Consider the following 55461-nt stretch of genomic DNA (forward strand, 5'->3'; position numbering starts at 1 on the left):
CGACTCAATCTGTCAATCAGCCTAGGGGCAAGATATTTTGATGCCAATACCGCAGAACAGAACTTGATACCGCAGCCACGCGGGGTCTTTGCGCGATCACCCCTAGTTTGCTGATGCCAAAGGGTTAACGCCGCAGAATATGGGAAATGTGACGTTACGTTGCTTTGGGTTACGAGGCGTTGTTTCGGCTGACAAGCGTCAGGAGGGCTGTCCAAACCGCGCCCGTTTTGCCCAGAATTGCGCCACCTTTGATTGAATATTTTGCGGCTTGCACCGTTTGCCGAACTTGGCTACGCCTAAGGCAACGACGCTGCACACCCCCACGGGGGGCGCAGTTCCAACATCTATCCGTCGGGGTGCCCTAGGGGGCTGAGAGGTGCGTGCACCGACCCGTCGAACCTGATCCGGGCAATACCGGCGTAGGGAACGGGTATCTTTGTGCAACGGCCTTAGGCCCACGCCACAAAGCTCATTCTTGCGTCTGCTTGCCCACCACCGAAAGGCGAGCATGTGACCAAGACGACCCCCATTTCCCTGACCATCGCCGGATCCGACAGCGGCGGCGGTGCCGGTATTCAGGCCGATATCAAGGCGATGTCGGCCAATGGTGTCTATGCCGCCAGCGTGATCACCGCCGTGACCGCGCAGAACACGCGCAGCGTCAGCGCCGTGCACGAGATCCCCGCCCCCATCGTCGCGGCCCAGATCGATGCGGTGCTGTCCGATCTTTCGGTGCAGTCGATCAAACTGGGCATGTTGTTTTCTCCGCAGATTATTCAGGCGGTGGCATCCGCGCTGTCCGCGTTTCGGGGGGCCGTCGTGGTCGATCCGGTGATGATCGCAAAATCCGGCGATGCGCTGTTGCAGGAAGACGCCGTCGCAGCGCTGGTCGCGGATATCCTGCCGCGCGCCGATCTGCTGACCCCCAACCTGCCCGAAGCCGCCCGCCTGTTGAACCAGCCCGAGGCTGACAGCGCCGACCAAATGGTCACGCAAGCCCGTGCGCTGCTCAAGATGGGGCCGAAGGCGGTGCTGATGAAGGGCGGCCATAGCGCGGGCAATATCTGTAGCGACGCGCTGGTCACCGCAGAGCGTGTCACATGGCTCAGCGCGCCTCGCATCGACACGCGCAATACCCACGGGACGGGATGCACCTACGCCGCGGCCATCGCCGCGGGGCTGGCCCACGGCAACCCCCTTGGCGCGGCGGTACAGGCCGCCCATGACTATCTGCACCGCGCCATCATCGCCGCGGATCAACTTGAGGTCGGCACGGGCCACGGGCCAGTGCATCACTTCCACGCGGTCTGGTCATGACGCAGGTCACCATCATCGGCGCGGGCGTCGCGGGGCTGTGTACCGCGCGTGTTTTGCTGGATCGCGGGATGCGCGTGCATCTGATCGACCGCGCCCGCCAGCCCGGCCCGCAAGGGTGTTCTTGGTGGGCTGGCGGCATGCTCGCCCCGTTTTGTGAAGGCGAAAGCGCCGAGGAACCCGTGATCCGGCTGGGCCAAAGGGCGGCGGATTGGTGGGTGCAGCGCACCACATCGCTGCACCGACGCGGGTCGCTTGTGATCTCTCCGGCGCGGGACAGCAGCGATCTGACCCGCTTTGCGCGCCGCACGACAAGCTACCAAACCCTGACCGGCGCAGAGATCGCGGCGCTTGAACCCGACCTTGGCGACCGCTTTGCCAAAGCGCTCTATTTCCAGACCGAGGCCCACCTGTCGCCCCGCATTGCGCTGGCAGAGCTGTGGCGCGGGCTGGTGGCCGATGGGGCCAGTTTCGAACAGGGCGAGGCCGATCCCGAAACGCTGGCGCAAGACGGCACCGTCGTTGATTGCCGCGGCTATCACGCGCGCGCCGATCTGCCTGAGTTGCGCGGGGTGAAAGGGGAAATGGCGCTGCTGTCCTGCCCCGACATCGAGATCACCCGCCCCATCCGCGTGCTGCACCCACGTGTGCCGATCTACCTCGTGCCGCGCGGTGACGGGATTTACATGCTCGGGGCCACAATGGTCGAAGGCCGCGCCGGTGCCCATGCCAGCGTGCGGTCCGTGCTTGAACTGCTGAGCGCGGCCTACGCACTGTCCCCCGCCTTTGGCGAGGCCGAGATCCTAGAGATCGGCGTCGACAGCCGCCCCGCCTTCCCCGACAACCTGCCGCGCATCGAACGGCAGGGCAATCTGATCCGCGCCAACGGTCTGTATCGCCACGGTTTCCTGCTCGCCCCCGCGCTGGCGACCATGGTGGCTGACCTGATCCTTGACGCCAAAACACCGGAGATTTTCCATGAAACTACAGCTTAACGGTGCCCCGCTCGACAGCGACGCGCCCACGCTTGCCGCACTGCTAGAGGCCGAAGGATTTGGCGGCGCGAAAGTCGCTACGGCCGTCAATGGCAGCTTTATCCCCGCCAGCCTGCGGGCCAGCCACCCCCTGACCTCCGGCGACAGCATCGAAGTGCTCGCCCCCATGCAGGGAGGCTAAGATGCGCCCCTTTTACGGAGAAACCCTTGCCAATGGTCTGATGCTGGGCACCGCGCAATACCCCTCTCCCAAGGTGCTGTCAGACGCCTTTGCGCGCAGCGGGGCGGCGGTGGCGACGGTATCGCTGCGGCGCGAAAGCGGACGGGATCGCGCCGGTCAGGACTTCTGGGAACTGATCCGCGCGCTTGACGTCCATGTGCTGCCCAACACCGCCGGATGTCACAGCGTCAAAGAGGCCGTCACCACCGCCCATATGGCCCGCGAGGTATTCGACACACGCTGGATCAAGCTCGAGGTCATCGGCGAGGAGGACACGTTGCAGCCCGATGTCTTCGGTCTGGTCGAGGCCGCCCGCATCCTGAGCGAGGACGGGTTTCAGGTCTTTCCCTACACCACCGAAGACCTTGTGGTCGCGGATAGATTGCTGCGGGCGGGCTGCGAGGTGCTGATGCCCTGGGGCGCGCCCATCGGGTCGGGGATGGGGCTGAACAACCTTTTCGGGCTGCGCGCCATGCGTGCGCATTTTCCTGACGTGCCGCTGGTGATCGACGCGGGCATCGGCCTGCCCTCACACGCCGCACAGGCGATGGAACTGGGGTTTGACGCGGTGTTGCTGAACACCGCTGTCGCCAAAGCCGGTGATCCCGCCGCCATGGCCGAAGCCTTTGCCACCGCGATCCGCGCCGGACAGCTTGCCGCCGAGGCGGACCCGATGCCGCCCCGCGATATGGCCGCGCCCTCTACCCCCCTGATCGGAAAGGCGTTTCTGGAATGACCCTTGACCGTTTCTACCCGATCTTCGACAGCGCCGCCTGGCTGGAGCGGCTGGTGCCCCTTGGCATCAAACTGGTGCAACTGCGGATCAAGGACACGCCCGCCCCTGCCCTGCGGCGCGACATCCGGCAGGCCAAGGCGATCTGCGCCAAGCACGACTGTACCCTCGTCATCAACGATCACTGGCGTATCGCGCTCGACGAAGGGTGTGATTTTATCCATCTGGGACAAGAGGATCTGGACAGCGCCGACCTCACCGCCATCCGCGATGCGGGTGCACGTTTGGGCATTAGTACCCACGACAAGGCCGAACTGACCCGCGCCCTGGACCTGCGCCCCGATTATATCGCCCTCGGCCCGATCTACCCGACGATCCTGAAGCAGATGAAGTGGCACGCGCAGGGGCTGGACCGTCTGCGCGACTGGCGTGAGCGGGTGGGGCAGACCCCGCTTGTGGCCATCGGTGGCATGTCGGTCGACCGCGCGGCGGGTGCCTTTGACGCCGGTGCCGATTGCGTCGCGGCGGTGACCGACATCACCCTGAACCCCTCGCCCGAGGATCGCATCACCGCATGGCTGGGGGCAACCCGATGACCCGCTATGCCCGCCAGATGATCCTGCCGCAGGTCGGCCCATCGGGCCAAGAGGCGCTGGCGGCGGCACGGGTGGTGGTGGTCGGCGCGGGCGGGCTGGCGGCGCCTGTTCTGCCCCTGCTGGCAGGGGCCGGTGTGGGGCATATCACGCTGGTGGACGGTGATGACGTGGCCCTGTCGAACCTGCACCGCCAGACGCTCTTTACCGAAGCCGATATCGGCACGCCCAAGGTCACCGCCGCCGCCCGCGCCCTAACCGCGCGCAACAGCGCGTGCACCGTGGTGGCCCACCCCGTGACCCTTGGGCCGGATACCGTGGCAAAGCTGTGCCATGATGCGATGCTCGTGCTGGATTGCGCCGACAGCTTCGCAGCAAGCTATGTGCTATCGGATCACTGCCTGAACGCGGGTCTGCCCTTGATCAGCGCCTCGGCCCTTGGGTTTGGCGGCTATGTCGGCGGGTTCTGCGGCGGCGCGCCGTCGCTGCGGGCGGTGTTCCCCGATCTGCCGGACCGCGCGGCGAGCTGTGACACGGCGGGGGTGATGGGGCCGGTTGTCGCCACGATCGGTGCCGCACAAGCACAGATGGCGCTGGCTTGCCTGCTTGGACTGTCGCCGTCCCCTTTGGGGCAATTGATCAGCTTTGATCTCGCCTCCTATCGTTCTGGCGGCTTCCGCTTTGATACCGCGCCGGAGCCCGACCACGGTTTCGGATTTGTCGCGCCCTCGCAGATCCGCGCAAGCGATTGGGTCGTCGATCTGCGTGGGCCGGATGAGGCTCCCACAGCCGCGACACCCACAGCGCGGCGCATCACCCTGCCCGATTTTCTTTCCACCGTTCCCCGCCCCACACATCAGCCCCGCGCGGTGATCGCCTGCCGTTCGGGCCTGCGCGCGTGGCAGGCGGCGACCCATCTGGCCAGCTACTGGCATGGCCCCATTACCCTGCTCGCCATGGGCGAGCCTTCCCCGTTGAAAGGACAAACCGATGAAACTTCGTAACATTCTGGCCGCGCTGGCGCTGACCTCTGGCCCGGCGCTGGCGCAGGACGAGATGGTCTTGCTGCTGGACTGGTTCGTGAACCCCGACCACGGGCCGATCATCGTGGCGCAGGAAAAAGGGTACTTCGCCGAACAGGACCTGAGCGTAGAGGTCATCGCCCCCGCTGATCCCTCCGACCCGCCCAAGCTGGTCGCCGCAGGCAAGGCGGATCTTGCGATTTCCTATCAGCCGCAGTTGCACCTGCAAATCCACGAAGGTCTGCCCCTGCAACGGGTCGGTACGCTGGTGGCCACGCCGCTGAACTGCCTGCTGGCGCTGACCGATGGTCCCATCGCCTCTCCTGCGGATCTGGCAGGCAAAAAGGTCGGATTCTCTGTCGGCGGTGTCGAAGAGGCCGTGCTTGGCGCGATCCTGACCCATCACGGGCTGTCACTGGATGATGTGGAGCTGGTAAACGTCAACTGGTCGCTGTCACCGTCGTTGATGTCCGGTCAGGTGGATGCGGTCATCGGGGCCTTCCGCAATTTCGAGCTGAACCAGATGGATATCGAAGGCGTCGATGGTACCTGCTTCTACGTCGAGGAAGAGGGCCTGCCACCGTATGACGAGCTGATCTACGTCGCCAACCGCGACACGATGGACAAGGACATGATCGCGCGGTTTCTGGCCGCGACCGAGAAAGCGACGCAATATATCGTCAACCACCCCGAGGAAAGCTGGGAGGTTTTCGCCGCCACCTCTGCCGATCTGCAGGACGAGTTGAACGCCCGCGCGTGGAAAGATACGCTGCCCCGTTTCGCCCTGCGCCCCACGGCGATGGATGCCGGACGCTACGCCACATTCGAGACGTTCTTGCATGACGCGGGTCTGATCCCCGACATCTCGCCCGTGTCGACCATCGCCATCGATGTGACCGCCCGATGACCGCGCCGGACTATGGCCGCAGCTTCGCGATTTGGCGCGCTGCTGCGGCGGAGGAGTGGCAAGACTATACCCACCATGCCTTTGTCGAAGGGCTGCGAGACGGCAGCCTGCCGCGCCATTGCTTTGTGAACTATCTGATCCAAGACTATGTTTTCCTTGTGCATTTCTCTCGCGCTTGGTCGATGGCGGTGGTCAAATCGGAAACGATGGAAGAGATGAAGACCTGCGCCGCCACGGTGGATGCGCTGGTCAATCACGAGATGGCGCTGCATATCCGCACCTGTGCTGCGGCGGGTATCGACGAAGCGGCGCTTTTCACCGCGACGGAAGCCCCCGCCAACCTCGCCTATACCCGCTATGTGCTGGATGCCGGGATGCAGGGGGATTTCCTTGATCTGATGGCGGCGCTGCTGCCTTGCGTCATGGGCTATGGGGAGATCGGGCAGCGCCTGGCCCAGACCTGCAGCGCCGACACGCCCTATGCCGAGTGGATCGAGACCTACGCCGACCCCGACTATCAGGCGCTGTGCCAGACGGTGGGCGCGATGGTCGACGCGGCGGTTGCGCGGCGGATCGGTGACCTTGAAACCGCCCCCCGTCGCACGGCACTGCAAAACCGCTTTTCCACGGCCACACGGCTAGAGGTCGGCTTTTGGCAGATGGGGCTGGACCTGCCATGACCCCACCGCCCACGCTGCGTCTGACGGGACAACACCGGATTGACGCGCGCCCCCTGTTTGACATGGATATGACCCTCGCCGCGGGGGCGTGGACCTGCTTGCTCGGCCCGTCGGGGGTGGGCAAATCCACGGTGTTGCGGCTGCTGCTGGGGCTTGAGACGGGCGGCGCGTTTGACGGCACGATCACCGCCTCTGACGGGCAACCACTGGCGGGGCGGATCAGCTATATGGCGCAATCCGACCTGCTGTTACCGTGGCTTACGGTGATCGAAAACATCATGATCGGCGACCGGCTGCGGGGGACCACGCCTGACAGAGGCCGTGCCTCCGCCATGCTTGAACGGGTCGGCCTGCAGGATCATGCCCATAAGAAACCCGCCGCCTTGTCGGGCGGCATGCGGCAGCGGGCAGCGCTGGCGCGGACCTTGCTGGAGGATCGCGCGGTGGTCTTTCTGGACGAGCCATTCTCGGCACTTGATGCGGGCACCCGTGCCGCGATGCAAGAGCTCGCGGCAGAGCTGTTGCACGGGCGGACCGTGCTGCTGGTCACCCATGATCCTGCAGAGGCGGCGCGGCTGGCCGACCACATCCTGATCCTTTCGGCCACCGGCGTGCAAAGCTGGCCCGTCCCCGCGCTTCGGGCACCGCGCCCCGTCACCGCGCCCGAGGTTTGGGCCTGCCAAAGCGCCCTGCTGTCCCATCTGCGGGGGGTGCCTGCATGAGGCGATACGACATACCGCTTGCGATCCTGCTGGGGCTTGGCCTTTGGCAGGCCGCGGTGCTGCTGACCGACGCGCCGCACTATATCCTGCCCTCGCCGTGGCGCGTGGCGCAGGCGGCCTATCGCGCCCGTGAGACGCTGATCGAGAACGCATGGGTCACTACCGTCGAGGTGCTGCTGGGGCTGCTGATCGGCACCGCCTTGGGGGCTGTTACCGCGATCCATCTGGCGCTGTCCAAAACGGCAGAGCGTTTGCTGCTGCCGCTGCTGGTCTTTACCCAAGCCGTGCCGGTTTTCGCGCTGGCCCCATTGCTGACGCTGTGGTTCGGCTATGGCATGGGGTCCAAGATCGTGATGGCGGTGTTGATCATCTATTTCCCAGTGACATCTGCCTTTCACGACGGGCTGACCCGCGTGCCTGATGGCTACCGCGATCTGGCGCAATCGATGGGGGCGCGGCCGTTGCGGTTCATGCGCTACGTGCAAATCCCCCACGCGCTGCCAAGCCTTGCGACGGGGCTGCGGCTGGCGGCGGTCTATGCGCCGATCGGGGCGGTGATTGGCGAATGGGTCGGCGCGTCAAAGGGGCTGGGCTATCTGATGCTGCTGGCCAATGGCCGCGCCAAGATCGACCTGATGTTCGCCGCGTTGATCATGCTCGCCTGTTTGACGGTGCTGTTGCATCTATCTGTCGGGCTGCTGGCGCAACGACTGACCCGCTATGCCGAAGGGCGCAGCGAAAGCGGGATCACGCGCAGCACCCGCGCGTGATCCATACGACTTGCTATTCCGCGTTCGGCCGCACCCGCGCGCCGCTTTTGTCAGCAAAGGCCGCAAGGCGGGCGCGCGCGTCAGGCTGCGTATTGACCACACCGGCGACCACGGCTTCGGCATAGGCGGCATCCATTGCCGACATATTCTGCATATGGCTCACCGCGCTACAGATCGCAAAGTTCGACAGCGGCAGGTTCTGCGCCGCCTTGCGCGCCAGTTCCATCGCCTTGTCCATGCTGGACCCTTCGACGATATACTGCGCAAGGCCCAGATCGACGGCCTCTTGCCCCTGATAGACGCGCCCGGTGAGCATCATATCGATCATCCGCGCTTTGCCGACCAGATCAGTCACACGGATCGTAGCCCCCCCGCCGGTGAACAGCCCGCGCTGGCCTTCGGGAAGCGCGAAATACGCGCTTTGGTCCATCACCCGCACATGGGCAGAGCTGGCAAGCTCTAGCCCGCCGCCGACAACGGCCCCTTGCAATGCTGCGATCACGGGCACGCCGCCGTATTCCATCTTGTTGAACGCCTCGTGCCAGCGCAAACAGACGTGCATGAAATCGGCGGGGCTGCGGTCTTCGTCATGGTGTTCGATCAGATCAAGCCCGGCGCAAAAGTGATCCCCCGCGCCTGCCAGTACCACTGCACGTACACCAGCGCGCGGTGCGGCGGAAAAGAAGGTGACCAGCTCCTCGATCGTGTCGATGTCCAGGGCATTGCGTTTGGTGGGACGGTTCAGGGTCACCACCCAGACGCCATCGTCATGCGCCTTGATGTCCAGGTTACGGTAGCTGGTCGGATCAATCTGAACGGCCATGTGAATTCCTCCTCCTATGGGGCCGGCAATTGTGGTCGGCCCCGGTGCCTTGCTGCTGCAAGGGCTTGCTGAATATATGCAAAAGGCTCTCCCACCTTTTACGTGAATGTGCATTGAGTAGCGCGCCAAACACAGCCCGTCTATCGGTCATCCGCCGATTTCAGCGCGGTGACTTCCCCAAGGGCAACGGAGGCGCGAGGATTCGGCCCGTCGCACTCTGCCAAAGGCGGCAAAACCGTTTGAAAACGCAATGTTACCGTGTGAATCCGCGCCAATCCGGGGCGTCGTCAGAAAAAAATCGAAAATAATCACCGGGGCGGCAAAAATGGGGTTGAACCCCGGCTGAACCTTGGGGTAGTAGAGCGCTACCGGGTCGTTAGCTCAGTTGGTAGAGCGCTTCGTTTACACCGAAGATGTCGGGAGTTCGAGCCTCTCACGACCCACCACTCCACCACCACAATTCAGTTCTACCAACGCAACCTGCGCCGACGGCGACGGGGTTTTATGCGTTTGATGTCAAGGGATTGCCTGCGCAGCCTGTGGCATCAACAAGACAAAGACCTTGATACGACAAAGCCCCTCACCAAGGTGAAGGGCTACTGCGGGCGTCGTAGCTTTGCGCCGGAGATCTTGAGCGATTTTCGCCCTCAGTCGTCGGGTTGATCAGCGGTATCGCCGCCGCCCTGCCCCTGTGTCACCTGCCGCACTTTGACGCGGATCATCTTGCCGTTTTTCAACTCTTTCTCGTTGATCACTTTCAGCTTGCCGAACGGCGGCAGGTTCAGCTCGCGGCTGTCCGACAGTGCTTCGCCCAATACGGCGAGCATGGCATCAACGACGGGTTTCGCATCGCGCTTTTTCACGCCCGACCTTTCGACCACTGTGTCGATCAGCTCTTTCTTGCGCATCACGGGGCCGAGGATCACAGGGCGCGGTGCTTCGACCACAGCAGGTGCTGCGGCGGTGTCGGGTGCGGCTGGTTTAGGCGTTGTGGTTTTCTTGGGCGTGGTCATTTGACGTCTCGTCCGTTGGGGAGGTTTCATCAAACCCTAGCGGGGCCACCGGGGGAAATCCAGCGGTGCTTGGGGATGACGCAGTCCTGCGCGAAAATTGGGGACGTGCCCACGAAAAAGGCCGCCCCGAAGGGCGGCCTGATGTCGGTTGGATCGTTGTTTAATGCGCTGTGGCGCTATCGCCTGCAGCGTTGCGACGGGCCAGCGCGGCGGCTGCGGCGGCATCTTCTGCCTCCTGATCCCATTCGATCGCTTCGGGCTCGCGGACCAGCGCATGTTTCAGCACCTCGGACACGTGTTTGACGGGAATGATGGTCAACCCTTCTTTCACGTTATCCGGGATATCCGGCAGGTCCTTTTCGTTCTCGGTCGGGATGAGAACCGTTGTGATCCCACCACGCAGCGCCGCCAACAGCTTCTCCTTCAAGCCGCCGATTGGCATCGCATTCCCGCGCAAGGACACCTCCCCCGTCATCGCGATATCGCGGCGCACGGGGATCTGGGTCAGCACCGACACGATCGATGTCACCATCGCCAGACCGGCAGAGGGGCCATCTTTCGGTGTCGCACCATCGGGCACGTGGACGTGGATATCTAGCGTGTCGAACTTGGGCGGCTTCACCCCGATCTTGGGGCTGATCGACCGCACATAGCTGCTGGCCGCGTCGATGGATTCCTTCATCACATCGCCAAGCTTACCGGTGGTTTTCATCCGACCTTTACCCGGCAGGCGCAGGGCTTCGATCTGCAACAATTCGCCCCCAACCGAAGTATAGGCCAATCCGGTCACGACGCCGATCTGATCCTCAAGCTCGGCCAAGCCGTAGCGGTGCTTTTTCACGCCGAGGAAATCCTCGATGTTGTCGCCCGTTACGGTAATCTCGTCGGCTTCCTTCTTGACGATCTTGGTCAGCGATTTCCGCGCAACCTTGGCGATCTCGCGCTCAAGATTCCGCACGCCGGCCTCGCGGGTATAGTAGCGGATCATGCTGGTCAACGCACTGTCTTCAATGGCAAATTCCTTTGCCTTCAGACCGTGGTTCTTGACCTGCTTGGCCACAAGGTGCTGTTTCGCGATCTCGCGCTTCTCATCCTCGGTATAGCCAGACAGGGGGATAATCTCCATCCGGTCGAGCAAAGGCCCGGGCATGTTATAGCTGTTCGACGTGGTCAGGAACATGACATTCGACAGATCGTATTCCACTTCCAAGTAGTGGTCGACGAATGTGCCGTTCTGTTCCGGATCAAGCACCTCGAGCATGGCCGATGCGGGGTCGCCACGGAAATCCTGACCCATCTTGTCGATTTCGTCGAGCAAGATAAGCGGGTTCGTGGTTTTCGCCTTTTTCAGCGCCTGAATGATCTTGCCGGGCATGGACCCAATGTAGGTCCGGCGGTGACCGCGGATCTCGGATTCGTCACGCACGCCCCCTAGCGAGATGCGAATAAATTCGCGCCCCGTCGCCTTGGCAACAGACTTCCCAAGCGATGTTTTACCCACACCGGGAGGGCCGACAAGGCACATGATCGGGCCTTTCAGCTTGCTGGAGCGTTGTTGCACGGCAAGATATTCGACGATGCGTTCTTTAACCTTTTCAAGGCCATAGTGATCATCATCCAGCACCTGCTGTGCCTTGGCGAGGTCTTTCTTGGTGCGCGACTTCACGCCCCACGGGATCGACAGGATCCAGTCGAGGTAGTTGCGCACCACGGTGGCCTCGGCAGACATGGGCGACATGTTCTTGAGCTTCTTCAGCTCGGCGTCGACTTTTTCCTTGGCCTCTTTGCTCAGCTTGGTGTCCGCGATGCGGGCTTCCAGTTCGGCGACTTCATTCTTGCCGTCTTCACCATCGCCAAGCTCGTTCTGAATGGCTTTCATCTGCTCGTTCAGATAGTACTCGCGCTGCGTCTTCTCCATCTGGGATTTGACGCGGGTCTTGATCTTTTTCTCGACCTGCAGAACGGACATTTCGCCCTGCATCAGCCCGTATACTTTCTCGAGCCGCTCGGAGACGGACAGGGTTTCAAGCAGGTCTTGTTTCTGCTCGACCTCGATGCCGAGATGCCCCGCGACCAGATCGGCCAGACGTGCAGGCTCGGACGCTTCGGTCACCGCCGACAGCGCTTCCTCGGGGACGTTCTTCTTGACCTTGGAATAACGCTCAAACTCTTCGGCGACGGACTTCAGCAGCGCCTGAGTGGTGGTCTCGTCACCGGGCTCTTCCGTCAGATATTCGGCAGAGGCTTCAAAGAAGCTATCGTTTTCAAGGTATTCCGTGATGCGCACCCGCGCCTGACCCTCGACCAACACCTTCACGGTGCCGTCGGGCAGCTTCAGCAGTTGCAACACATTCGCCAGGACGCCGGTGTTGAAAATACCATCGGAATCGGGGTCGTCCACGCCGGGGTCAATCTGGCTCGACAGCAGGATCTGCTTGTCATCGGCCATAACTTCTTCGAGGGCGCGCACAGATTTATCGCGGCCCACGAAAAGCGGTACAATCATGTGGGGGAACACCACAATATCGCGCAAAGGCAATACCGGGTAGGACGCGTTCAGAGGCTCTAACATGCTCTTTTCCTTATACTGCAAGATGACACTGGCCCCTATCTTAGGCGACCGTTCGTTCATCTCCTGTTCTGAGTAGGATATCTGGGGACCCTACCCGCCTGTTTCAATCCCCATGATGCTGTGATCCGTTCGTATGCGGGCCATCTGGCGTAAGGGTCGCCCTAGAATGAACCGCCACCGGCGGACAGACAAGCGCGGATCGTATGATTATCCGCGAAAACCGCCAAGAACCATGGTTAACCGGCCCGAATGACAAAAAACGGGCCGGATATGTGCTTTTTCGCGTTTAACGAGCTTACTCTGCCGCGACCTCTTCGAGGAAGGGATAATCGGTATAGCCCTCTTCGCCACCGGCATAGAAGGTTTTCGTATCCCCCTCGTTCAGCGGTGCGTTAAGTTCCAGCCGTTTTGCCAGATCGGGGTTGGCGATATAAGGCCGGCCAAAGGCCACCAGATCAGCTTTGCCGCTGGCCACGGCATCGATCGCCATGTCGCGGTCATAAAGGTTATTTGCCATGTAGACGCCGTTGAACAGCGACCGCAGCTTGCCAAGGTCTTCGCCGCTGTCCAAATCGCGCGACTGGCCGGTCGAGCCTTCGACCATGTGCAGATAGGCGAGATTGTATTTGTTCAGCGCATCCACGACGTAGGTGAACGTCTCTTGCGGGTCCTCATCCGCGATGCCGTTCGCAGGCGAGAAAGGCGACAGGCGCAGGCCGACGTGATCGCCATCCCATGCGTTAACGACACCGTCCAAGACTTCGAACAGCAGCCGCGCGCGGTTCTCGACCGACCCGCCATAGGCGTCATCGCGTTTGTTGCTTGAGGTCTTGAGGAATTGGTCCAGCAGATAGCCGTTCGCCCCGTGGACCTCGACCCCGTCAAAGCCTGCCTTGCGCGCCATCTTGGTCGCGTGGACATAATCAGCGACAATGCGTGGCATCTCGTCCAACTCCAAGGCGCGCGGTTCAGATGTCGGGGTCATACCGTCTTTGGTAAAGGTCTTCACCTCTGCCGCGATGGCCGAGGGGGCGACGGGCTTTTGTCCGTCAGGCTGGATGTCCACATGGCTGATCCGGCCTACGTGCCACAGCTGGATCACGATCTTGCCGCCCTTGGCGTGCACCGCGTCCGTCACCTTTTTCCAGGCAGCAACCTGCCCCTCGGTGTAGATGCCGGGGGTTTTGATGTAGCCTTTGCCTTCGGCGCTGATCTGGGACGCTTCGGTGATGATGATCCCGGCACCGGCGCGCTGCGCGTAGTATTCGACGTGCATGTCGCCGACTTCGCCACTGTCGTCATTGGCGCGGCTGCGGGTCAGCGGGGCCATCACAATACGGTTCGCGGCCTCGATGCCACCGACCTTCAGGGGGGTGAATAATGCCTCGGTCATGGAAAACTCCTTTGCGGTGTTGTTTCTTGTCTACAGCACCTAACCTTCCGCCCCGTCATCGCAAGGACGGGGCGAAAGGTTTATTCCATTCACCGCAGAGTTTTCCTAAAGCGGGTCGATGTCGCCTTGGGCACGCTGGCTATGAAAATCAGCCTGCCAGGCGTCAAATGTCCCCGCCGCAATCGCGTCGCGCATACCCGCCATGATTTCCTGGAAATAATGCAGGTTATGCCATGTCAGCAGCATCCCCGAGATCATTTCCTGACTACGGAACACATGGTGCAGATAGGCGCGGCTGTAGTTCGAGCACGCAGGGCATGTGCAGGCTTCGTCCAGCGGACGCGGGTCATCGGCGTGGCGTGCGTTCTTGATGTTCACAACGCCGTGACGCGTGAACACCTGCCCCGTCCGGCCAGAGCGTGAGGGCAAAACGCAGTCCATCATATCGATCCCGCGCGCCACGGCCCCGACGATATCATCCGGCTTGCCCACCCCCATCAGATAGCGTGGCCGGTCCACGGGCAGCATATCGGTGGCGAAGTCGAGACAGCCGAACATCGCCTCTTGCCCCTCGCCCACGGCAAGGCCGCCCACAGCGTAGCCGTCAAAGCCCACGTCGATCAGCGCTTTGGCGCTTTCCTCGCGGAAGTCACGTTCCAGCCCGCCCTGCTGGATACCAAAGAGCGCATGGCCCGGACGGTCGCCAAAAGCCTCGCGGCTGCGCTTGGCCCACCGCATCGACATCCGCATCGAGTCCGCGATACGCGCGCGATCCGCAGGCAGCGCGGGACATTCGTCAAAGCACATGACGATATCGGAGCCGAGCAGCTTTTGAATCTCCATCGACCGTTCGGGGGTCAGTTCGTGTTTCGACCCGTCCACATGGCTTTTGAAGGTCACGCCCTTTTCCGTCAACTTGCGCAGCCCCGACAGGCTCATCACCTGAAACCCGCCGGAATCGGTGAGGATCGGCTTGTCCCAGTTCATGAACTTGTGCAGCCCGCCCAAACGGTCGATCCGTTCGGCAGTGGGGCGCAGCATCAGGTGATAGGTATTGCCCAGCAGGATATCCGCACCGGTCGCGGCGACGCTTTCGGGCATCATGGCCTTGACCGTGGCAGCCGTGCCCACAGGCATGAAGGCCGGCGTGCGAATATCCCCCCGCGGGGTAGAGATGACACCGGTACGCGCCGCACCATCGCGGGCCTGAAGATCGAACGAGAATTTTTTCATGACTGCGGCTATAAGATGTCCCCCGCATAGGCGCAATCGCGCAGTTTAGCCGCGCGTTCCACAAGGCTGTCATGGAAGCACCGTAAATCTGCGCTATGTCCAGCCGGAACCGCCGGGGCGCTGCCCCGGACCCCGGGATTTATGCCATTTGGAAGCCCGTGTCGTGGCTTGAGTAGACGCAGGCGACCTGCTAGGCGGCGGGATGATTTAGCTGTGCCGGAGTGCGTGACATGCAAGAATTGACGTTTGGCTGGGAAGAATGGGTCGCCCTTCCCGAATTGGGGCTTCCCGCGATCAAGGCAAAGATCGACACCGGCGCGCGCACATCGGCGCTGCACGCCCATGACATCGAAGTCTTTGGCCCCGCGTCCAAGCCCAAGGTCCGGTTCAACGTGCATCCTGTGGCTGGCAACGAAGACATCACCATCACCTGCTCCGCGCCCATCATTGACCGGCGCGAGGTCACCTCGTCGAATGGCGAGGCAGAGCTGCGCTATGTCATCTCGACCAAGATGGATGTCGCAGGGCAAAGCTGGCCGATTGACGTGACCCTGACCAACCGTGCGGGCATGACCAGCCGCATGTTGCTGGGCCGTCAGGCGCTGACAGATCACATCACCATCTCGCCCACCGAGAAACGGTTGCAACCGGATCTGAGCTATGACGTCTACCATACCGCCGCTGTGCGCCACCGCGCGCCCAAACGCGCGTTGCGGGTCGCCGTGCTGAGCCGTGAAGCCAGCAACTATTCCACCTCGCGTCTGGTCGAAGTCGGCGAGGCCCGTGGCCATACTGTCGAAGTGATCGATACCACCCGTTGCTATATGGCGATCAACGCCATGGCCCCCGAAGTGCATTACGATGGCAAACGTCTGCCGCGCTATGACGCGGTGATCCCACGGATCGGTGCCTCGGTCACGCCCTATGGCTGTGCGGTGATCCGGCAGTTCGAAACTATCGGGACCTACTGCGTCAACGGCTCTGCCGGTATCCTTTCAAGCCGCGACAAGCTGCATGCGCATCAGGTCTTGGCGTCGAAAAAAATCGGCATGCCGACCACCGCTTTTGCCGCCTCGCCCAAGGACACGTCGAACCTCATGGCACTGGTAGGCACCGCGCCGCTCATCGTGAAACTGCTGGAATCCACCCAAGGCAAAGGTGTGGTGCTGGCCGAGACCAAGAAGGCCGCGGAATCCGTCATTGATGCCTTCCGCGGGCTTAAGGCAAACTTTCTTGTGCAGGATTTCGTCAAGGAAGCCGCGGGCGAGGATCTGCGTTGTCTTGTGGTGGATGGCAAGGTCGTGGCCGCGATGAAGCGCACCGGCGCGGATGGCGATTTCCGCTCCAACCTGCACCGTGGCGGCACCGCTCAGGTCGTGCGCATCACCAAGGTTGAACGCGACACCGCCCTGCGCGCGGCACGGGCCTTTGGCCTGGGCACGGCCGGTGTGGATCTGCTGCGGTCGGACAGCGGGCCAAAGGTGCTTGAGGTCAACAGCTCTCCCGGGTTCGAAGGGATCGAGAAAGCCACCGGCAAGGATATTGTCGGCATGGTCTATGATATGATCGAAGCGCGGGTAAAGCCGCAGCCGGTGCGCAAGCGCAAAGCTTAAGTTCCGCATTGGATCGCGGGTCCGCCCTCTGGACGGTGCCCGCTGCAATCCCTATATAAACGATAAGAAAAAGGAGCGAGGCCCTGATGACCGACAGCACACAACCTCTTGAAGGCACCCCTCTGATTGCGCCCTCGTCAACGGATCATCCGCTGTACGAGCAGATCACCGAAGCCTGCCGCACTGTTTATGACCCTGAGATTCCGGTGAATATCTATGAGCTGGGGTTGATCTACACGATCGACATCAACGCGGAAAACGAGGTCAACATCAAGATGTCCCTCACCGCGCCCGGCTGCCCCGTCGCAGGCGAGATGCCCGGCTGGGTCGCCGATGCGGTCGAACCCCTGCCCGGCGTGAAAACCGTCGACGTGGAACTGGTCTGGGAGCCACCATGGGGCATGGATATGATGTCTGACGAAGCCCGTCTTGAACTGGGCTTCATGTAAGCCGATAGGCTGAAACCGGGGCGCGTTTCACGTCCCGGTTGATTTTACATGAGTTTCACGCAATGGTCGCATCATTGTAACATAGGGTAGCCACACCGCTGCCAGATGATTTTATTTGGAGCGATCATGCGACTAACTACTGCCCTTACAGCTTTGGCTTTGGCCCCCACCGCGCTGCTGGCCGACGCCCACAGCACCCCCGTCCCTGTCGAATACGGTGCCCGTCCTGCCTATCTGGTGGACAAGCTTCCCGATGGCGACCTCAAGGACAAGCTGGCGTCCTGCATGGGCCAGACCGCGTCCAAATCCGATTTCTCCATCGGGCACCGCGGCGCGCCGCTGATGTTCCCAGAGCATACCGTACAGTCAAACGTTGCCGCCGCCCGCCAGGGTGCAGGCATTCTGGAATGCGACGTGACCTTTACCGCCGATCACGAACTGGTCTGCCGTCACGCGCAGAACGATCTGCACACCACCACCAATATCCTCGTCTCCGATCTGGCCGAGAAATGCACCACCGGCTTCACCGCGGCTGCGGGCGATGAGGGTGCCAGCGCGGAATGCCGCACCTCGGATATCACCTTGGCAGAGTTCCGTACCCTGACGCCCAAAATGGACAGCGCCGACGCCACCGCCACCACCGCCGAAGACTATCAGGGCGGCGTAGCCAGCTTCCGCACCCAGCTCTACAGCGACGGTGCCGATCTGATGACCCACGCGGAATCGATCGAGCTGTTCAAGTCCCTCGGCGCGAAATTCACACCCGAGCTCAAGTCCCCTTCGGTCGAGATGCCCCATGACGGCTTCAGCCAGGAAGACTATGCGCAGAAGATGATCGACGAATACAAAGCCGCGGGCATCCCTGCCTCGGACGTTTGGGCGCAGTCGTTCAACCTGGATGACGTGCTTTACTGGATCAAGGCAGAGCCCGAGTTCGGCAAACAGGCCGTCTATCTCGTGGAATGGAGCGAAGGGTTCGACGAACAGGACCCCAGCACCTGGACACAGGATTTCGCCCAGCTGAAAGAGCAAGGCGTGCAATATCTGGCCCCGTCGCTGAACATGCTGCTGACCAACAAAGACGGCGCACTGGCCGCCTCTGACTATGCCAAGAAAGCCAGCGAAGCCGGTTTGAACCTGATCGCCTGGACGCTCGAACGCTCCGGTCCGCTGTCCACGGGCGGTGGCTGGTATTTCCAATCCGTTGGCGACATCATCACCGACGACAGCGACTATCTGGTCGCGCTGGACGTGCTGGCACAGGACGCTGGCGTCAAGGGGGTCTTCTCTGACTGGCCCGCAACCGTCACCTACTATGCCAACTGCATGGGCCTGTAACCTACGGGGTTTGATCCGGCGCAATCGCGCGTGACGACATGGGCCGTCCCTTCGGGGGCGGCCTTTCGCTATTGTGCATCCCCCCGCTTGAGAAACCCCGCGAAAGCCCTTATCTTGTCGGTAACAGGAGTATTCAGCATGTTCGCAATCCCAGGCAAGCAAGCCGTCACCATCACCCCCAAAGCCGCCAATCAGATCACCAAGCTGATGACATCCGCCGGCCACGCCGGTCTGCGCATCGGCATCAAGAAGGGTGGCTGCGCCGGCATGGAATATACGATGGAGTATGTGAACGAGGCCGACGCCAATGACGAGGTCGTCGAACAGGACGGCGCGCGTGTGATGATCGCGCCAATGGCGCAGATGTTCCTTTTCGGCACCGAGATCGATTATGAAACCTCGCTGCTGGAATCCGGCTTCAAGTTCCGCAATCCCAATGTGACCGAAGCCTGCGGCTGCGGCGAATCCATCAAATTCGGCTAACGGTATCGCGCCGCGCTGGCGGGGCGTGACCCAAGCTTGCCGTTGCCCTGTCGGGGTGGCGCTGGTATCCCTTTGAAAAACCACATGAAGGATTTGCATATGCGCCGCAAGCTTGCCGCTGGAAACTGGAAGATGAACGGCACGCTGGCCGGTCTCGACATGCTGGCCGATGTGGCCGCTGCAATGGACAGCACCGGTGCAGAGGCGGTGATCTGCCCGCCCGCCCCCTACCTTCTACCAGCGGTGACCAAGGCCCAAGGCACCCCCGTCGGCATCGGCGCGCAGGATTGCCACGCAGAGCCGAAAGGTGCCTTCACTGGCGATATCTCTGCCTCGATGATCAAGGAGGTCGGCGCGACCTATGTGATCCTCGGCCATTCCGAGCGTCGCGATGCCTATGGCGAAACGGATGCCGACGTTGCGGCCAAGGCGCAGGCCGCTTGGAACGCGGGGCTGACGGCCATTATCTGCATCGGCGAAAGCGAGGCGGATCGCAGCGCGGGCACCACCCTGGATGTCATCGCCGAACAGCTTGCAGGCTCCCTGCCCGACGGCTGCACAGGCGAGAATACCGTCGTCGCGTATGAACCCATCTGGGCGATTGGCACCGGTAAAATCCCGACGCTTGACCAGATCGTCGAGGTGCATGACTTCATCCGCGCAACACTGGCCGAACGCTTTGGCACGGATGTCAGCGATGCGCTGCGGCTGCTGTATGGCGGCTCGGTCAAACCGGACAACGCGGCAGAGATCTTCAAGGTCGATAACGTGGACGGTGCCCTGATCGGCGGGGCGAGCCTTACACCCGCTGATTTCGTCCCGATCCTTCAGGCGCTCTCTGCCGCGTGATCTTCATTTTGCCAAATAAACTCATGGCATGACACACATAAAACGGCGGCGCATCCGATGGGGTGCGCCGCCTTTTTCGTTTCTTTCGTGATACAACGCCCTAGCGGGTGATGATCTCCGGCCCCATCATCAGGGTCGGCAGCCAGGTCGAGATGACCGGGATATAGGTCACCATCAGCAGGAAGATGAACAGCACCACGGTGAAGGGCAGCGCGGCCTTGACCACATTCATCATCGGCATATTCGCCACGCCCGAGGTCACAAAGAGGTTCAGACCCACCGGCGGGGTGATCATCCCGATTTCCATGTTTACCACCATGATGATCCCCAAGTGGATCGGGTCGATGCCCAGTTCAATCGCGATGGGGAAGACCAGCGGGGCGACGATGATCAACAGACCCGACGGCTCCATGAACTGCCCGCCAATCAGCAAGATCACGTTGACGATGACCAGGAACATGATCGGCCCGAAACCGGCGCTCAGCATCGCGGCAGAGATCTGCTGCGGGATCTGCTCGTCGGTCAGCACGTGCTTGAGGATCAGCGCATTGGCGATGATGAACATCAAGGTGACGGTCAGCTTGCCGGCCTCGAACAGCGTATCGCGGGTATCGCGGTGGAAGAAGACAGTGACCAGCGCCAAGGGCTTGCGCATCAGCGACAGGTTGCGTCCCTCGCCTTCGACGTGGAGCGGGCCCATATCGCGATAGACAAAGGCCGCGATAAAGAAGGCATAGACAGCAGCCACGGCAGCGGCTTCGGTCGGGGTAAAGATACCGCCATAGATACCGCCAAGGATGATCACGATCAGCATCAACCCCCAGCCCGCTTCACGCCCCGAGGCAAAGACCTCGCCCCAGCCGCGCCATTCGCCCTGTGGCAGCTTCTTGACCCGCGCCATAATGTAGATGGTCAGCATCAGCATGGTGCCCGCCATCAGACCGGGGATAACGCCCGCCAGGAACATCCGGCCCACAGAGACATCCGTGGCAGAGGCATAGACAACCATCACGATGGACGGCGGAATCAGGATGCCCAGGGTGCCCGCGTTGGCGATGACACCGGCGGCGAATTCCTTGGTGTAGCCGGTTTCCCGCATCCCCGCGATCACGATGGAGCCGATGGCAACGACCGTTGCAGGCGATGATCCCGACAGGGCGGCGAACAGCATACAGGCAAAGACACCCGCAATCGCCAGACCACCCGGAAAATGCCCGACCAGCGCGATAGAGAAACGGATGATCCGCTTGGCCACACCACCCGTCGACATGAAGGACGACGCCAGCACGAAGAACGGGATCGCGAGCAGCGTGTAGTGCCCCGCCATCGCCTGAAAGAAGGTCTGCGCGATGGACGCAAGCGAGCTGTCGGACAGCACCAGCAGAAAGACGATCGACGAGAAGCCGAGGCTGACGGCAATCGGAACGCCCAGCAACATCAGCCCGACGATCATGGTAAATAGGATAAGGACTTCCATGCGCTCAGGACTCCGCGTTCATGTGTTTGACGGCTTCGATATCATCTTCGGCCTCGTGACTGACGATCAGCGCTGTGGCCTGTCCGGTAAAGACACGCACACCGGCCTGGATGAAACGGAAAAACAGCAGGGCCATGCCGAAGGGCAGCATGAAATAGGGGATAAACCGTGGCAGTTTGCCGTAGGTTTCGCCCTCGTTCATGATCGGCTCGATAAAGCGCAGCCAATCCGGCATGGGGATATCGACGGTTTCATACCACGCCTGATCGCGGCTATCGGCAAAGCCTGTGGGGAACCAGCGGCCCGTGGTGGCGTCCAGCCCCGCGAAGGGGGCCCAGTAATCCCACGCGCCTTTCATCAGCAAGGCCCCGTAGACCACGCAGATCACTGCCGCAACCAGCGCGAGCACACGGCGTTTGGGCAGCGAAAACAGGTTCACGACCGCGTCCACCCCCAGATGTGCCGTGACCTTGACCGCATAGCTCATGCCAAACAGCACCAGCCAGGCGAAAAGGAAGGTCACCGCTTCGAGCCCCCAGATGATGCCGGTGTTGAAACCATAGCGCAGGACGACGTTGATAAAGGTGATAAGCGTCATCAGACCAAGGATGATGGCAATCGCCGTTTCCTCAAGCTCGTTGACAATGCGCCCGAGCGCAGAATGAGATTGAACACCATGTGACATGGGAATGCTCCGCTGTGAGAGGAGAGTGGATCAGGCCCGCACGCCGCGGGGCATGTCGGGGCGTGACGCAAGTGATATGCCCCGTCCGTCGCCAGACGGGGCAGAACAGGGTTTAGTGCTTGGCGTTGATCGCTTGGGCTTCGTCGATGTTTTCCTGACCGACGTCTGCGGTGAACTCTTCCCAGACGGGCTTCATCGCGGTGACCCAGGCTTCGCGCTGCGCGTCGTCCAGTTCACGGACCACACCGCCGGCATCGATGATCGCCTGTTTGGCTTCGGCGTTCACTTTGGACGATTCTGCGTTGCGGGTGTCGGTCACTTCCTGAACGATGGTCGCCAGCTGGTCACGCACATCGGCGTCCAGGCTGTCCCACCAGTCGGTGGAGGTCACAAGCATGTAGTCCAGAACACCGTGGTTGGTTTCGGTTGTCCCGTCCTGCACCTCAAAGAACTTCTGGCCATAGATGTTGGACCAGGTGTTTTCCTGACCGTCGACAACGCCGGTTTGCAGCGCGCCGTAAACTTCCGAGAAGGCCATCGGCTGGGGCGATGCGCCCATTGCCGCCATCTGGGCCTTCAGCACGTCAGAGTTCTGCACGCGGAATTTCAGACCATTGGCATCCGACGGCACGTTAAGCGGCTTGTTCGCCGACATCTGCTTCATGCCATTGTGCCAGAACGCCAGTCCCAGCAGGCCACGGCGCGTCATGGATTCTTTCATCGCAACACCGGTTTCGGAGTTCTGGAACTCGTCTACAGCGTTGATGTCCTTGAACATGAAGGGCAGATCGAAGATGCGGAACTGCTTGGTGAACTGCTCGAACTTCGACAGCGACGGTGCGGCCATCTGAACGTCGCCTTGCAGCAGCGCCTCAAGAACCTGGTCATCGTTGTACAGCGTGGAGTTCGGGAACACTTCCATGCAGGCTTTGCCGTTCATCTCGTCATTGACGCGCTGTTCCAGCAAGGACGCGGCGATGCCTTTGGGGTGACGGTCTGTGTTGGTCACGTGGCTCAGCTTGATGACGACTTCGCCATCGTCACACGCCGCGGCAACAGCACCGGCGCTTACGGAAAGGGTCATAGCCACCAGAGTGGTTGTCAGGAATTTCATGTGATGTCTCCTCCCAGAGAACTGTTTTTCAAGTCTCGGCATCCGGTCGTTCCAAATGCGGTGGCGTTACTAGAGCGTTATTTCGCCGACCTCACAAGGAAGAGAGGTTGAAAGATGCGGATCGCGTTAAACATATTATTTATCAAAGTGTTGGTGAATTTACTTAAGGTTACGAACCAACGCGATGCACGCTACCTGTGCGGATAACCGCACAGCAGGCAGCGCAGTTGTGCGAAAATCCGCACAGGCTAGCTGCGAAAGTCCTCGGGCCGAATCCCGTAGCGGGCCAGCTTGTCATAGAAGGTCTTGCGCGGCAGTTTCAGCGCCTGCGCCGCCGCACTCGCCTGCCCCTCGGCACGGCGCAAGGCCGCGCGCAGCAGGGATTGTTCCACCTGCGCCATCTGGTCCGCCAACCCAAGGTTCGCATCCGGCGTCACCTCGTCCGAGACCCCCATGACAAAGCGCATCGCCTCTGACATCAGCGCGCGCGCGTTGCCGGGCCAGTCCCGCGCCATCAGCCCCGCGATCATTTGCGGCGTCACTTCGGGCGGCTGCACGCCCGACTGCTCTGCCGCCTGATCGACGTAGCGGCGAAACATCGTGGCGATATCCTCGGGGCGTTCAGCCAGCGACGGGATGCGCACGGTCATGACCTCGAGCCGGTAATAGAGATCCGCGTGGAACTGCCCCTCGGCCACCAATGACTGTAGCTCCCGCGCGCTGCCCGCAATGAGACGCACATCTGGCACCTGCTCAAGCGCTTCGATCAGGCTCAGTTGGGTCTGCGCGGGAAGCTGCGCGACCTCGTCCAGAAACAGGCACCCGCCCGAGGCGGCGTGCAGCGCATCGCTCACATCATCGGGACTAAGCCCCGCGGCAGCACGTTTGACGAAGGGCCCTTTGGAGCGGCGCGAGGATAGGTGGATCACCTCTGCCACTTTCGAAATACCAGAGCCCGACGGGCCAGTGACCAGCACCTCGGCATTGGCCTGCGCCACGCGCCGCACCTTGTCGCGCAGCCGTTCTGACAGATCCGACGACCCGAAAATCATCCGCGCCGCCGGATCGCCAGTTTCCACGATATGCAGCAGCCGACGGTTTTCCAGCACCAGCGCGCGGGTTTTCAGTGCGCGTTCGATCACAGTGACCAGCGCGGCAGGGGCGCAGGGTTTTTCAAGGAAATCAAAGGCCCCTGCCTCCATCGCGCGCACGGCCATGGGGATGTCACCTTCGCCTGTCAGCAGGATCACCGGCAGATCGGGATCCTGTTCATGGGCATAGGCCAGCAAGTGAAACCCGTCGCGCCCGGGCATGCGCATGTCCGACAGGATGATGCCATCGAACCGTTCGGTGATCCTATCCTTGGCGGCGACGAACGACCCCGCGGCGACAACATCAATATCGGCAAGCTCCAGCGTCTGCGCCAGCGCCTCGCGGACAGACGCATCGTCATCGACCAAAAGAACGGTTCTGCTCATGCCTGCCCCTCCTCGCCCGTATCGGCGCGTTCCAGCGTGACAGAGAACATCGCACCGCCCGCGTCAAGGTTGGTGCCACGGATCCCCCCGCCAAAGCTTTGCACAATCCCGTAGCTGATCGACAGCCCCAGCCCCATGCCCCCCATCGCACCCTCGGCACCGCCGCCCACGGTTTTGCCCACAGATTTAGTCGTGTAGAACGGGTCGAACACCTTGTCCGGCATCTCGATCCCCGGTCCGGTGTCGCGGAACTGCACCCGCACGGGGTCGGCGGGATCGATTGTGATGCTCAGCCGTTTGGTGTCGCTGCTGCTCATGGCATCGACGGCGTTGGTGATGAGGTTGACAAAGACCTGCCCCAAGCGCACCTCGCCGCCGCGCACCCAGACGGGGGCATTGGCGGGCTGGTAGTCAAGGGTCACGCCTGCGTCGCGCAGATAGCTTTGGGTCAGCTCCACCGCGCTGGCGACCACGCGGGTCACATCGACGCGGGTCTGCGGCACGCTTTCCTGCCGCGCAAAGGCCCGCAGGTTCTGGATGATCCGCGCCATCCGGTCGGCCATCTGCGAGATGCGGGTCAGGTTTTCAGCCGTCCTGTCGGGGCGGTCACGCTCAAGGAACTGCACCGCGTTTTCCGCAAAGGACCGGATCGCCATCAGCGGCTGGTTCAGCTCGTGGCTGATGCCCGCCGACATCTGGCCAAGCGCCGACAACTTGCCCGCCTGCACCAGATCCGCCTGCGCGCGGCGCAGTGCGGCCTGCGCCTCCTCGCGCTCGGTCGCTTCGCGGCGCAATTCGGTGTTGCTGGCGTTCAGTGCGGCGGTGCGTTTGGCGACCTGCCGCTCAAGCGCCGCGTTCGCCTCTGAAAGGGCGCGGCGGCGCTCGGTCGCGAGAAACAGCAGCGCGCCAAAGGCAAGGCAAAGCGCTGCCACCGCCGCCGCCTGTGCCCGTGCCAAACGTTGCGCGCCCTCGATATCCAGCAGCACCTCGCCCGTCATCCCCACCACCGGCAAGGCGCGGGTCAGATGCAAGGCGGCGTCCGGCAGATACGGCCCCCAGCCCATATGCCAGATCTCGTGGCCGCGCACGTCAGACACCGCGAAATCCAACGCCGCACCATCCGGCGGCACCAGCCCCTGCGCCGCACGGGGACGCGCCCAGAACAGCAGCTCTGACCGGTTGGCGATCTGGACGACCCCGTCGGTGTCGGTGAAGAACGCCGCCGGATTGCTGCCGCGCCAATCATAATCGATGCCGTTCAGATCAGTCGACACCACAACGGCACCGCGCACCTGCCCATCGGGCGCGAAAACAGGGGCGGCGTGGAAATAGGCGCGGTCGGTCAAGGGCGCGGCGGGGCCATGCCCCCAGCCAAGCGCACCGCGCAAGGCCCGCTGGACAAAGCGTTGATCCGCCCGTGGCACCCGCACCGCTTCCGCGCCAAGTGCCGCGACGATCACATCGCCGGATCGGTCAAGCACCTGCACATCCAGCGCCGTGGTCTTATCCGCGACCTCTTGCAAAAACGCCTGCGCCTCGACCGCCGGACGCCGGTCCAGCACCTGCGCCACCTGCGGGTGATCCGCCAGAAACACCGCCAGATCACGGTATCGCTGCAACTGCCCGACCAGACGGTCGCTGACCAGCGACAGATCCGCCTGCCCCCGCGCGCGCAGTTGGTCCAGCCCTTGCAAGTAGGCATAGCGCCAGACCCCGCCGGAGAGGACCGACACGGTGATCAGAAACAGCACAAAGGTCGCGACGCGGCGGCGCATTCCGGAGGTCATGGCGTTATTTGGCACAGACCCGCTTGCAAAGACCAGAGCCGCAGCTATTGCTAGGCCCCATGAAAACACTGAACCTTTCCCCGCTTGATCCCGACTTCGTCCAAAACCCCTATGCCGCCTACACGCGCGCGCGTGCGCAGGGCCCCGTGCTGTTCTGGCAAGACTACGGGATGATGGCCGCTTTTGATGCGGCGACGGTGCAGGCCTTGCTGCGTGACCGCCGCTTGGGCCGCGAGACCCCTGCCGACCAGCGCAAGCCCACGCCCGATCACATGCGCGACTTCTATGCGGTGGAAGACCAATCGATGCTCGAGCTTGAGCCGCCAACCCACACCCGTCTGCGCGGGTTGGTGCTGCGTGCCTTTACCTCGCGCCGGATTGCCGGTCTCGCCCCCGAAATCGAAGAGATTGCCCAAGCCCTGCTGGCCGACCTGCCCAAGGGCGAAGCCTTTGACCTGATCCCCGCTTTTTGCACCCAATTGCCCGTGCGCATCATCGCGCGGCTGCTTGGCGTGCCAGAGGATATGTGGCCCGACCTGCTGCGCTGGTCCAATGATATGGTCGCCGTCTACCAGATCGGCCGGACCCGCGCGACCGAAGAGGCCGCCAATACCGCCGCCGCCGATTTCACCGCCTTCCTGCGCCGCTATGTCAATGAGCGTCGCCAAGACCCGCGTGACGACCTGATCACCCAGTTGATCGCCGCCGAAGAAGACGGCGAAAAACTGAGCACGGATGCGCTGATCGGCACGTGTATCCTGCTGCTGAACGCAGGCCACGAGGCGACGGTACACGCGCTTGGCAACGGGATCGCCTGCTTGCTGGAAAATAACACGCCCGCCAGCGCCCTCGCCCCCGATGCGATCAACGCCACGGTTGAAGAGATCCTGCGCTACGACCCGCCCCTGCATGTCTTTGAACGTTTCGCCTACGAGGATATCGAACTGGGCGACGTCACGCTGGAAAAGGGCCGCAAAATTGCACTGGTGCTGGGGGCCGCGGGTCGCGATCCCGCGCTTTACGACCAACCCGATGTGTTCGACCCGACCCGTCCGGCCAAGGCCCACGCGGCCTTTGGCGGTGGTTTGCATTTCTGCGTCGGCGCGCCGCTGGCTCGGCTGGAAATGCAGATCGCGTTGCGTGCGCTTTTTGACCATGCGCCAAACCTGCAACTGGCCGAAGCACCGCGCTTTGCCAATACCTACCATTTCCACAAGCTGGAACGCTTGATGGTGACGATCTAATTCGCGCCTCCCCGCGCCACGGCGTTACAGCGGCAGCATCGTGGTGGATTTGATCTCTTCCATCGACAGCAGCGCTGTGACGTTGTGCACGCGGACCTCTGAAATCAGCGCCTGATAAAAGGCATCATAGGCGCGGGCGTTCTTGACGCGGACCTTCAGGATATAGTCGATGTCCCCCGCCAGCCGGTGCGCCTCTTGCACTTCGGGACGGTTTTTCAATGCCTTGAGGAACGCCGCCTGCCAGTCGGCCTCGTGGGACGACGTGCGGATCAGCACGAAGAAACACGCCTCGAAGCCAAGCGCCTCTGCATCCAGCACAACCGTATGCTGCCCGATCACCCCGGCCTCGCGCAGTTTACGAATCCGGTTCCACACAGGGGTCTTGGAACTGCCGACCTCGCGCGCGATATCGTCCAATGACTGGCTGGCATCGCGTTGTAACTGCGCTAGAATTTTCCGGTCCACGTCATCGATCCGAACGTCCATTCTGCTTTTCCTTCACTCTGTGGTCTGTTGTTCTGTTTGCAAGACTGAATGGAACATACGTCCTTATATCCCCAGACACCTAGCGCCGTATTGGAATTATTTCCTATATAGAGCTCAAGCTAAGCGCAAGGACCGAACCACATGGATCATTTCCCAATCTACCTGTCCACCAAGGGCCAGCGCATCGTCTTGTCAGGCGGTGGCGAAGCGGCTTTGGCCAAGCTGCGCCTGTTGCTCAAGACCGAAGCCAAGATCAGCGTCTTCGCCCCGACCCCCGCGCCCGAGATCGCGGCATGGGCCGATGCGGGCCGCCTGACGCTACACACCCGCGCGCTGCGCCACGGCGATGTGCTGTGTGCGAAACTCTTCTACGCTGCCGATGAAGACGAGACCGAAGACGCCCGCACCGCCGCGATTGCGCGTGCCGAGGGGGCATTGGTCAATATCGTCGACAATCTGCACGACAGCGCCTTTATCACCCCCGCCATCGTCGACCGTGACCCCGTGACCATCGCCATCGGCACCGAAGGCGCGGCCCCCGTGCTGGCCCGTGCGATCAAGGCCGATCTGGAAGAGCGTCTGCCCACAACGCTGGGAACGCTGGCGCGGATCGGCAAGGGTTTCCGCAAGATGGCCGACGCCCTGCCCTTTGGCCGCCCGCGCCGCGATTTCTGGCGTGACTATTACTTTGCCGCCGGCCCCCGCGCCGTAGCGGATGGCAAAGCCGCCGTCGAAAACGCGCTGAACACGCTGCTGGCCGACCACCAGTCCCGCGCCGCACGTGCCGGTCACATCGCCTTTGTCGGCGGCGGCCCCGGTGACCCCGAACTGCTGACCCTCAAGGCGCGCCGCGCATTGGACGAGGCCGATGTGGTGATTTACGACCGGCTGATCAGCCCCGAGATCCTCGAGCTCGCCCGCCGCGAGGCGCTGATGATCGACGTGGGCAAGGAAGGCTTCGGCCCCTCTACCGCGCAGGAAACCATCAACGATCTGCTGGTCGAACACGCGCAGGCGGGGGCCCAGGTGGTCCGTCTTAAATCCGGTGACGCCACCATCTTTGGCCGCCTGGACGAAGAGATCGACGCCGTGGATGCCCATGGCATCGGCTGGCACATCGTGCCGGGGATCACCTCTGCCTCTGCCGCCGTCGCGACCATCGGGCAGAGCCTGACGAAACGCGGGCGCAACGCCTCTGTCCGGTTCCTGACCGGCCATGACATGAAAGGGTTCGCCGATCATGACTGGGCCGCTTTGGCCCGCCCGGGCGAGGTCGCCGCGATCTATATGGGCAAGAAATCCGCGCGGTTCATCCAAGGCCGCCTGCTGATGCACGGGGCCGATCGCAGCACGCCTGTCACGCTGGTCGAAAACGCCTCGCGCGCGGATCAGCGGATTGTCGAGACCACGCTGGACCGTCTACCCACCGACCTGAACGCGGCCAATCTGACCGGCCCCGCCCTGACTTTCTATGGGCTGGCACCCCGTGCCGCCGCCCGCGCCACCACCGAATTGTTTCAAGAGGAGATGGCATAATGGCCAAGCCCTTCACCCCCAAAGTCGTCACCGCCAATGCCTTGCTGGAAGGCGACGTGATCTACCAGACCGCCACCGGCTGGACCCGCAAACTGGAAGAGGCCGAAGTCCTGACCGACGAGGCCGTCGCCGATGTGCGTCTTATCGATGCGATCCAGCAAGCCGACCTGACCGTCGGGGCTTATCTGGCCGATGTCGACACCAGCACAGACACACCCAAGCCATCGCATTTCCGCGAAGCATTCCGCGCCAAGGGTCCAAGCAATTACACCCACGGCAAGCAGGAGGTTCAATAATGTACAGCTACACCGAATTTGACGATGCCTTCATCGCCGAACGCAACGCACAGTTCCGCGCACAGGTCGAACGCCGCATCGACGGCTCCCTGACCGAGGATGAATTCAAGCCTCTGCGCCTGATGAACGGGCTCTATCTGCAGCTGCACGCCTATATGCTGCGGGTCGCGATCCCCTATGGCACGCTCAGCAGCCGCCAGATGCACAAGCTGGCCGATATCGCTGCCAAATGGGATAAGGGCTACGGCCATTTTACCACGCGCCAGAACATCCAGTACAACTGGCCCCAGCTGCGTGATGTCCCCGATATGCTGGACGCGCTGGCCGAAGTGAACATGCACGCCATCCAGACCAGCGGCAACACCATCCGCAACGTGACCGCCGACCATTTCGCCGGTGCCGCCGCGGATGAAATCGCCGATCCGCGCCCCGTGGCCGAACTGATCCGGCAGTGGTCCACCGACCACCCCGAATTCCAGTTCCTGCCGCGCAAGTTCAAGGTCGCTGTCTCTGGCGCGCCCCATGACCGTGCGGTGATCAAGGCCCATGATATCGGCCTGCAAATCGTCGAGAAAGACGGCGAGATCGGCTATCAAGTCATCGTCGGCGGCGGCCTTGGCCGGACCCCGATGATCGGCAAGGTGCTCTATGACTTCGTCAGCTCCGAGGACCTGCTGCCCACGCTCGAGGCCATCGTCTCGGTCTATAACCTGTTGGGCCGCCGCGATAATAAATACAAAGCGCGGATCAAGATCACCGTGCATGAGAACGGCATCGACGACATCCGCGCACGGGTGGACGCCCGCTATGCGCTGATCCGTCCGCAGTTCACCGGCGTCGACCAGCAGATGCTGTCGCGGATCGAGGCGGATTTCGCCAGCCCGACGTTCAAGACCGCCCCGACGGACGCTTATACTGCTGCCTATGACAGCGATCCCGTGTTCAAAAGCTGGGCCGACACCAACCTGACCGACCACCGCGATCCGTCCTACGCGATCGTGTCGATCAGCCTCAAGGCCCATGGCAAGACCCCGGGCGACGCCACTGCCGAACAGATGCACCGTATGGCTGAACTGGCGGCCGAGTACGGCCATGACGAACTGCGCATCAGCCACGAGCAGAACGTGATCCTGCCCCATGTGCACCGTGGTGACCTGCCTGCGCTGCACGCGGCGTTGAAAGAGGTCGGCCTGGCCACGGCCAATATCGGCCTGATCAGCGATATCATCGCCTGCCCCGGTATGGACTACTGCGCGCTGGCCACAGCCCGCTCGATCCCGATTGCCCAGGAAATCGCGACCCGCTTTGACGAGCTGAAGCTGGAACACGATGTCGGTCCGCTCAAGATCAAGATCTCGGGCTGCATCAACGCATGTGGACACCACCACGTGGGCCACATCGGGATTCTCGGGCTCGACCGCGCCGGTGTCGAAAACTACCAGATCACTCTGGGCGGTGACGGCACCGAAAACGCTGCCATCGGAGAGCGCGCCGGTCCGGGCTTTTCCGCCGACGACATTATTCCGGCGATTGAACGGTTGGTAAAAGGTTACCTCGACCTGCGCAGCGACGCGGGCGAGACCTTCTTGCAAACCTATCGTCGCCTCGGTCTTGCCCCGTTCAAGGCCGTCCTCTACCCGGAAGCACAAGCCAATGCCGCGTGATCAACTGACACTTCCAAATGGGGAAAAAATCCTCCCCGAAGGGCCGGACCGCGTCGCAGCGCTGACCCGTCAGGTGGAAAAGCTGAACGATGGCCTGCGCCATCACAGCGCCACCGACGTGCTGCGTGCCGCGATCGACAACGTGCCCAATCTGGCGCTTGTCTCAAGCTTCGGGGCGGAATCCGTCGCCCTGTTGCACCTTGCCTCTATGGTGAAACGCGATCTGCCGGTGTTGTTCATCGACACAGAGATGCTCTTTGCTGAAACGCTGGTCTATCAGCAAGAGCTGAGCGAACGGTTGGGGCTGCGCAATGTGCAGACGATCCGGGCGCAGGACGTGGCAGAGAAAGACCCCGACGGGACGCTGCATCTGCGCGACCCGGACGCCTGCTGTGCCTTCCGCAAGACCGTGCCCCTGCAGCACGCGCTAGAGGGATTCGACGGCTGGATCACGGGGCGCAAGCGGTTCCAGTCCGGCACCCGCGCCAGCCTGCCGTTCTTCGAGGTCGAAACCCCCGCCGACGCGCCTGCGCGGATCAAGGTGAACCCGCTGGCCCATTGGCAGGCCTCCGACGTGTCGGATTATATCGACGAAAACCGCCTGCCCCGGCACCCGCTGGTGGCCCAAGGCTACCCCAGCATCGGTTGCGCCCCCTGCACCACCAAGGTGAAACCGGGCGAAGACCCGCGCGCCGGCCGCTGGAGAAACATTGAAAAAGAAGAATGCGGCATCCATTTTGTCGATGGCAAGATGGTCCGCACAGGAGCAAAGACATGACACAGTTGATCAATGATCAGGGGTTTGTGGCGGATGATTTCGCCACGCCCTACGCCCCCTTCGATGCTGCTGAAGGCGTAGAGGCGGGTGCGACCGCCCTTGACGTCCCCTCTGACGTGCAACCGGAAACGATCCCTGTGGATGGTGCGATCTCGATGATCCGCGTGGCCTTCCCCAGCTCAGCCGACGGGCGTGGCTTTACCATCGCGCGCCAACTGCGTCTGCGTGGCTACACCGGGCGGCTGCGGGCGCATGGGCATGTGATTGCGGACCAATACGCCATGGCGCGCCGGTCGGGCTTTGACGAGGTCGAGATCCCCGATGATCTGGCCGCCCGTCAACCGCAGGACCAATGGCTGGCCCGTGCAAACTGGCAAGAGCATAATTATCAGGCGCGTCTGCGCGGCTGATCGGGGTTTTCGCCCCAAGATGCTTTCCCTGCCCCCTCCCTTCCCCTAGAGAAAGGCTGCGTGCCGCGATCCGCGCGTAGATGAAATTATGACCGAGCAGAATGTAGTGACCCAAACCGACGCCAAACCCGTACCCACGTTGCCTGACGCGCAGACCGTGACTTCTGTCAAACACTGGACGGACCGGCTGTTTTCCTTCCGCGTGACCCGCCCTGCATCCTTGCGCTTTCGCTCGGGCGAGTTTGTGATGATCGGCCTGATGGGCGACCCGCACCCCGAGACCGGCAAGCAAAAGCCGTTGCTGCGCGCCTATTCCATCGCCTCGCCCTCCTGGGACGAAGAGCTGGAGTTCTATTCGATCAAAGTGCAGGACGGCCCGCTGACCTCGAAGCTGCAACACATCCAGCCCGGCGACCAGATCATCCTGCGGCCCAAGCCCGTCGGCACGCTGGTGCATGACGCGCTGCTGCCCGGCAAACGTCTGTGGCTTTTCGCCACCGGCACGGGTTTTGCGCCCTTTGCCTCGCTGCTGCGCGAACCGGAAACCTACGAGAAATTCGACCAGATCATCATGACCCACACCACCCGCGATGTGGCCGAGCTGGACTATGGCCGCACGCTGGTCGAGAGCCTTGCCGATGATCCGCTGATCGGCGAGATGATCGGCGACAAGCTGGTCTATTACCCCACCACCACCCGTGAACAAAGCCCCAAGATGGGCCGCATCACCAATCTGCTGCAGGACGGCACGGTGTTCAAAGACCTCGGCATCGACGGGATCAGCGCCGACACCGATCGCGGCATGGTGTGCGGGAGCCTTGAATTCAACAAGGACATCAAGGAGGTGCTTGAAGGTTTCGGGCTCGAGGAAGGGGCGAACTCCGACCCCAAACACTACGTCGTTGAAAAGGCCTTTGTCGGCTGATCAGACGCAGCGGTGCCCTTGCAAGGGGCACCACAGATAAAACAAAAGCCGCGCTCTCTTTCGAGGCGCGGCTTTTTCATGTCTGGCGGATCGGCTTTGCGTGGGCCGCGCTTAAAGCGCCAGCGCCTCGCGGATCCGTGCCAGGATCGCGCGCAGGGCATCGGGATTTTCACCGGCGGTGACCAGCCCTTGCTTCAGCAGCGCTTTTTGCGTGGCGGGCAGATCAGAGGTGTCGATCATGGTTTGCACCTTTTCCAGATCAAAGCCATCGACGGTGGTCAACTGCTCTGGCGTATTGGCATCGGCGGTGACGTCGGCCTGAACTTCTGTATCGGCTGCAGCCCCCGCATCTGTGCTCGCCTGTGCATCTGTCGCGGCCACGGCGGCGGCTTCTTCCTCTTGAACCGCTGCGGCGTCTGCCTCGGCTTGCGGGTCAGCGGCGGGTGCCGTGCCCGCTTGCGTGGTGCTGGCGGCATCGCTCGCCTCTGCATCGCTGGCAGCCATGGCATCGGCCTCTGCGCTGGTGGAAACCTCCGCGTTGCCTTCTGCGGTATCATTCGCCGCTTGCGTTGCATCCTCGGCGATCTGCTTGCCCGCGTTCATGGCATCCTCGCCCGCCTCGGCCGCGGCATCGGCCACATCCTCGGCCGCTTCCGACAGCGCGTCGGCTGCGGTATTCGCGGCCTCGGTGGTGGCTTCTACCGCCTCGGTCACTGCGCCCTCTGTCGCCTCGACAGCGTCGCCCACAGCTTCGGTCGCACTTTCCAGCGCGGCGGGAGCATTGACGGCATCCGACGCATCGGTCGCAATCTCCTGGACCGACCGGCCCGAATACAACATGTACGCGCCAAGCGCGATCACCCCTGCGATGACAATCCAGATGAGGTTTTTCATGATGCTGTGGTTCCTTTGAACTTTGTTAATCCCCTGCTGCACATACTATATGCCAACACATAGCGTCAAATGCGCGATACGCTGCTTCCCCTTGGGTAAATCCCCCAAAAATACGCGGTTTTACCCTGTATATGCGCCATTTTGCGACTTGAAGAAGACCATGAGCAGGTTTACCTTCCGTGCTCGACATCAGTACAACAATCAAAGGACGACCATCATCGCTCGCAGACCGCATAACGCGCCGCCGCAAAGAGACACCGGCCCGCGCATCAACGAAAACATCCGCGCCAACGAAATCCGCCTGATCGGTGCGGATGGGGAAAACGTCGGCGTCGTGACACCGGATCGCGCCATGGAAATGGCTGTTGATGCCGGACTTGATCTGGTCGAGATTTCGCCCAATGCCAACCCGCCCGTGTGCAAGATCATGGACTTTGGCAAATTCAAGTATGAGACGCAAAAGCGTGAAGCCGAAGCGCGCAAGAAGCAAAAGATCATCGAGATCAAAGAGGTCAAGTTCCGCCCGAACACCGATACCAATGACTATGACGTCAAGATGCGTAACGTGTTCAAGTTCCTCGACAATGGGGACAAGGTAAAGATCACGCTGCGGTTCCGCGGCCGTGAGATGGCCCACCAGAACCTTGGCCGCGAGCTGCTTGAACGCGTTGCCGAAGACACCAAAGAAGTTGGCCGCGTTGAAAACTTCCCGAAGATGGAAGGCCGCCAGATGGTCATGCTCATCGGGCCGCTGCCAAGCAAATAATTCCGGGTCTTACAGTCCCGAGACGCAAAAAGCCCCCGCAGTTTCCTGCGGGGGCTTTTCTATGTCTTGAAGGTCGCGGTTACTGACGCAGCAGACCTGTGATGTTGCGCACAACCGCACGACGGTTGGCAGGTTCGGCGGTCTCGGTCGGTACTTTCAACGCGCTTTCACCGTAGCCTTGGGTGATCAGGTTGGCTGGCGGCACGTCAAAATACTCGGTCAGGGCCAATGCAACGGTCTCGGCACGACGGTCAGACAGCGCAAGGTTGTAGCCCGCATTGCCAACCGCATCGGTGTGCCCTTCCACAAGGATCACAGTGCGCGGATCATCCTTGATCGCATTGCTGATCGCGGTCCCGATCTTGGACAGCGCCCGGGCCTGTTCAGGCTGGATTGCAGCCGACCCTGTGGCAAAGCGCACAGCGTCCAGCTCGATCTCTGGTGCTAGGGCACGGACCTGACGGACATCACGCACCTGACGCAGCGAATACCGCTGGGCCTGATCGCCACGCAACTGCGTTTGCAACGCGGCACGCAGCGCTTCCTCGTTTTGCTGGCTGGCCAGCGTATTGGCCTGCGGACGGACCTGTGGCAGCTCGTTCACAACGATACGCTCTTCGGCTTGGGTGTCATCGAACAGCACATATTCATTGCCCTGTGGATCGACGTTGATCCGGCGCAATACGGTGCCGTCCCGACCCAGAATGGTCACGATCTTGCTGCCGTTCGGCTTGATCACAGTGGTGCGCGAAGAACCGTCGTTGAACGTCTCGCGGCGGACTTCGTCACCGGCCTGACGCACAAGCGCATCATCGTCTTTCAAAACGCGCAGATCCCCATTCGGATCTTCAACAACCAGACGGTCACCCGAGTTGCTCACGACCTTCGAGCCGTTGTTCAGGATCGACCCGACAGCCACAGCACCGATACCGACAAGCAGGGCTTTCTCGAACTTGCTCAGCCCGTCGTCGTCGTCCTTTTTGGCTTGCGTATTGGCCTCGGCAGAGGTGTCACCAGTGACGGCCGTCGAAAATTCTTCGCTCGAGGCGCGTGTGTCTTCTTCGGTGATCTCTTCTACCACTACATCGGCCTTGGCTTCACCACTGTCAGCAGCGGCGGCGGCTTCGGCAGCAGCGGCTGCATCAGCGGCGCGCTGTTCCTGACGGGCTTCTTCCGCAGCCTGTTCGGCGGCCAGATCAGCGGCGATCTGCTCTTCCGTTTGCTGCTGGGTTTCGGCCTCTGCCTGCGTTTCAGCGTCGGAAGAGCTGTCTGCCGGCACGTCGGTCTCGGCTTGGGTTTCTTCGGTCGACTCAGTCTCTGTCGGCTCGGCCTGAGCTTGCGCCTCTGCCTCTACGCCAGCATCGCTTTCAGCGGCAGGAGCATCTGCCTGTGTCTCGGCAGACTGCGCTTCAGGGCTTTCCGAGGTTTCGGCAGCCGCAGCGGCGTCTTGCTCTGCCTCCGCTTCGGCTGCGGCCTTGGCTTCAGCGTCTGCGGCGATCTGTGCGGCGACCGCATCCTCACGCTCTGCTTCGGCCTGCGCTTCGGCGGCAGCAGCTTCCTCGGCCTCGGCGGCTTGCGCGTCGGCAGCGGCCTGAGCTTCGGCGGCCTCTTGTTCAGCGGCTTGCGCGGCGGCGGCAGCTTCTGCATCGGCTGCAGCTTGCGCCTCAGCGGCTTCTGCTTCGGCTGCAGCGGCAGCGGCCTCTGCGTCGGCAGCGGCTTGCTCTTCCGCGGCGGCTTGGGCTTGCGCGGTGGCAGCGGCTTCGGCTTCGGCAGCGGCGGCAGCCTGCTCTTCCGCGGCGTCTACGGTTTCAGCGGCGGCTTCTGCATCGGGCTCGGCTTGCGCTTCGGTCTGGGCTTCCGCCTCAAGACCAAGGGCCTGCGCCAAATCGCCATCGGCACGCAATGTCATCATTTGATCCGCATCCGCCACGACACTGCCGTCAGGCAGCACGCATGGGAACACGGTTTGCTCCCCTTCGGCCACGCAGCTTTCTGTCGTCTGGGCAAAACCACCTGTGGGCAAAGCCAGCGCCAAACACATGGTCAAAGAGGTCGTCGATTTCAAAAGTTTATACATTCCTAATCCTCACGGGGTTATGGACGCCGTTCGGGCAGCGTTACGGCACAACACCGATGCTGCAAAATCGTTCCCAACCCTGCGCAAGTGATAATCATCCAGACAGCAAAAAACCGCCCCAAGGTTTCCCAAGGGGCGGTTTTCATTAAAGTATCGAGCGGTTTAGGTCAGCGCGGCAACTGCCCGTTTTGTCATCACAGCAACCAGATGCGCACGGTAGTCACCGCTGCCGTGCAGATCGCTGATCATGCCGTCACCGGGCAGGCTCAACCCCGACAGGACATCCACGGCAAAACTCCCGCTCAGCGCGGCTTCTGCATCGCTCCACCGGAAGACGCCATCCTCCGACGCCCCCGTCACCGCGACCCGCACACCGTCAGCGAATTTTGCCACAAACACGGCCACCAGCGGGAAGCGCGAGGCAGGTTGGATGAATTTCTCGTAATGCGCCTTCTCGGGGATCGGGAAACGCACTTCGGTGATGATCTCGCCCTCGTCCAGCGCGGTGGCGAACATCCCCTCAAAGAAATCATCCGCCGCGATCTCGCGCGCGTTGGTCACGATCGTCGCACCGCTGGCAAGCACCCCTGCCGGATAACAGGCCGAGGGGTCGTTATTCGCGACCGATCCGCCGATGGTGCCACGGTTGCGCACGGCCGGATCTCCGATCCGCGCGGCCAGACTTGCCAGCCCGGGGTAATGCGCCTCTGCCTCTTTGGCGACGGTCGCATGTACGGTACCCCCACCGATACACAGACGACCGTCATCGCCCATACGCACGCCGCGCATGTCCTCGATCCCGCTCAGCGACACCAGAACCGACGGCATCGCCAAGCGCGCCTTCAGCGTGGGGATCAGCGTTTGCCCGCCGCTCAGCGGTTGCGCCTCGTCCTGCCCCAATGCCGAGACCGCCTCGGCCACTGTCGCGGGTTTCACTACATCAAAATCATACATCTTGCGTCCTTCCAATCAGAGAGCGGGCCGCGGCCCCAAACGCCTCTCTTCATTTTGCCAATAAACTCCGGGGGCGCGGGGGCTGGCCCCCGCTTTCCCTTATTTTCTGCGCCAGAGGCATATAGGGGGCTGAACCCCGCACCTGCCCCAACCGTCTTATCCGTTCATCGCCGCCCAAACCCGCGCCGGTGTGACAGGCATGTCGATATGGCCGACATCCTTACCGCCCGATCGCATGGCGTCCAACACCGCATTCACCACCGCAGGCGGCGACCCGATGGCCCCTGCCTCACCGCAGCCTTTCACGCCCAGGGGGTTGTGCGTACAGGGCGTCTGGCACGAATGATCAACGGTATAGAACGGCAGATCGCTGGCCCGTGGCATCGCGTAATCCATGTAGGACGCGCTAAGCAACTGACCGTCGCTGTCATAGGCGCAATTCTCCATCAGCGCTTGCCCGATGCCTTGCGCGATCCCGCCGTGGACCTGACCGCTGACGATCATCGGGTTGACGATATTGCCAAAGTCATCCGCCGCCGCAAAACGGTCAATGGTGACATGGCCGGTTTCGGGGTCCAACTCGACCTCGCAGGCATAGGCACCGGACGGATAGGTAAAGTTCGACGGATCGTAGAAAGCCGTCTCTTCCAGACCCGGCTCGATATCCTCCAGCGGGTAGTTATGCGGCACGTAGGCAACCAGCGTCACATCCCCCCAAGCAACGGATTTATCCGTTCCTGCCACGGTAAAGGCCCCGTCTTTCAGCTCGATATCCCCTTCCGAGGCTTCCAGCAGGTGCGACGCGATCTTGGTGGCCTTGGCGATAATCTTTTCTGTGGCGCGGACCATGGCCGACCCGCCAACTGCGAGGGAGCGCGAGCCGTAGGTGCCCATCCCCATCGGGGTGTTTGCCGTGTCGCCATGCACGATCTCGACCATCTCTTCGGGGATACCGATCATCTCGGCGATCACCTGCGGGAAGGCGGTTTCATGCCCCTGCCCGTGGCTGTGGCTGCCGGTCATCACGACGAGACCGCCCGTGGCATTGACCCGCACGGTGGCGGATTCATACAGACCCGCCCGCGCGCCAAGCTGCCCCACCAGGTTCGAGGGCGCGATGCCGCACGCCTCGATATAGCAGTTCACGCCGAACCCACGCAGCTTGCCCTTGGCCTCGCTTTCCTTGCGGCGCGCGTCGAAACCGGCGAAATCGGCGATCTCTTCAAGCTTGTCCATCGTGGCCACATAATCGCCCGTGTCATATTCCACCGCGACCGGCGTGGCATAGGGGAATTCGGTGATGAAATTCTGTCGCCGCAAGGCAATCGGGTCGACCCCAAGCTCATGGGCGCATTTATCCACCAGCCGTTCCAGCTGATAGGTTGCCTCCGGCCGTCCCGCGCCGCGATAGGCATCGACGGGCACGGTATTGGTAAACACGGCCTTTACGTTCACATAGATCAGCGGCGTCTTGTAGTTGCCCGCCATCAAGGTGCCGTGCAGCCATGTGGGCACCGACGGCGCGAAGGTCGACAGATAAGCCCCCATATTCGCGTAAGTATCCGTGCGCAGCGCGGTAAAGTTATTGTCCGCGTCCAGCGCCATCTGGATCTTGGTCACATGGTCGCGCCCGTGGGCGTCGGACATGAAGGCCTCGGACCGGCTGGAGGTCCATTTTACCGGACGGTTACAGGCTTTGGCGGCAAAGGTGCAGAACGCCTCTTCCTGATAGTGGAAAATCTTGGTGCCAAAGCCGCCGCCCACATCGGGGGCCACGACGCGCAGCTTGTGTTCGGGGATGCCCAGAACAAAGGCCCCCATCAGCAGGCGGATCACATGGGGGTTCTGGCTGGTGGTGTAAAGCGTATGATCCCCTGTCCCGCGTGCATAGTCGCCGACGGCGACGCGCGGCTCCATCGGGTTGGCGACCAGACGGTTGTTGACCAGTTCCAGCGTGGTGACATGGGCTGCTTCGTCAAAGGCCTTGTCCACGGCGGCCTTGTTCTCTTCGACAAAGCCCCAATCGTAGCAGAGGTTCGAGGTCAGATCGTCATGAACCTTGGGCGCGCCTTCCTGCACGGCCTGCTTCATATCGACGACGGCGGGCAGATCGGTGATATCGACGACGATCGCCTCTGCCGCGTCGCGGGCCTGCGACAGGGTTTCCGCCACGACAGCTGCAATCGGTTCGCCTACGTGGCGGACCTTGCCTTCGGCCAGCACGGGGTGGCGCGGCTCTTGCATGGGCGCGCCATGCTTGTCCGTGACCTGCCAGCCGCAGGGGATCGACCCGACCTCGGCGAAATCGGCACCGGTAAAGATCTTCACGACCCCCGGCATCCCCTCTGCCGCGGATGTATCGACCGAATTCAGCACCCCATGGGCGATATCCGAGCGCAGAAAGAACACATGCGCCTGTCCGTGCAGGTTGATATCGTCGGTATAATTCCCCTCACCGGTCAAAAACCGGATATCCTCGCGCCGCTTGCTGCTGGCACCAATTCCGCCGTCCTTTGGCATGGTCAATTCCTCCCTATGGGGCACGGATCGGGTCCGCACCGTCGTATGTGGCTTTTGCGTTTGGCTTTATTCTTATGTCGTCAATCTATGGGTTGCTGCGGTTCCCCGTTTGCGTGGGAAAGCGCGGTTTTCAGGATGAGTGCGCCGTGTCCTCCCGCCCCTGCATCAACAGGGCCGCACGTCGCACGGTGGTTATTCGGCAGCCAGCGCGCTGACGTCCTGACCGGATGCGGCCATGATCGCCTTGACGATGTTATGGTAACCGGTGCAGCGGCAGATATTGCCGTCCAGATAGTGCCGGACCTCTGCCTCGGTCGGCTTGGGGTTGTCTTTCAGCAGCGCCGAGGCCGACATGATCATGCCCGGAGTACAAAAGCCGCATTGCAGCCCGTGGTGGTCCTGAAACGCCTGTTGGATCACTGTCAGCGATCCATCGGGGTTGGCCATGGATTCGATCGTCTTGACCTCGGCCCCGTCCGCTTCGACCGCGAGCATGGTGCAGGCCTTGACCGCCTCGCCGTTGACATGAACCACGCAGGCCCCGCACTGGCTGGTGTCGCAGCCGATATGCGTGCCGGTCAGGCTCAGGTTTTCGCGCAGGAATGACGCCAGCAACGTGCGCCCTTCGACGGCACCGGATGCAGGTTTGCCGTTCACGGTCATTTTGACCTCGGTCATGATGTTCCTCCCGTTTTATGTCATGTGTTGGGTCGAGTTAAGCACGCCAAAGGGGCGTTGAGAACAGAAATTTTTCGCATGGGTTGAACTTCGCGGGCGCGGCGCGGCGACGGGCCTTGCGTCAGGGTCGGTCAACCGCGTCTTGGTTGCGGACGGGTGGCGATCTCTTTCAGCAGGCCACCCACCCCCATGCGGGCGATATCGCGCGGGGATACCTCTATGCCGCAGATCACCCGCGACAGCACCCAATCCGCCCCATTCAACGCAGGAGAGCGCGCGCAGCCCGGCAGGCCGATCACCGGCGCATCGCCCATCTGCCCCAGAAACAGCAGATTGCCCGGATCAACCGGCATGCCAAAGCGCGAGACCTCTCCACCCGCGGCGCGCAGGGCCTGCGGGGCCACGTCATCAATGTCAGAGGTGGCAGAGCCGGTGAGGATCAGCGTCAGCGCCGTATCCGCCGCCGCAATGGCATCGCGCAGGGCGGTGACCTCATGCGGGACCATAACGACTTTTTTCAGATCCACATCCAGCGCAGAAAGCCGGTCTGCGATGGCCTTTTTCCCCTTGTCGCCCGCGCCGCCGTCAATCTCGGTGATGATCAGCGTCGCGTCCTTGATTTGCGGCGGCACCAGCCGGATCGCGCCGCGCCCCGCGTCGCAGGCGGCGGCAAGATCGCTTTGCGCGACGGCGTAAGAGATAATCTTGATCGTCGCCACCATGCCCCCCGCGGCCATCTGCTGGAACGGCGGGACCGTGGCCAGCGTGATCATCGGGTGCACGGCGTTCAACGCTTCAAGCGCGCCGACATCCAGCTGCGCCACCCCCGGCCCATCGGCCAGCAGGTTCACGCGGCCGGTAAAGGCGCGCGTCATCGTCAGATGGGGATGCGCCGCCAGCACGGCCTGCGCCACCTGTGCCGCGGCGGTGTTTTCATCCACATCCCCTGACGCGAGCTGCGCCACAATGATACGGTCGATGCCTTCTGCCCGAAGCGCGGCCAGATGGGCGGGCTCAAGCCGTAACCCCTTGCGCAAACGGCCCGAGGGCAATGCGATGGAATGGGCCAGCACGGCACCCTCGGCCTGCGCCGTGTCGATGGGGCCGAACTTCACGGTTTTCTCAGGGCTTGGATCATCTGCGACAGGATCGACACCGCGATCTCGGGCGGGCTGGCGGCCCCGATGTCCAGCCCGACGGGGCCGTTGATGCGCGCGATGTCGGCAGCGGTAAAGCCCGCCTCTTCTAGCCGTGCCACGCGGGAGGCATGGGTGCGTTTCGATCCGAGCGCCCCGATATAGAAGGCGTCGGACCGGAGTGCGATATGCAGCGCGGGGTCGTCCAGTTTGGGGTCGTGGGTCAGCAGCACAATTGCGCTGCGGGTATCGACGCCGACGGTGTCCATCGCCGCGTCCGGCCAGTCGTTGATCACCTGTGCATCGGGAAAACGCGCTTGCGATCCAAACGCCTCGCGCGGGTCGATGACCACGGCGTCAAAGCCTGCGACCTGCGCCATGGGCACCAAGGCTTGCGCGATGTGTACCGCCCCGACGATAACCAGCCGCAGCGGCGGGTTGTGGATCGCGACAAATGTATCGCCATCCTCTTCAACGCCGGAACGGTCCATGCGAAAGCGGTCGGCATAGCCGCCCGTGACCAAGCGCCCCACCCCGCCCGACAGGGGCACCTGATAGGCCACGGGCTGGCGCGCGGCGCGGGCGCGGACGAGGTCGCCCAGAACGTCAAACGGCATCGCCTTTGCGCCCACAGGTTCGACCAATACGCGAATCTTTCCGCCACAGGCCAGCCCCACGGCAAAGGCGTCGCCATCGCTGACGCCATATTCCAGCAAGCGCGGCGTGCCGTCCTCGATCGCCTCAAGCGCTTCGACCACCACGGCCCCCTCGACACACCCGCCCGAGACAGAGCCCTGCATCTCGCCATCTGCGGCGATGGCCAGCTGCGCGCCAACCCGTCGCGGGGCAGAGCCCCATGTCTCCACCACTGTGGCCAGCGCGGCCCCGCGGCCCGCTTGCGCCCATGCATAGGCGCGTTCCGGTGCGTTCTCGAAAATCTCCATGGCGGGTGGTCTCCTTACCTTGTCGCGGCGGCGACTGTTCTTATGTAGGGCGTCCCATGCCCCCGCTCAATGAGATAACGGGGAGATAACTTGCACGCCGCCCTGCACACTACTACATCTTGGGCAATGACATGCCAGACGGAGCGCCCCACACATGCCCATGCAAGCCCGCGAAATCGAAGACCTGCTGCGCGAGACCTTTCCAAACGCCAAGATCACCGTCGAAGGCAATGACGGCGTGCATATGGCCGCGATGATCATCGACGAAAGTTTCCGTGGCCAGAACCGTGTGCAACAGCAACGTGCCGTCTATGCCGCGCTCAAGGGCCGGATGGATGGATCGAACGGCGATTTGCACGCGCTGGCGCTGACAACCAAAGCGCCGGATTGATCCGGTGGACCCGATCCTGGTCCTGATCCTCAGCGTCTTGGTGCTGATCGTGGCGGTTCTGCGCGGCCTACAGGCGCTGAAACACACACGCGATACCGAACGCGGGTCAAAGCCGGGCAAGGGCTATCACGAAATTGACGCGACCTATCATTCGGGTGGCGGCGGCGGCGGACATCAGACCAACTACCGCATCCCCCGCGACCCTCAAGAATACGCGAAACGCTTTATACCAAAGGACAAATCGAAATGACCGACGCAAAGACGCAAATTCAGGAAACCATCACCGCCAACAATGTTGTGCTGTTCATGAAGGGCAACAAGACGATGCCGCAGTGCGGGTTCTCGTCCCGTGTGGCTGGCGTGTTGAACTATATGAATGTCGACTACACCGATGTGAACGTATTGGCCGACGAAGAGCTGCGTCAGGGGATCAAGGATTTCTCTGACTGGCCCACCATCCCGCAGCTTTACGTCAAAGGCGAATTCGTCGGCGGCTGTGACATCATCACCGAAATGATGCTGTCGGGCGAGCTGGACACGCTGCTGGAAGACAACGGCGTCGCCTTCGACAAGGACGCCGCTGACAAGATCCGCGAAGCCAACGGCTAACAGCTAACGGTCCGCTGATAAGAAACGGGTGCGCCTTGGATCAAGGGGCACCCGAACCGCGCCACACAGATCGGCGCGCGCCCTGCATAGAACACGTCACCGCGCCTGACACGCCGCGTAGAGCGTGACATCCTCATCCGCCGCCGCATCATGCCAGAATAGCGTCGCGGCGTCCCCCTTGGTCCACCAGACATAGCCAGAACCGTCCGAGGGCCATGCATAGCGCGCCCCTGATGCCGCGCGGGTCCGGACCAGCGTAACCATGCGGTTTTCCACATAAAGCACAGCCGTCGCCTCCCCCTGTTCCGGGGTGGTATAAGAAACCGGCACCTCGACCCCGCGCTCGCAGATATAGGTGGCGGTGACCGGCATGGCCTGCGCCAAAGCGCTGCCCCCTACCCCAAGCCACCACGCCGCCGCGGCCCCGCATGTGATAGCGCGCGGCAGGGTCACTGGGCCCCGTCTTGGGCCTTGTCTCGGGCCTTATCTTCGATCTCGCTCGCCAAGGCTTCGGCGCGGGCAGCCATTTCGGCAAGGCTGTCGGTGACGCTTTGCGGGATGACAGGCACCTCGATCCGCTCTGGCTCCACCACGACATTGCGCAGGCTTGCAAGTTCCGCGTCACGCTCTGCCAGTTCGGCGCGGGCTTCCTTGATCTTATCCTCGACGCTGGCGGTTTTATCGGCAAGCAGCAGGCCCGCCATCAACAACATCCGCGCTTCGGGCATCCGGCCCACCTGATCCGACAACACCTGCGCTTCATCGTCGAGCATCTTGGCTGCGGCGTGCAGGTAGTCTTCCTCGCCCTCCTGGCAGGAAACTTCGAATTGGCGACCGCCGATAGAGATGGAAACTTCGGGCATCAGGCAGACTCCTCGGCAGTGGGGACAAGCGGGGTAAGAACAGAGAGGATCGCGTCCGCCTCTGCCACATCGGCGCGACGGGCGGCATGCAGCGCGTCAAGCTCTGCCTGCAAGGCGGCATTGATCAGATCGGCGTCCCCCACCCCTTCGGCATTGGCTTCGCGCAGCGCAGCGCAGGCATCGGCCAGTTGCGCATTGGCGCGGCGCACCCGCTGGATTTCCAGATCAAGCTTTTCGGTCTGGGCCTGTGCCGCGGCCGCACTGTTGTTGCGCGCCTGTGCTGTGGCCAGTTCAGCCCGCAGATGCGCGGTTTCATCTTCCAGCCGCTTTTTCAGGGCAGTGACCTGTTCAGAAAGCTCTGCGTTGACAGCGCGTTCCTGCGCCAGTTCTTCCGAAAGATCGGGGACCTCCGCCTTGGCGACGGCCAGTTTGTCAGCTCCGCGCGATGCCCTTTCAAGCGCCGCCAGAATACGGCCTTGCAAGTGTTCTATGTCGCTCATCGCAGGGTTCCTCGTAAAACGTCGTATGTCAGTCGTAAAATGCAGTTTGCCAACCATCGAATCGCTGGTCAACGTGGTTTCCGCTGATCCTACCGAAACCAAAGGCGGAATACTGCCCCTTTAAGAACAATGCCTTGGCCCGGCGGAAAAGCTCTGCTGCGGGCGATGCCCTCTGGGCCTTGATCTTTGCGGGGTGGCTGGTATTGATCCGCGCAATCCCTTCTCCCCCTTATAAGGAAGCTTGCACCGTGGATCTGAACGCCCTCGCCAAAGCCCATCCCGCCCATTGGTCCAAAGCGACCGCCATTCGCGCCCTGACGTTGGACGCTGTCGCCGCCGCCAATTCCGGCCACTCGGGCATGCCGATGGGCATGGCGGATGTCGCCACTGTCTTGTTCGAAAAGCACCTGAAGTTCGACGCGTCCAACCCGCTGTGGCCTGACCGCGACCGTTTTATCCTGTCGGCCGGCCACGGGTCCATGCTGATCTATTCGCTGCTGCACCTGACCGGCTACGAGCAATTCCCCCTCGAAGAGATCAAGAACTTCCGCCAGATGGGCGCACGCACCGCGGGACACCCTGAAAACTTCCTGGCCGATGCGATTGAAACCACCACCGGCCCGCTGGGTCAGGGGATCGCGAACTCTGTCGGCTTTGCCATGGCCGAGGAAATCCAGCGCGCGCAATACGGCAAGAAGATCGTCGACCACTTCACCTATGTGATCGCGGGTGACGGCTGCCTGATGGAAGGCATCAGCCACGAGGCGATTGCCCTTGCGGGCCGCCACAAGCTGAGCAAACTGATCGTGATGTGGGACAACAACGACATCACCATCGACGGGCCGGTATCGTTGTCCGACAAAGTGGATCAGGTCGCGCGGTTCAAGGCGGCTGACTGGCACGTCATCGAGATCGACGGCCACAACCCCGACGAGATCGACGCCGCCCTGACCGAGGCACGCAAATCCGATCTGCCCACGATGATCGCCTGCAAAACGCATATCGCGCTTGGTCACGCCGCGCAGGATACCTCGAAAGGTCACGGCGCGCTGACCGATGCGGACCAGATGGCCGCCGCCAAAGCCGCCTATGGCTGGACAACCGGACCGTTCGAAGTGCCCGCCGACGTGAAATCCGCCTGGGAAGAGATCGGCAAACGCGGCGCAGACGACCGCCGCGCCTGGGAAGAGCGTTTCGACGCCATGTCGCGCACAAAGCGTGAAGAGTTCAACCGCGCGCTGGCCGGTGACGCCCCCAAGAAGCTGAGCGCGACGATCAAGGCGTTCAAAAAGCAGACGTCGGAAAACGCGCCGAAACTGGCCACCCGCGCCAGCAGCGAAAAGACGCTCGAGGTGTTGAACCCGCTCTATACCGAAACCGTGGGCGGCTCGGCTGACCTGACCGGTTCGAACAACACAAAGACCGCTGATCTGGGCGTGTTTGACGTGGACAACCGTGGTGGGCGCTACGTCTACTGGGGGATCCGCGAACACGGCATGGCCGCCGCGATGAACGGCATGGCGTTGCACGGCGGTATCCGCCCCTACGGCGGCACCTTCATGTGTTTCACCGACTACGCCCGCCCCGCCATGCGCCTTGCCGCGCTGATGCAGGTGCCAAGCGTGTTTGTCATGACCCACGACAGCATCGGTCTGGGCGAAGACGGCCCGACGCACCAACCCGTCGAACATCTGGCCATCAGCCGCGCGACACCCAACACCTATGTGTTCCGCCCCGCTGACACGGTTGAAACCGCCGAGGCCTGGGAAATCGCGCTGAGCAGCAAAAAGACACCGTCCGTGCTGTCGCTGACCCGTCAGGGCCTGCCCACCGTGCGGCTTGAGCACAAGAACAAGAACCTCACCGAACAGGGGGCCTATGTTCTGGCGGACGCCGAAGGCAAACGTCAGGTCATCCTGATCGCCACCGGCTCTGAAGTCGAGATCGCGCTGAAAGCCCGTGACCTGCTGCAAGCCGAAGGCATCGGCACACGCGTCGTGTCCATGCCCTGCATGGAGCTGTTCGCCGCCCAAGACGAAGCCTACCGCCGCCGCGTCCTCCCCGCCGGCCCCGTCCGCGTCGGCGTCGAAGCCGCCGTACGCCAAGGCTGGGACCGCTGGCTCACCGGCGAGCGTGGCAAGTGGAACAAGGCCGATTTCGTCGGCATGGACCGCTTCGGCGCCTCCGCGCCCGCGGAAGAGCTGTTCGAAAAGTTCGACATCACCCCGCAGAACGTCGCCGACAAGGCCAAAGCGCTACTGTGATCTGAGCTGTTTAGCGAGACGAGAATGGGGGGAGCATTTTGCTCCCCCTTTTTGGTTTGTGGGGGGCGCAGGAAACGTTCGGTCGGACGACCATAGCAGTCGACACAGGCGTATGCGATCGACGCACTTTGCAGATCTGCGGTGGCTCAGGGGCAGACACACTAGGTGGAAATCACGGCATTTGCTGTGATCGGTTCCACCAAAAGCCAGCCATCAACAAATCTTGGTAGCGGCGGGATTTCAGGGCGGCCTCAGCCATTTGTTCCAACCCTAACCTTTCAAGTCTTTGGTCTTCGACAAGCGCCCCAATTCTAGACAGCATACTGTAGGCGCGAACCGCGTGCTCACCAGTCAGCATGTCGGATTTCGCTAGCTCTGTCGCTTTCGCTTGCGCCCAAACACGTTGCCCTTCGCCCGTGTCACTTAGCAACAGCTGTTGCGCATGCTGCAGCTTTGCATAGGCGAGCTCTTCATCGGAAAGGGCACCACGCGCAGCAAGCAAAAGCAGATCCACGTTCTGAACCGGAATCTCCGAGGTCAGCATGCTCATCCAAGAAAACAATGGTTTTTCCAACCCAGCCATATAGGCGATGGCTGTTTCAGTTTCTCCGAGCCGCGCCTTTAGCGTCGCCATTTCACGCCGTGCCTGCGCATCCAGCCGACGAGTGCCCCACCGAATACTCCCGATCTCGGAAGCGTCACTTGCAGTTTTCCCATCCTTCGTGCGGAACGCGCTAAGCGCCACGTCAAGCCGCGCCTGAACTTCCCCCTCGTCGGCACCAGCAAGTAACAAAACACGCGCAGCTTCTATATGTGCAAAGACGGGGAAGATCGCGGGTTCGGTGTCAGCTCGATCCTCGAAGGCGCGTGCCAACTCAAGGGCAAGTGGCTGCAAGCCAAGGTCGACGGCGCGTTCAATAATGCGCTCCATCCAGACATATTCCGGAAAGGGCTTTTTGGTCGAGAACGCGGTAAAGGCCTCTTCCAGATACGTGGCTGCGAGGGTCATATCCGGCTCTGCCGCCGCGGCGGTCAAAAGTATGGAAAGATGCGTACCGCCTGCCTCGCGATAGAGCTGCAGAAATGTTGACGGCCCAACGAGCCGCATAAGGTTTTCACTTGGGTTGATGGAGGCGTCGTCCGTTTGCGGCAAAGATTGAAGCACCTTTAACGCTTCGTCTCGGCTCCCTAAAGCTGCGTGCAACTCAGCCGCTTCCACTAGGTGGCTAATGCGCGGCCTGACGGGTTCATTTTGTGCAATATCGACGATGCGCTGCGCGATCTCTGATACTACGTCACGCGGGATTGCGTCCGCAGTGCTTCCGTCGCGCGCAGGCACCCCGTATGGCCTGCGGCCAAGGAAATCCAGCGCAGTGATCCAAAGGGTGCCAGCACCCACGCCCGGTGTCATTTCCATCGCTTCCTGCAGGCTCTTGCCCTCGCGAAGCGCCCCTGTAAGACGGTGGCTAGCAAGCATCCTGTCGACGGTCGCCTCAACGTCCTCTGGCAGCGGCTCATTTTCGCTTTCAGCACGTAGCGCCAAGGCAAAAGCGTCGTCGATGCGCCCCATTTGGGCCAACATGCTCACTTCAGGCATGTGTGGCGGAACGAAGCGGGCATCCATCGCCTGCTCTACGCCCAAGCTGGAGAGGCATTGAGACGAAGTATCGTTTTTGCACGCCGCGAAGCGTTCGTTTTCCGCGCGGATCGACGGGTCTAGGGTCAAGCCCAAGTAGACCAGCATCGCAGCCGACGTCGTTGCGAGAAAATATCTAAACGAGGTGTGAAACAAAAAGGGTTTCCCTATGCCGTCTCTAATACCGCTAGCTTGCAATTTAGGCGCAATGTAGACGACGAAGCGGTAAATTGTGCCCCGCGGTCTTTAGGCAAGCTGAGCGCGCGCCAACAAAAAAGGGGCGCAACCTGCGCCCCCTTCCTCTCCCTCATATCCGCCCCGTTTACGCGTGTGCGCCGGCATCCTTGCGGTTGAAGACCGCACGCCACAGCGGGGTAATGATCTTTTCACCGACGGGGATGAGCACCAGCCCAAGGGCCAGACCAAACACACCGTCCATCGCGGCTTTGGCGATCCATTCGGCGGCACCTTCATACGCGACCGGAACCATATGGCCGAAAGCGACGGCGTAGTCATGGATCAGGTGGCCAAGCGCGCCGAAGCCAAGTTCCTCCATACCGTGCACGATGATTGATCCGCCGACCCAGAGCATGGCTGCCGTGCCGATGATGGTCAGCGCCTTGAGGAACCAGGGCATGCCGCGCACGATCCCGCGGCCCAGACCACGGGTCAGGCCGAGATTGCCGTTCTTGGCCATATAAAGCCCCACATCATCCATCTTTACAATCAGCGCGACGGAGCCATAGACCGCGACTGTGATGATCACGGCGGCGGCGGCCAAAGCGCCTGCTTCCATCCAGAAATTTGACACCTCGAGGTTTGACAGCACGATGGTCATGATCTCGGCCGAGAGGATAAAGTCGGTCTTGATCGCACCTTTGGCCTTTTGCTCTTCCAGCTTGGCAGGGTCCTTGATCACCTTTTCATCGGCACCGGGCGGATGATCCTCGTGGCCTTTTCCCCCTACGCCAAGCGCATGTGCGATCTTCTCAGCGCCTTCAAAACACAGATAGGCCCCACCCAACATCAACAAGGGCGCGATCAGCCATGGCGCGAAATTCGACAGGAGCAAACCGGCGGGCAACAAGAAGACCAGCTTGTTCTTCAGCGACCCCTTGGTGATGCGCCAGATGATCGGCAGCTCGCGGTTGGCCTCGAAGCCGCTGACGTATTTCGGGGTCACGGCGGCGTCGTCGATCACAGCACCCGCGGCTTTGGCACTGGCCTTGGCGGCCTGGCCGAACACATCATCCACGCTGGCCGCGGCCACTTTTGCAATCGCTGCTACATCATCCAACAGGGCTAATAGGCCGCTCATTCAGTCTCTCCATATTTGTTGGCGTAAGGGTAGCGCAGCGCAGGCAGAAGGCAAAGCCGATCTGAGGGTTATCGCTAACACGAATATTTATCGCTAACATACGGAAATTAGGGGGTTTTAGCCCTTTCCCCTGTTCACGACCACCAGATATAGAACCGGCAAAGTTCCAGATCTTTGCCAAAGGACGCCCCCATGACCATCAAAGTCGGTATCAACGGATTTGGCCGCATCGGCCGCTGCACCCTGTCTCATATCGCGGCATCGGGCCGGGATGACATCGAGGTGGTGCGCATCAACGCGACCGGCCCGCTGGAGACTGCAGCACATCTGATCAAATACGATTCCGTCCACGGGCGTTTTCCCAATGACGTCAAAGTCGGCAACGGCACGCTGGATCTGGGGCGCGGAGAGATGGAGGTCATGTCGACCTACCAGATGAACGAGCTGAACTGGGAAGGGTGCGACGTCGTGCTGGAATGCACGGGCAAGTTCAACGACGGGCTGCTGGCAAAGGTGCATCTGGATCAGGGCGCGAAACGCGTGTTGCTGTCGGCACCGGGCAAGAACGTCGACCGCACGGTGGTCTACGGTGTGAACGACGGCGAATTGCAGGCCTCGGACACGATGGTATCGAACGGGTCTTGCACCACCAACTGTCTGGCCCCGATGGCCAAGGCGCTGCATGATGCGTTCGGCATCGAAAGCGGCATCATGACCACCGTGCACAGCTATACCGGCGACCAGCCGACGCTGGACCGCCGCCACGAAGACCTTTACCGCGCGCGCGCCGCTGCGATGGCGATCATCCCGACCTCTACCGGTGCGGCGAAAGCCTTGGGCGAAGTGCTGCCCGCGCTCAAAGGCAAGCTGGATGGCACCGCTATGCGCGTTCCAACGCCAAACGTCAGCGCGGTTGACCTGACCTTTATGGCAGGCCGTGACGTCACGGTTGAAGAGGTCAACGAGGCCATGCGCGCCGCTGCAAACGGCCCGATGTCGCGGGTCTTTGCCTATGATGCGGAACAGAAAGTGTCGGTTGATTTCAACCACACCGAACATTCGTCGATCTTCGCGCCCGACCAGACCAAGGTCGTTGGCAACCGTCTGGTGCGTGTCCTGGCGTGGTATGACAACGAATGGGCCTTCTCTGTCCGTATGGCCGATGTTGCCGTTGCCATGGGCAAACTGGGCTAAGACTTGCGACGCGCGGGTTGCCCTGTCATATCTGGGCCACCCGCAGGCAAGGACCACCGCCCCCATGGACACCCCCATCGCTGTCTCTCTCGCTGCTGTATTGCTGACCGCACTGGGGATTGATGCGCTGATCTATGGCAGCGAACATCTGATTTTCCTGACCAAGAAATTTGTCGACCTGATCGAATGGGTGGCGTTCTGGCGCTGATCCGACAGTCGGCCCCTTCCCTCCGATCGCTTCCGACGCAATATTGCCCTGCACAGGTTGACTCTTTGTCATAAATGTCGATGTTAGCGCTATCAAATTCAGGAGGACGCCCCATGGCTACCAAATTGGCAATCAATGGCTTTGGCCGTATCGGTCGTAATGTTTTGCGCGCGCTGATGGAGCGTGGCGACGATGATTTGCAGGTGGTGGCGATCAACGATCTCGCCCCGCTGGAAACCAACGCACATCTGTTCGAATTCGACTCGGTCCACGGGCGCTTTGGCCGTCCGGTTACCCTGGGCGACAACACGATGGATGTGGGCCAAGGCCCGATCCGCGTGACAGCAGAACGCGACCCCGCTGCCCTGCCTTGGGGCGATGTGGACATCGTGCTGGAATGCACCGGCATCTTCACCACGCGCGAGGCGGCGGCCAAACATCTGGCGAATGGATCGAAACGGGTCGTCATCTCTGCCCCCGGTAAAGACGCCATGAAAACAATCGTCTACGGTGTGAACCACGATCTGATCACCGCCGAAGACACGGTGCTGAGCAACGCCTCCTGCACCACCAACTGCATGGCACCGCTGGCCAAGACCCTGCATGACGCCTTCGGCATCAAGCACGGCCATATGACCACAATCCACAGCTACACCGGCGACCAGCCGGTGCATGACACGGCGCACAGCGACCTGTACCGTGCCCGCGCCGCGGCGCTGTCGATGATCCCCACCACCACCGGTGCGGCCAAGACACTGGGTAAAGTACTGCCCGAGCTTGACGGGCTGATCGGCGGCACCGCGATCCGCGTGCCCACACCGAATGTATCCTGTGTCGATCTGGTGGTCGAACTGTCGAAAGACACCACGGTGGAGGAGGTCAACGCCACCCTGCGCACCGCCGCCGAAGGCCCGCTGAAAGGCATCCTTGGTCTGGTTGAACGTCCTCTGGTGTCGATCGACCTGAACCACGATTCACATTCCTGTGTCGTGGCCCTTGATCAGACCTCTGTCCAAAGCGGGACACAGCTGCGGGTTCTGGGCTGGTATGACAACGAATGGGGGTTCTCGAACCGTATGCTCGACACCTCGCGCGAGGTTGCGAAAACCCTCTGATCGTTACTGCGAGAAACGCTTTAACAGCTCGGCATTGACGGCGGGCGTCACAAATTTGCTGACGTCCCCGCCAAGCCGGGCGATTTCCTTGACCAAACGGCTGGCAATCGCCTGATGCTCGGCCTCTGCCATCAAGAAGACCGTCTCGACGCTGTCATCCAGCTTACGGTTCATCCCCACCATCTGATACTCGTACTCGAAATCCGCCACGGCCCGCAGCCCGCGGATGATCATCTGTGCCCCCACATCATGGGCGCAATCGATCAGCAGGTTCTCGAAAGGATGCACCACGATCTCTGTCCCGGTCTCCTGGTTCAGCTTCCGGCATTCCTCTTCGATCTGGGCGACACGTTCTTCCAGCTCGAACAATGGCCCCTTATCGCGGTTGATCGCGACCCCGATCACCAGTTTATCAACAAGCGTCGCCGCCCGCCGGATAATGTCGATGTGACCCAAAGTAATAGGGTCGAAGGTGCCGGGGTAAAGGCCTACGCGCATGGGAGAGTCCAGTCATTTCAAGTCGTTATTCGAAGTGCAAGCAAGCATTTACACCGCGAAGATGCAACGCCAATTTCGGTGGGCTAGTGGCCCCTGATCATCCCCTCCAGGGCGTCTTTCTCCATCGAAAGCTCCATCAGGCGGGCCTTGACCACATCCCCCAAAGAGATCAGGCCGATCAGAACCCCATCCTCCAAAACAGGCATGTGGCGAAAGCGGCCTTGCGTCATCTTGGCAAGGATATCATCCGCGGTTTCATCCTTGGCGCAGGTGATCAAATCGCGCGTCATCAGCGCCTCTACGGTGTCGTCCAGACAGCCGCCGCCCTCGCGGCCAAGGGTGCGCACGATGTCACGCTCCGACAGGATACCATCGGGCGTTTTGCCGTCCGCTGACACGACCAGGGTCCCGATCCGCTTTTCCGACAACATCGCCGCCGCCTGCGAGATACGCGTGCCCGGTTTTACCGTCGTAACACTGTCATCCGCTTTGGTTTTCAGGATTTGGGAAACTAGCATGGTCGGCCCCTTCGCAAGAATATTACCTATAGGTCAGGTTCCCTTTAATACTGTTGCGTGTCAAGCAATTGCCTCCAGTTTCGCCACTTCGGCGCGGACGCCCTGCGCCAGAGCTTCCGCAAAGCGGCTCAGACGCAGATTGCGCCGGTCGTCTTCGTGGCGAATCAAATAAAAGGCGCGGCTCAGATGCACGTCACCGGTCAGGATGCGCGTCACCCCCGGCGTCGCAGAGAGCGAGAAATCATGCACAATCCCGACGCCGCCCCCTTGCCGGATCATATTCACCTGAACGGACACGGAATTAGAGGCCAGAGGCACCCGCGTCATGCCAAGCTCCGCCAGATAATCAAGCTCGCGATCAAAAATCATATCGGGGATATACCCCACCAACCGGTGCCCCTGCAGGTCTGCAACGGTACGGATCGCGGGACGCGCGGCAAGATAGCTATCGGCGGCAGCAAGATGCAGCTGGTAGTCGGCGATTTTCTGCACAACCAGCCGCCCCGCCGTGGGCGCGCTGACCCCGATCGCCATATCCGCCTCGCGCCGCGACAGGTTGAACACCCGCGGCAGGGCGACAATCTGGATATCAAGCCCCGGATTATCCGCCACCAAACGGGCGCAGACCTGTGGGAGTAGATAGTTGGCGCAGCCGTCCGGTGCCCCGATCCTGATCTGCCCTGCCAGTTGGTCAGACGGCACGACCACATCCGCCGTGGCCTGCCGCATCGCCTGCTCTGCGGCTTCGGCGCGCGACAGCAACTGCACGCCCGCCT

Annotated in this window: 56 protein-coding genes, 1 tRNA gene and 1 riboswitch (1 of these 58 cut by a window edge); of the genes, 31 read left to right on the forward strand and 26 right to left on the reverse strand. The window is 61.8% G+C overall.

Annotated elements, in window-relative coordinates; all coding sequences use genetic code 11:
* Positions 1 to 342 precede the first annotated feature (342 nt).
* Positions 343 to 443, forward strand: a riboswitch (TPP riboswitch).
* A gap of 67 nt (positions 444 to 510) precedes the next feature.
* From thiD to ACNQ62_RS05605, 10 genes are read left to right on the forward strand one after another with little or no spacing between them, the layout of a single operon-like run.
* Positions 511 to 1317: a bifunctional hydroxymethylpyrimidine kinase/phosphomethylpyrimidine kinase gene (gene thiD / locus ACNQ62_RS05560; protein WP_418094387.1), complete on the forward strand. Its 807-nt coding sequence runs from the start codon at positions 511 to 513 to the stop codon at positions 1315 to 1317.
* Complete coding sequence (locus tag ACNQ62_RS05565; RefSeq protein ID WP_418094388.1) at positions 1314 to 2309, forward strand: FAD-dependent oxidoreductase; 996 nt, start codon at positions 1314 to 1316, stop codon at positions 2307 to 2309. Before thiD ends, ACNQ62_RS05565 begins: the two co-directional genes overlap by 4 nt.
* Positions 2293 to 2490 (forward strand): sulfur carrier protein ThiS, encoded by a 198-nt coding sequence (gene thiS, locus ACNQ62_RS05570; protein ID WP_289081788.1) that lies wholly within the window; start codon positions 2293 to 2295, stop codon positions 2488 to 2490. The genes ACNQ62_RS05565 and thiS overlap by 17 nt, the downstream gene beginning before the upstream one ends.
* A 1-nt stretch (position 2491) precedes the next feature.
* Positions 2492 to 3265, forward strand: a complete 774-nt coding sequence (locus ACNQ62_RS05575; protein WP_005853073.1) for a thiazole synthase — start codon at positions 2492 to 2494, stop codon at positions 3263 to 3265.
* Positions 3262 to 3858, forward strand: a complete 597-nt coding sequence (locus tag ACNQ62_RS05580; protein WP_340241057.1) for a thiamine phosphate synthase — start codon at positions 3262 to 3264, stop codon at positions 3856 to 3858. Before ACNQ62_RS05575 ends, ACNQ62_RS05580 begins: the two co-directional genes overlap by 4 nt.
* Entirely contained in the window at positions 3855 to 4859 is a 1005-nt protein-coding gene (locus ACNQ62_RS05585) for a ThiF family adenylyltransferase (RefSeq protein WP_418094389.1), read from the forward strand. The genes ACNQ62_RS05580 and ACNQ62_RS05585 overlap by 4 nt, the downstream gene beginning before the upstream one ends.
* Entirely contained in the window at positions 4846 to 5784 is a 939-nt protein-coding gene (locus tag ACNQ62_RS05590) for an ABC transporter substrate-binding protein (RefSeq protein ID WP_005853063.1), read from the forward strand. Before ACNQ62_RS05585 ends, ACNQ62_RS05590 begins: the two co-directional genes overlap by 14 nt.
* Positions 5781 to 6464, forward strand: coding sequence for a thiaminase II (gene tenA / locus ACNQ62_RS05595; protein WP_418094390.1), 684 nt, complete (start codon positions 5781 to 5783; stop codon positions 6462 to 6464). Before ACNQ62_RS05590 ends, tenA begins: the two co-directional genes overlap by 4 nt.
* Positions 6461 to 7186, forward strand: a complete 726-nt coding sequence (locus ACNQ62_RS05600; protein ID WP_418094391.1) for an ABC transporter ATP-binding protein — start codon at positions 6461 to 6463, stop codon at positions 7184 to 7186. The genes tenA and ACNQ62_RS05600 overlap by 4 nt, the downstream gene beginning before the upstream one ends.
* Positions 7183 to 7956, forward strand: coding sequence for an ABC transporter permease (locus ACNQ62_RS05605; protein ID WP_132996723.1), 774 nt, complete (start codon positions 7183 to 7185; stop codon positions 7954 to 7956). The genes ACNQ62_RS05600 and ACNQ62_RS05605 overlap by 4 nt, the downstream gene beginning before the upstream one ends.
* Before the next feature lie 13 nt (positions 7957 to 7969).
* Here the strand turns inward: ACNQ62_RS05605 and ACNQ62_RS05610 are convergent, their stop codons facing one another.
* Positions 7970 to 8779 carry a crotonase/enoyl-CoA hydratase family protein gene (locus ACNQ62_RS05610; protein WP_009826810.1) on the reverse strand — a complete coding sequence of 270 codons (810 nt, stop codon included), beginning with the start codon at positions 8777 to 8779 and terminating at the stop codon, positions 7970 to 7972.
* Positions 8780 to 9149: 370 nt separating this feature from the next.
* On the opposite strand from ACNQ62_RS05610, the gene ACNQ62_RS05615 reads away from it, so the two are divergent.
* A tRNA-Val gene (locus ACNQ62_RS05615) sits at positions 9150 to 9225 on the forward strand.
* A gap of 201 nt (positions 9226 to 9426) precedes the next feature.
* Here the strand turns inward: ACNQ62_RS05615 and ACNQ62_RS05620 are convergent.
* The 4 genes from ACNQ62_RS05620 to tgt all read right to left on the reverse strand — a co-directional run bounded on the left by ACNQ62_RS05620 (position 9427) and on the right by tgt (position 14990).
* Entirely contained in the window at positions 9427 to 9792 is a 366-nt protein-coding gene (locus ACNQ62_RS05620; RefSeq protein WP_418094392.1) for an HU family DNA-binding protein, read from the reverse strand.
* A gap of 160 nt (positions 9793 to 9952) precedes the next feature.
* Entirely contained in the window at positions 9953 to 12364 is a 2412-nt protein-coding gene (gene lon, locus ACNQ62_RS05625; protein WP_005853049.1) for an endopeptidase La, read from the reverse strand.
* 295 nt (positions 12365 to 12659) lie between these two features.
* Entirely contained in the window at positions 12660 to 13757 is a 1098-nt protein-coding gene (locus tag ACNQ62_RS05630; RefSeq protein ID WP_418094393.1) for an alkene reductase, read from the reverse strand.
* 105 nt (positions 13758 to 13862) lie between these two features.
* Positions 13863 to 14990, reverse strand: coding sequence for a tRNA guanosine(34) transglycosylase Tgt (tgt, locus tag ACNQ62_RS05635; RefSeq protein ID WP_037944062.1), 1128 nt, complete (start codon positions 14988 to 14990; stop codon positions 13863 to 13865).
* Positions 14991 to 15220: 230 nt separating this feature from the next.
* Here tgt and rimK point away from each other — a divergent pair, with 230 nt between their 5' ends.
* The 5 genes from rimK (at position 15221) to tpiA (ending at position 19722) form a co-directional block, all read left to right on the forward strand.
* A complete protein-coding gene (gene rimK, locus ACNQ62_RS05640; RefSeq protein ID WP_005853045.1) occupies positions 15221 to 16603 on the forward strand; it encodes a 30S ribosomal protein S6--L-glutamate ligase in 1383 nt (460 codons plus the stop codon).
* An 86-nt stretch (positions 16604 to 16689) separates the two neighbouring features.
* Positions 16690 to 17052, forward strand: a complete 363-nt coding sequence (locus ACNQ62_RS05645) for an SUF system Fe-S cluster assembly protein (protein ID WP_005853043.1) — start codon at positions 16690 to 16692, stop codon at positions 17050 to 17052.
* A 126-nt stretch (positions 17053 to 17178) separates the two neighbouring features.
* Positions 17179 to 18390, forward strand: coding sequence for a glycerophosphodiester phosphodiesterase family protein (locus ACNQ62_RS05650; RefSeq protein WP_197145669.1), 1212 nt, complete (start codon positions 17179 to 17181; stop codon positions 18388 to 18390).
* A 138-nt stretch (positions 18391 to 18528) separates the two neighbouring features.
* A complete protein-coding gene (locus ACNQ62_RS05655) occupies positions 18529 to 18873 on the forward strand; it encodes a HesB/IscA family protein (protein WP_005853040.1) in 345 nt (114 codons plus the stop codon).
* A gap of 99 nt (positions 18874 to 18972) precedes the next feature.
* Complete coding sequence (gene tpiA / locus ACNQ62_RS05660) at positions 18973 to 19722, forward strand: triose-phosphate isomerase (protein ID WP_418094394.1); 750 nt, start codon at positions 18973 to 18975, stop codon at positions 19720 to 19722.
* Between the two features lie 100 nt (positions 19723 to 19822).
* Here tpiA and ACNQ62_RS05665 read toward each other — a convergent pair whose 3' ends face one another.
* The 5 genes from ACNQ62_RS05665 to ACNQ62_RS05685 form a co-directional block, all read right to left on the reverse strand.
* On the reverse strand, positions 19823 to 21199 hold the full coding sequence (locus ACNQ62_RS05665; RefSeq protein WP_009826801.1) for a TRAP transporter large permease: 1377 nt from the start codon (positions 21197 to 21199) through the stop codon (positions 19823 to 19825).
* 4 nt (positions 21200 to 21203) lie between these two features.
* Positions 21204 to 21884 (reverse strand): TRAP transporter small permease, encoded by a 681-nt coding sequence (locus ACNQ62_RS05670; RefSeq protein WP_418094395.1) that lies wholly within the window; start codon positions 21882 to 21884, stop codon positions 21204 to 21206.
* Between the two features lie 112 nt (positions 21885 to 21996).
* Positions 21997 to 22998, reverse strand: a complete 1002-nt coding sequence (locus ACNQ62_RS05675; protein WP_005853033.1) for a DctP family TRAP transporter solute-binding subunit — start codon at positions 22996 to 22998, stop codon at positions 21997 to 21999.
* 248 nt (positions 22999 to 23246) lie between these two features.
* Positions 23247 to 24476 (reverse strand): sigma-54-dependent transcriptional regulator, encoded by a 1230-nt coding sequence (locus ACNQ62_RS05680; protein WP_132996728.1) that lies wholly within the window; start codon positions 24474 to 24476, stop codon positions 23247 to 23249.
* Positions 24473 to 26251, reverse strand: coding sequence for an ATP-binding protein (locus tag ACNQ62_RS05685; protein ID WP_180829330.1), 1779 nt, complete (start codon positions 26249 to 26251; stop codon positions 24473 to 24475). The genes ACNQ62_RS05680 and ACNQ62_RS05685 overlap by 4 nt, the downstream gene beginning before the upstream one ends.
* A gap of 71 nt (positions 26252 to 26322) precedes the next feature.
* On the opposite strand from ACNQ62_RS05685, the gene ACNQ62_RS05690 reads away from it, so the two are divergent.
* A complete protein-coding gene (locus ACNQ62_RS05690) occupies positions 26323 to 27507 on the forward strand; it encodes a cytochrome P450 (RefSeq protein ID WP_184582291.1) in 1185 nt (394 codons plus the stop codon).
* A 24-nt stretch (positions 27508 to 27531) separates the two neighbouring features.
* Here ACNQ62_RS05690 and ACNQ62_RS05695 read toward each other — a convergent pair whose 3' ends face one another.
* On the reverse strand, positions 27532 to 27993 hold the full coding sequence (locus tag ACNQ62_RS05695) for an Lrp/AsnC family transcriptional regulator (RefSeq protein ID WP_005853026.1): 462 nt from the start codon (positions 27991 to 27993) through the stop codon (positions 27532 to 27534).
* A 141-nt stretch (positions 27994 to 28134) separates the two neighbouring features.
* Between ACNQ62_RS05695 and cysG the strand changes: the two genes are divergently transcribed.
* The 6 genes from cysG (at position 28135) to ACNQ62_RS05725 (ending at position 33602) form a co-directional block, all read left to right on the forward strand.
* Positions 28135 to 29529: a siroheme synthase CysG gene (cysG, locus tag ACNQ62_RS05700; protein ID WP_168592212.1), complete on the forward strand. Its 1395-nt coding sequence runs from the start codon at positions 28135 to 28137 to the stop codon at positions 29527 to 29529.
* Positions 29529 to 29825 (forward strand): DUF2849 domain-containing protein, encoded by a 297-nt coding sequence (locus ACNQ62_RS05705; protein WP_005853022.1) that lies wholly within the window; start codon positions 29529 to 29531, stop codon positions 29823 to 29825. The genes cysG and ACNQ62_RS05705 overlap by 1 nt, the downstream gene beginning before the upstream one ends.
* A complete protein-coding gene (locus ACNQ62_RS05710) occupies positions 29825 to 31489 on the forward strand; it encodes a nitrite/sulfite reductase (protein WP_037944050.1) in 1665 nt (554 codons plus the stop codon). Before ACNQ62_RS05705 ends, ACNQ62_RS05710 begins: the two co-directional genes overlap by 1 nt.
* The gene (locus ACNQ62_RS05715) at positions 31479 to 32267 is read left to right on the forward strand and encodes a phosphoadenylyl-sulfate reductase (RefSeq protein ID WP_005853020.1); all 789 of its coding nucleotides are present in this window, start codon (positions 31479 to 31481) and stop codon (positions 32265 to 32267) included. Before ACNQ62_RS05710 ends, ACNQ62_RS05715 begins: the two co-directional genes overlap by 11 nt.
* Complete coding sequence (locus tag ACNQ62_RS05720; protein ID WP_005853018.1) at positions 32264 to 32677, forward strand: DUF934 domain-containing protein; 414 nt, start codon at positions 32264 to 32266, stop codon at positions 32675 to 32677. Before ACNQ62_RS05715 ends, ACNQ62_RS05720 begins: the two co-directional genes overlap by 4 nt.
* Before the next feature lie 88 nt (positions 32678 to 32765).
* Positions 32766 to 33602 (forward strand): ferredoxin--NADP reductase, encoded by an 837-nt coding sequence (locus ACNQ62_RS05725; RefSeq protein WP_064216053.1) that lies wholly within the window; start codon positions 32766 to 32768, stop codon positions 33600 to 33602.
* A 111-nt stretch (positions 33603 to 33713) separates the two neighbouring features.
* Here the strand turns inward: ACNQ62_RS05725 and ACNQ62_RS05730 are convergent, their stop codons facing one another.
* The gene (locus ACNQ62_RS05730) at positions 33714 to 34496 is read right to left on the reverse strand and encodes a hypothetical protein (RefSeq protein ID WP_353627815.1); all 783 of its coding nucleotides are present in this window, start codon (positions 34494 to 34496) and stop codon (positions 33714 to 33716) included.
* Positions 34497 to 34713: 217 nt separating this feature from the next.
* Here ACNQ62_RS05730 and infC point away from each other — a divergent pair, with 217 nt between their 5' ends.
* Positions 34714 to 35262 carry a translation initiation factor IF-3 gene (infC, locus tag ACNQ62_RS05735; protein WP_037944998.1) on the forward strand — a complete coding sequence of 183 codons (549 nt, stop codon included), beginning with the start codon at positions 34714 to 34716 and terminating at the stop codon, positions 35260 to 35262.
* A gap of 79 nt (positions 35263 to 35341) precedes the next feature.
* Here the strand turns inward: infC and ACNQ62_RS05740 are convergent, their stop codons facing one another.
* From ACNQ62_RS05740 to ACNQ62_RS05765, 6 genes are all read right to left on the reverse strand, one after another.
* Complete coding sequence (locus ACNQ62_RS05740; protein WP_418094396.1) at positions 35342 to 37339, reverse strand: OmpA family protein; 1998 nt, start codon at positions 37337 to 37339, stop codon at positions 35342 to 35344.
* Positions 37340 to 37501: 162 nt separating this feature from the next.
* Positions 37502 to 38293 carry an FAD binding domain-containing protein gene (locus ACNQ62_RS05745; protein WP_418094397.1) on the reverse strand — a complete coding sequence of 264 codons (792 nt, stop codon included), beginning with the start codon at positions 38291 to 38293 and terminating at the stop codon, positions 37502 to 37504.
* Positions 38294 to 38449: 156 nt separating this feature from the next.
* Entirely contained in the window at positions 38450 to 40813 is a 2364-nt protein-coding gene (locus tag ACNQ62_RS05750) for a xanthine dehydrogenase family protein molybdopterin-binding subunit (RefSeq protein WP_418094398.1), read from the reverse strand.
* A gap of 192 nt (positions 40814 to 41005) precedes the next feature.
* The gene (locus tag ACNQ62_RS05755) at positions 41006 to 41491 is read right to left on the reverse strand and encodes a (2Fe-2S)-binding protein (RefSeq protein WP_005853005.1); all 486 of its coding nucleotides are present in this window, start codon (positions 41489 to 41491) and stop codon (positions 41006 to 41008) included.
* Positions 41492 to 41622: 131 nt separating this feature from the next.
* The gene (locus ACNQ62_RS05760; RefSeq protein ID WP_289080814.1) at positions 41623 to 42606 is read right to left on the reverse strand and encodes a molybdopterin-binding protein; all 984 of its coding nucleotides are present in this window, start codon (positions 42604 to 42606) and stop codon (positions 41623 to 41625) included.
* Complete coding sequence (locus ACNQ62_RS05765; protein WP_418094399.1) at positions 42603 to 43571, reverse strand: XdhC family protein; 969 nt, start codon at positions 43569 to 43571, stop codon at positions 42603 to 42605. Before ACNQ62_RS05765 ends, ACNQ62_RS05760 begins: the two co-directional genes overlap by 4 nt.
* Before the next feature lie 154 nt (positions 43572 to 43725).
* On the opposite strand from ACNQ62_RS05765, the gene ACNQ62_RS05770 reads away from it, so the two are divergent.
* From ACNQ62_RS05770 to grxD, 3 genes are read left to right on the forward strand one after another with little or no spacing between them, the layout of a single operon-like run.
* Positions 43726 to 43962, forward strand: a complete 237-nt coding sequence (locus ACNQ62_RS05770) for a BolA/IbaG family iron-sulfur metabolism protein (protein WP_005853000.1) — start codon at positions 43726 to 43728, stop codon at positions 43960 to 43962.
* Between the two features lie 4 nt (positions 43963 to 43966).
* Positions 43967 to 44212 carry a hypothetical protein gene (locus ACNQ62_RS05775; protein ID WP_009826787.1) on the forward strand — a complete coding sequence of 82 codons (246 nt, stop codon included), beginning with the start codon at positions 43967 to 43969 and terminating at the stop codon, positions 44210 to 44212.
* Positions 44209 to 44571, forward strand: coding sequence for a Grx4 family monothiol glutaredoxin (gene grxD, locus ACNQ62_RS05780; RefSeq protein ID WP_005852996.1), 363 nt, complete (start codon positions 44209 to 44211; stop codon positions 44569 to 44571). The genes ACNQ62_RS05775 and grxD overlap by 4 nt, the downstream gene beginning before the upstream one ends.
* Before the next feature lie 96 nt (positions 44572 to 44667).
* Here grxD and ACNQ62_RS05785 read toward each other — a convergent pair whose 3' ends face one another.
* Genes ACNQ62_RS05785 through ACNQ62_RS05795 form a run of 3 tightly spaced genes read right to left on the reverse strand, consistent with a single transcriptional unit; the run spans position 44668 to position 45934 of the window.
* Positions 44668 to 45024 (reverse strand): MliC family protein, encoded by a 357-nt coding sequence (locus ACNQ62_RS05785; RefSeq protein ID WP_418094400.1) that lies wholly within the window; start codon positions 45022 to 45024, stop codon positions 44668 to 44670.
* Positions 45021 to 45434, reverse strand: a complete 414-nt coding sequence (locus ACNQ62_RS05790; RefSeq protein ID WP_064216061.1) for a cell division protein ZapA — start codon at positions 45432 to 45434, stop codon at positions 45021 to 45023. The genes ACNQ62_RS05785 and ACNQ62_RS05790 overlap by 4 nt, the downstream gene beginning before the upstream one ends.
* On the reverse strand, positions 45434 to 45934 hold the full coding sequence (locus ACNQ62_RS05795) for a hypothetical protein (RefSeq protein ID WP_009826783.1): 501 nt from the start codon (positions 45932 to 45934) through the stop codon (positions 45434 to 45436). Before ACNQ62_RS05795 ends, ACNQ62_RS05790 begins: the two co-directional genes overlap by 1 nt.
* A 248-nt stretch (positions 45935 to 46182) precedes the next feature.
* Between ACNQ62_RS05795 and tkt the strand changes: the two genes are divergently transcribed.
* Positions 46183 to 48198: a transketolase gene (tkt, locus tag ACNQ62_RS05800; RefSeq protein WP_037944997.1), complete on the forward strand. Its 2016-nt coding sequence runs from the start codon at positions 46183 to 46185 to the stop codon at positions 48196 to 48198.
* Positions 48199 to 48370: 172 nt separating this feature from the next.
* Here tkt and ACNQ62_RS05805 read toward each other — a convergent pair whose 3' ends face one another.
* Positions 48371 to 49990: a hypothetical protein gene (locus ACNQ62_RS05805; RefSeq protein WP_418094401.1), complete on the reverse strand. Its 1620-nt coding sequence runs from the start codon at positions 49988 to 49990 to the stop codon at positions 48371 to 48373.
* Between the two features lie 166 nt (positions 49991 to 50156).
* Positions 50157 to 51152, reverse strand: coding sequence for a DUF808 domain-containing protein (locus ACNQ62_RS05810; RefSeq protein ID WP_005852984.1), 996 nt, complete (start codon positions 51150 to 51152; stop codon positions 50157 to 50159).
* 192 nt (positions 51153 to 51344) lie between these two features.
* On the opposite strand from ACNQ62_RS05810, the gene gap (ACNQ62_RS05815) reads away from it, so the two are divergent.
* From gap (ACNQ62_RS05815) to gap (ACNQ62_RS05825), 3 genes are all read left to right on the forward strand, one after another.
* Positions 51345 to 52346, forward strand: coding sequence for a type I glyceraldehyde-3-phosphate dehydrogenase (gap, locus tag ACNQ62_RS05815; RefSeq protein WP_037944033.1), 1002 nt, complete (start codon positions 51345 to 51347; stop codon positions 52344 to 52346).
* A gap of 64 nt (positions 52347 to 52410) precedes the next feature.
* Positions 52411 to 52554, forward strand: coding sequence for a hypothetical protein (locus ACNQ62_RS05820; RefSeq protein ID WP_005852981.1), 144 nt, complete (start codon positions 52411 to 52413; stop codon positions 52552 to 52554).
* Between the two features lie 113 nt (positions 52555 to 52667).
* Positions 52668 to 53669, forward strand: a complete 1002-nt coding sequence (gene gap / locus ACNQ62_RS05825) for a type I glyceraldehyde-3-phosphate dehydrogenase (RefSeq protein WP_037944032.1) — start codon at positions 52668 to 52670, stop codon at positions 53667 to 53669.
* Between the two features lie 3 nt (positions 53670 to 53672).
* Here gap (ACNQ62_RS05825) and coaD read toward each other — a convergent pair whose 3' ends face one another.
* From coaD to ACNQ62_RS05840, 3 genes are all read right to left on the reverse strand, one after another.
* A complete protein-coding gene (gene coaD, locus ACNQ62_RS05830; RefSeq protein ID WP_005852979.1) occupies positions 53673 to 54167 on the reverse strand; it encodes a pantetheine-phosphate adenylyltransferase in 495 nt (164 codons plus the stop codon).
* An 83-nt stretch (positions 54168 to 54250) separates the two neighbouring features.
* Positions 54251 to 54685: a CBS domain-containing protein gene (locus ACNQ62_RS05835; protein WP_005852978.1), complete on the reverse strand. Its 435-nt coding sequence runs from the start codon at positions 54683 to 54685 to the stop codon at positions 54251 to 54253.
* A gap of 60 nt (positions 54686 to 54745) precedes the next feature.
* Positions 54746 to 55461: the 3' portion of a LysR family transcriptional regulator gene (locus ACNQ62_RS05840; RefSeq protein WP_418094402.1), read on the reverse strand. Its footprint extends 181 nt past the window's final position; only the last 716 of its 897 coding nucleotides appear in the window; its start codon lies off the right edge, out of view; the stop codon is at positions 54746 to 54748.

It is taken from the genome of Sulfitobacter sp. SBS6 (assembly GCF_048285585.1).
GTDB classification, from domain to species: Bacteria; Pseudomonadota; Alphaproteobacteria; order Rhodobacterales; family Rhodobacteraceae; genus Sulfitobacter; species Sulfitobacter pontiacus.

Bases quoted from the DNA above. Each gene is read 5' to 3' on its own strand.
- ACNQ62_RS05765 (WP_418094399.1), bottom strand. From the start codon at position 43,571: ATGGAGATTTTCGAGAACGCACCGGAACGCGCCTATGCATGGGCGCAA.
- ACNQ62_RS05725 (WP_064216053.1), top strand. From the start codon at position 32,766: ATGACCGAGCAGAATGTAGTGACCCAAACCGACGCCAAACCCGTACCC.
- ACNQ62_RS05705 (WP_005853022.1), top strand. From the start codon at position 29,529: ATGGCCAAGCCCTTCACCCCCAAAGTCGTCACCGCCAATGCCTTGCTG.
- ACNQ62_RS05710 (WP_037944050.1), top strand. From the start codon at position 29,825: ATGTACAGCTACACCGAATTTGACGATGCCTTCATCGCCGAACGCAAC.
- ACNQ62_RS05575 (WP_005853073.1), top strand. From the start codon at position 2,492: ATGCGCCCCTTTTACGGAGAAACCCTTGCCAATGGTCTGATGCTGGGC.
- ACNQ62_RS05755 (WP_005853005.1), bottom strand. From the start codon at position 41,491: ATGACCGAGGTCAAAATGACCGTGAACGGCAAACCTGCATCCGGTGCC.
- gap (WP_037944032.1), top strand. From the start codon at position 52,668: ATGGCTACCAAATTGGCAATCAATGGCTTTGGCCGTATCGGTCGTAAT.
- ACNQ62_RS05565 (WP_418094388.1), top strand. From the start codon at position 1,314: ATGACGCAGGTCACCATCATCGGCGCGGGCGTCGCGGGGCTGTGTACC.
- grxD (WP_005852996.1), top strand. From the start codon at position 44,209: ATGACCGACGCAAAGACGCAAATTCAGGAAACCATCACCGCCAACAAT.
- ACNQ62_RS05795 (WP_009826783.1), bottom strand. From the start codon at position 45,934: ATGAGCGACATAGAACACTTGCAAGGCCGTATTCTGGCGGCGCTTGAA.
- ACNQ62_RS05750 (WP_418094398.1), bottom strand. From the start codon at position 40,813: ATGCCAAAGGACGGCGGAATTGGTGCCAGCAGCAAGCGGCGCGAGGAT.
- ACNQ62_RS05685 (WP_180829330.1), bottom strand. From the start codon at position 26,251: ATGCGCCGCCGCGTCGCGACCTTTGTGCTGTTTCTGATCACCGTGTCG.
- ACNQ62_RS05610 (WP_009826810.1), bottom strand. From the start codon at position 8,779: ATGGCCGTTCAGATTGATCCGACCAGCTACCGTAACCTGGACATCAAG.
- ACNQ62_RS05590 (WP_005853063.1), top strand. From the start codon at position 4,846: ATGAAACTTCGTAACATTCTGGCCGCGCTGGCGCTGACCTCTGGCCCG.
- ACNQ62_RS05835 (WP_005852978.1), bottom strand. From the start codon at position 54,685: ATGCTAGTTTCCCAAATCCTGAAAACCAAAGCGGATGACAGTGTTACG.
- ACNQ62_RS05630 (WP_418094393.1), bottom strand. From the start codon at position 13,757: ATGACCGAGGCATTATTCACCCCCCTGAAGGTCGGTGGCATCGAGGCC.
- ACNQ62_RS05715 (WP_005853020.1), top strand. From the start codon at position 31,479: ATGCCGCGTGATCAACTGACACTTCCAAATGGGGAAAAAATCCTCCCC.
- lon (WP_005853049.1), bottom strand. From the start codon at position 12,364: ATGTTAGAGCCTCTGAACGCGTCCTACCCGGTATTGCCTTTGCGCGAT.
- ACNQ62_RS05670 (WP_418094395.1), bottom strand. From the start codon at position 21,884: ATGTCACATGGTGTTCAATCTCATTCTGCGCTCGGGCGCATTGTCAAC.
- ACNQ62_RS05695 (WP_005853026.1), bottom strand. From the start codon at position 27,993: ATGGACGTTCGGATCGATGACGTGGACCGGAAAATTCTAGCGCAGTTA.
- gap (WP_037944033.1), top strand. From the start codon at position 51,345: ATGACCATCAAAGTCGGTATCAACGGATTTGGCCGCATCGGCCGCTGC.
- ACNQ62_RS05650 (WP_197145669.1), top strand. From the start codon at position 17,179: ATGCGACTAACTACTGCCCTTACAGCTTTGGCTTTGGCCCCCACCGCG.
- ACNQ62_RS05810 (WP_005852984.1), bottom strand. From the start codon at position 51,152: ATGAGCGGCCTATTAGCCCTGTTGGATGATGTAGCAGCGATTGCAAAA.
- ACNQ62_RS05645 (WP_005853043.1), top strand. From the start codon at position 16,690: ATGACCGACAGCACACAACCTCTTGAAGGCACCCCTCTGATTGCGCCC.
- ACNQ62_RS05600 (WP_418094391.1), top strand. From the start codon at position 6,461: ATGACCCCACCGCCCACGCTGCGTCTGACGGGACAACACCGGATTGAC.
- ACNQ62_RS05605 (WP_132996723.1), top strand. From the start codon at position 7,183: ATGAGGCGATACGACATACCGCTTGCGATCCTGCTGGGGCTTGGCCTT.
- ACNQ62_RS05675 (WP_005853033.1), bottom strand. From the start codon at position 22,998: ATGAAATTCCTGACAACCACTCTGGTGGCTATGACCCTTTCCGTAAGC.
- tenA (WP_418094390.1), top strand. From the start codon at position 5,781: ATGACCGCGCCGGACTATGGCCGCAGCTTCGCGATTTGGCGCGCTGCT.
- ACNQ62_RS05690 (WP_184582291.1), top strand. From the start codon at position 26,323: ATGAAAACACTGAACCTTTCCCCGCTTGATCCCGACTTCGTCCAAAAC.
- coaD (WP_005852979.1), bottom strand. From the start codon at position 54,167: ATGCGCGTAGGCCTTTACCCCGGCACCTTCGACCCTATTACTTTGGGT.
- ACNQ62_RS05655 (WP_005853040.1), top strand. From the start codon at position 18,529: ATGTTCGCAATCCCAGGCAAGCAAGCCGTCACCATCACCCCCAAAGCC.
- ACNQ62_RS05740 (WP_418094396.1), bottom strand. From the start codon at position 37,339: ATGTATAAACTTTTGAAATCGACGACCTCTTTGACCATGTGTTTGGCG.
- ACNQ62_RS05665 (WP_009826801.1), bottom strand. From the start codon at position 21,199: ATGGAAGTCCTTATCCTATTTACCATGATCGTCGGGCTGATGTTGCTG.
- tgt (WP_037944062.1), bottom strand. From the start codon at position 14,990: ATGAAAAAATTCTCGTTCGATCTTCAGGCCCGCGATGGTGCGGCGCGT.
- cysG (WP_168592212.1), top strand. From the start codon at position 28,135: ATGGATCATTTCCCAATCTACCTGTCCACCAAGGGCCAGCGCATCGTC.
- ACNQ62_RS05770 (WP_005853000.1), top strand. From the start codon at position 43,726: ATGCCCATGCAAGCCCGCGAAATCGAAGACCTGCTGCGCGAGACCTTT.
- ACNQ62_RS05720 (WP_005853018.1), top strand. From the start codon at position 32,264: ATGACACAGTTGATCAATGATCAGGGGTTTGTGGCGGATGATTTCGCC.
- ACNQ62_RS05585 (WP_418094389.1), top strand. From the start codon at position 3,855: ATGACCCGCTATGCCCGCCAGATGATCCTGCCGCAGGTCGGCCCATCG.
- thiS (WP_289081788.1), top strand. From the start codon at position 2,293: ATGAAACTACAGCTTAACGGTGCCCCGCTCGACAGCGACGCGCCCACG.
- ACNQ62_RS05730 (WP_353627815.1), bottom strand. From the start codon at position 34,496: ATGAAAAACCTCATCTGGATTGTCATCGCAGGGGTGATCGCGCTTGGC.
- ACNQ62_RS05620 (WP_418094392.1), bottom strand. From the start codon at position 9,792: ATGACCACGCCCAAGAAAACCACAACGCCTAAACCAGCCGCACCCGAC.
- ACNQ62_RS05745 (WP_418094397.1), bottom strand. From the start codon at position 38,293: ATGTATGATTTTGATGTAGTGAAACCCGCGACAGTGGCCGAGGCGGTC.
- ACNQ62_RS05820 (WP_005852981.1), top strand. From the start codon at position 52,411: ATGGACACCCCCATCGCTGTCTCTCTCGCTGCTGTATTGCTGACCGCA.
- rimK (WP_005853045.1), top strand. From the start codon at position 15,221: ATGCAAGAATTGACGTTTGGCTGGGAAGAATGGGTCGCCCTTCCCGAA.
- tpiA (WP_418094394.1), top strand. From the start codon at position 18,973: ATGCGCCGCAAGCTTGCCGCTGGAAACTGGAAGATGAACGGCACGCTG.
- ACNQ62_RS05790 (WP_064216061.1), bottom strand. From the start codon at position 45,434: ATGCCCGAAGTTTCCATCTCTATCGGCGGTCGCCAATTCGAAGTTTCC.
- ACNQ62_RS05680 (WP_132996728.1), bottom strand. From the start codon at position 24,476: ATGAGCAGAACCGTTCTTTTGGTCGATGACGATGCGTCTGTCCGCGAG.
- ACNQ62_RS05580 (WP_340241057.1), top strand. From the start codon at position 3,262: ATGACCCTTGACCGTTTCTACCCGATCTTCGACAGCGCCGCCTGGCTG.